Raw genomic sequence first — 57,671 nt, 5'->3', positions numbered from 1 at the left:
AGCGCCTGAAACTTGGAGGTATTGCCCTCATCTCTATCCGGATGCCAACGCAGTGCAAGGCGTCTCCATCGCTTTCGAATATCTTGTTGAGTCGCATCCAGTGGTAGCTCGAATAAACTGAGCGCATTGCTTCTGTCCATATCCGTTTCGCTGCCACCGACAAACTTCTTGTAGCGCGTCCAAAACTCATTCAACAGCCGCTTTACTTCACCTTCATCAGCTTCATAGTTAAGCCAATTGACATAGTAATCACGCAGTGGGTCTTCAAGATCGATTGTATGAGTGCTGCCATGATAACGCCCATTCATCAATTCAATGTCCATGGCTTGAACTTGAAGCCAGCTGTCAGGGTATAAAGTGTCTTGCAACTGATAGAGTGCATTCATGATTAAGAAGTTTTTCTTGAATAGCTCTTTTTCAGGCACGGGATCTAAGACTGGCACCAAGCCGAGATCGTTGAGATGCGCCGCCAAGGTATGCACTTTCCATCCACTCGGTTGTTGCTTAAGCACCTCCAGAATAGGCCAAAGCAAAGGGTTCTCCATATGTGCCTGAAAAGTGGACCTAATACCTTGATGATTTGATGTAGCTGCTTTGTCAGACATAATTAAGTAAGCCTATTGACGTATATATTGAAGTAACTTGCTAATTGAAATCGATTCATGGTCACTTGTCGAGGTTCAAACAAATTAAATTTCACACCGTTAGGCGTGTAAAAATAAAAAAAGCCAGCTTTACGCTGGCCCCTTACAATATACAATTAAGACGAATTAGATAACACCAAGTTCTCTTAATCGCTCCATTAGGTATTCGTTCGCCGTGTACTTTTCAGAGAGTACCACTTCTGGTTTCGGATGAAGGAAAAGTGGTAGAGAAATACGTGATTTCTCTTGACGCGCACCCGATGGATTGATTACACGGTGAGTCGTTGATGGGAAGTAACCACCTGATGCTTCTTGAAGCATATCACCAATGTTGATGATCATGTTGCCGAAATCACATGGAACATCTAACCACTCATCATTCTGTGCTTTAACTTGTAGGCCAGGCTCGTTCGATGCAGGCAGGATAGTCAGCAGGTTAATGTCTTCATGAGCAGCAGCACGGATTGCACCTGGTTCTTCATCACCTTGCATTGGTGGGTAGTGAAGTACGCGGAGCAAGGTTTGTTGACTACCATTGATCATTTCAGAAAGTGCGATTGAGAACTTCTCTTGTACTTCTTGTGGCGCGTGCGCTTCAACCCAGCCTAGAAGCTCTTGAGCAAATGCGTTTGCGCGTTGGTAGTAATCTAGAATCTGTTCTTTCAGCTGTTCAGGAACCTGACCCCACGGGTAGACATGAAAGTACTCTTTAATATCTTTTACAGTGTGTCCCTTTGCAACTTCCGACACTGAAGGCGGAAAGTATCCATCTTGTGTTTCAACATTAAAGTGGAAGTTTTCTTTCTCTTCAGAAATGAAGAATTGGTACCAGTTTTCGTAAATTGACTCAACAAGCTCTTTTGGGATCGGGTGGTTTTTTAGTACGCCAAATCCAGTTTCACGTAGAGAGCGAACAAATTGTTCCGCTGCGTCGTCAGCAAGATAATCGACAGTTTCCAGTTTCATGGCTTTCTTTCTTGTTATGTAGTGATTCAGGGATTTTATGGTTCGCTTTGCTGTAAATCAAACTTTTGTGAAACTCTCGCAATCGTTTGTCTAGATAGTGGGCTATAACGCTTATTTTCAACAGGTTTGGTAAATCAAACTCAATTGAACAGCGTTCATTATTATGTAACTATATCTAAAAATTCTACGAGAGATTGATATGACAACAACGCCTCTTGCTAAAAACATCCCCTTGCTGTCACTGACAGTTCTTTACCTGACTGTATTTCTATTCTCTGCTATTGAACCTTTTTCAAGGGCGGTATGGATAGCAGAAATCACCCCCGCCCTTAGTATTCTTGCCGGTATATGGTGGCTTTCTACCAAGCTCACCTTTTCAAAGACAGCGTACGTTCTAATGTTTATTTGGCTAGCTCTACACACAATTGGCGCCAAATACACTTTCGCAGAAGTGCCCTTTGATTGGTTTAACAACATGATAGGCTCTGAACGTAATAATTTTGATCGAGTCGCTCATTTTGCTATTGGTCTTTATGCTTACCCGCTCGCTGAATATTTGATTCGTAAGAAATTAGCTCAACCAGTATTGGCATGTTTCTTTGCTCTATTCGCCATCATGAGTGTTGCAGCAGGGTATGAGATTATTGAATGGTGGTACGCGGAAATTGCAGGTGGCGATGAAGGTATCGCATTCCTTGGGTCACAAGGTGATATTTGGGATGCTCAGAAAGACATGCTCTGCGATACAACTGGAGCAATAGTCTCGTTGTTACTTCTCAAGCTTCAAGGGCGAGTTAGAGTTCATTGATACTAGCCTCCAATTCTTAACATCAAGATCAGTTCTTAACTTCAATAACAGGTCTGAAATGCCACACACAATTAGTGCTGTGGCATTTTTATTTCATCGTGACTTTACCGCCAACAAATTTGTAGGCTGGCGTGCCTCTAACTAAGGTATCACGTGCGAACTCTATGCCGCATTCAGGGCAAATACAGGGCTCTGTCGTGAAATCTTCAACAATTCGTTCTTTAAAACACTTTACGAGAGCACCTTTACCACCTTTCCGATACTTGAAAAGTTGTGCCTTACATTTTGCGCAGAAAATCTGAACCGTCTTAGTCGGTTGTTTCTTGTTTGGTTTAGCCATAGTGATTCAACTCTTTATTTCTTAAGTTTAGGGGCGACAAGAACCAAGCTTATCCCCAGTAAAATGACGGTCGAAGAGATAACAAATTGCATAGTGACCGGCTCGGACAAGAGTAAGACCCCACCAAGTGTTGCGATAACAGGAACAGAGAGTTGCGCGATGGATGCAACAACGGTGTTTAGTTTCTTCACGACGTAATACCACAAGCTATAACCCACGCCAGAGGCCACAGCTCCCGATAATACTGCGTAAATCAAACCTTGCTCGGTTATGGATATTTGTTCCGCGACGCTCGGAATGAAGGCTAGAAGACTTAACAATGCAAGAATGACTAACGAACCAAAACCAAAATTGGCCGTAGTCGATTGAAGTGCGTTTGTCGATTTCTTGCCTGCCAGTGTGTAAATGCCCCACCCAACCCCAGCTAAAGCCATTAATATGATGGAGATTAGATCCGATGAGCCTGTCGACTCTGTCGGCATTAATAAGTAAATGAGCCCCGCAACAGACAATAAACACCCAACCCACTCAATCGATGACATTCTGTTACCAGCTAACAGGTATGCAGCAATCATGGTGAATTGCACCGCGACAAACAACACCAAAGCACCAAGCCCTGCACCTAGCGTTAAGTAAGCAAACGAGAAGCCGAACATATAAACCAGTAGAGTCAATATCGCTGTTAGATCAAACTGAGTGCGAACCTTGGTATAGATCGATGTGTTACTGTCTGCTGCTTTAACTTGTTTGCGCTTAGCGTTTGAAGATAAGGTTAATAAAATCAATAAAGTGAGTGCTCCCGATAACATACGTACGATCGAAAAACTCAAAGGATCAATCGTTTGATCCATTAAAGCCCAACGACACAATACTGAATTGGCAGCAAATGCCAGCAGCGTAATGAATGTGATAATCACGGTTTGCATTGTGTTGTCCTAATCGAGTTGTCTCGGGTTTCAATCAACTTCAGGTTTTACCCAAACTTGACTAAAGTCGAACCACCCTAATGCATTACACTTAGCGTTTTGCAGTGTACCGCATTGGTCTTTGTTTACGCCTAACCAACAGTGGAACATCGGTATCAATTGATTACTTTGTACGAGTTGTTTACCAAGTTGTCTTGCTGGGAATTGTTCAAACTCACCGGTTCGCCAACGATCAATCATGTGACACCATTGATCGAAGTCTTCTGCCGGGCTAGATTCATCCAGAAAGCTGTAATCCATCAACCAGAAGGCCAACGCGTCATCTCGGTTGTTGGCAATACCCATTGGGTTAATCCAGATATCAACATTGTCGGCATGTGGAGGATCGGTTTCGTAACCGAAAAGTTCAACATCGACATTGTATTGCTTCAATACAGTGACAATGGCTTTAGCAAGTGTTGGGAACATCGGGTGTTGGCATTGATACGCCAATTTTATGCTCGGTTTAACACTTGCTGGTGGACAAACAGGTACCTTTAACTTGATGTCATACCAACCGGGTTTGATCCCGTAAGCATGTAACACACCTAAGTCGATAACTGTCTCTTTTGGAATATGGACAAACAAGTCAGAGGCATTCAACGCGTTCGATAGAAACTCTGCCCATTCTGGATCTTGTGCAATGCCCTTTTTTCTATTCAACAGTAAATACGTACAGCCCGGATCAAGCTCTACTTCATCGCTATCACCACGATCAGCCATTATTGGTTTAGAAAGGCTTGGGTAAACCATCGACGAATAGGCTTCATCAACAACCCAAACTTCCACACGATCGATCAACGGCCTAAAACCAAAGTATCCATTGAAAGCCGTTAAAACGAGTTGTTTTTCGTCATTATTTTCAATGCGATACGGGCCAGTACCAATTGGACGAATATCGTAATCTTCACCACGTAAAATCATCGGCAGAGTCACTTTTGCAACTGATTCGGTGAGCGCGAGTGGGAAATATTTATCTGGACGCGTTAGAAAGACATCAACCACACAATTTGCAGGTGATGAGACACCTTTAATATGAGAGAACATATTGAGCGGTTCGAGTAAAAGCAGCGTGTCCACAACGTGACTCGTCAATAGCGGTTCGCCATTATGAAAACGGACGCCCGGCCGCAAGAAGAATCGCCATTGATTGTCGTTAATCTTTTGCCATGAATGCGCGAGATCAGGCTGTAGCTGATCGTTCTCATCTAAGCGAGTTAACCCACTGAATACCTGACAAGCGATGTGTTGCTCAGAACGTCGCATCGATTTGGTTGGATTGAGCATGGAGAGCGGACGGTAGTAAGGTAAACGAATAACTTGTTCACCTTCTTGGTACTGTACGCCCAGGTAGTTTTGAATAACTTGAGTAAGTTTTGCGGCATTGTGGTCAAGTACCGATAGCGCTTGTCCGATTTTACCTTCTTCTAAATAGCGGCGTGCTAGGTTTTCACTAACATCGCACCGATTCTGCTTAAAGATAAGTTGAGACAATTTACCGCGACCCGCTGCAGGTAACCACTCTACCCAACCTTCTTCTTCAAGCTTGTTCAGTACCATTCTGGCATTACGACGTGTACAACAGAGCACATCTGTTATGTCATCAAGCTGAACATCAGAATCTTTACCATCGAAGTATTCAAACAGGGTTTCAAATTGAACGCGAAGTCTTGGGCTGCTCATAAAGAGGAAAACTCACTCAAAGGATATTGAATTTAGTTTCCCTATTTTAAGAGTCAAAATCAATCGAACTTATTAAATTTTACGGAGAGGTAACGAATGTGAGTCGTTTTAGCGCCTCTAATAGGGGATAGACATCAGAAATAAACGCAGTGATAACCAGTAATTACATCACATCGCATCCGATTTCATTGGCGATGTCACGAAGCTGTTGTTCGTTGTCTAATTTTATTGACCATTTGCACTCAGAGCCATTCGCCGAAATCACGTTTGCCCCTTTTCCGATCAGTTGAATCGCATCAACTTGCGCTTGCATAGTGACTCTGTGTTCACCGTCCAAACGAACAACCAACTCATGCGCCGTTGCGATGACTTTTCCACTTTTAAACGTTATGACCATGGATTTCTCTAACTAAAATAAACAGTGTGTAAATGAGGTTTAATCAGGTGTGGTTAGGATGATCACTGTACCTCACCTTGCTCGCAGAACTAACGTTTATGCTTTTTCACTGCGATGGTCAAACGGCTTGTGCACACCAAGCGTTGACGTTCATCAGTGATGTTTATCTGCCATACTTGAGTAGATACGCCAAGGTGAATAGGCTCAGCGGTGCCGATAACATGCCCTTCACGCATCGAACGAACGTGGTTAGCGTTGATGTCTAGCCCTACGCAATAGTAACCTTCGGGTACGCAGAAGTTTGCTGCTAGTGACCCTAGGGTTTCGGCTAAAACTACCGATGCGCCGCCATGAAGCATACCGAGTGGTTGATGGGTGAAATGACAAACCGGCATGGTTGCCACCAAGGAGTTATCGTTAACCTCGGTGTAAACAATGTTGAGGTGCTCAATTAAGGTATTTTTTGAGGTCGCGTTGAAGATATCTAGATCAACGGGCTTTTTCCAAATACTCATGTGGGTTCCTTAATTATACTTTGTTAGTGCGTGAGCCTTTTTATTAACACTAATGGTGTTCTAGCGATAATAATGGTCTTAAAGACAATAGTTATCTTACAGCTATTAGTTATTACGCAAGTTGATGTTAACATGCATAAAAACCGAATACACAGAGGATATTGTATGACGTCATGGACGAAGTTTGCCTCGCTTCTCACTCTTGCAGGCCTAACCGCGTGTAGCGCTTCCCCGACAGGAAGAAACCAACTGCTGCTTTTTTCAGATCAAGATATGTCTCAGCTTGGGGCACAGTCTTTCGAACAAATGAAGAAAGAGCAACCCATCAGTAAAGATGCAAAAACCAACGCTTATGTTCAGTGCGTAGCGAACAGTATTACTCAACACATCCCTAAGCAAGGCTTTAGTGAATGGGAAGTTGTGGTTTTTGATAGCGACCAAGTGAACGCGTTCGCTCTGCCAGGCGGAAAGATTGGCGTCTACACGGGGTTACTCAATGTTGCGGTGAACCAAGACCAATTGGCAACGGTTATCGGGCATGAAGTGGCACACGTTCTTGCTGACCACAGTAACGAACGCCTATCACAATCACAACTCGCCAATACAGGTTTGTCGATCACCAGTGTTGCTCTCGGTTCATCAGAATACAAACAGTATCAAGGCATGACCATGGCCGCATTAGGATTGGGCGTTCAATATGGTGTGATTCTGCCTTATGGTCGAACTCAAGAATCCGAAGCTGATATCGTTGGCCTAGAGTACATGGCAAAAGCAGGGTTTGATCCAAACCAAAGCGTCGATTTATGGCAAAACATGGCGAAAGCATCAGGTGGCAATCAACCACCAGAGTTACTTTCTACGCACCCGTCTCACGGTACTCGAATTAAAGATCTGCAAACCAAGATCACGACACTGCCTCAATCGAACGTTGCTAAACCAAATTGCAAAGTATGAATTAACGAACACACAACTTAAAATCGCAGATATTAAAACGCCCTATCCAAATGGTTAGGGCGTTTTTCGTTTTGTTTACATTTGGCGACTCTGGATTTTTATTAACAAGTTACTCAGTTATAAATATGCATTAAGTGCCTAGAATCTGTAACGGCAGGCTCAGCAATTGGTCACCAGTTGAAGCGAAGTACCAGATAACACCAATTAATCCTGTTACTAAGCCCACATACCAAAGGAAGGATACGATTTGGCCGTATCTGTCTAATGGCAACAAGTGGCTATGATGACGGCCTCTCCATTCGAACAGAATTTCAACACTACCCATGATTAAGAGAAAACCAAACAGGGTTAAGTTCAATTGGTAACTCAACACGACACCGGCAACGGCTGCAGCGACACACAGCACAATGCCCAATACGCTGTTCATCGAAAAGCTGATACTTTTCAACACGTGGCCGCCATCCAGAGGCAAAATTGGAAGTAAATTGAATAGATTTAACAAGGCGTTAAACACGGCAAGCCCGGCAAAGAATATCTCGCCAGTTGCCCAGTACAAGACAGTAAATATCAACGACAATATCAAACCAAACAATGGTCCCATGATCGAGATAACCACATCTTGCCATCGAGTATTAATCTTTTCGTCTGAAAGCGCTAATCCGCCAAGGAATGGGATTAAGTAGATCCCTTTTGTCTTCATCCCAAAGTATTTCATCGCTCTGATATGCCCGTACTCATGGAACATAAGACAAGCGATCAAGGCCAGTGCGAACTGAATAGAAAACAGCCATGAATACGCCGCTAAACTGGCAGAAGCAAGCACCACTTTAATCAACTTAGCACTCTTCAGCGCTTTCATTCCGAGCGACACCAAGCCAATCAAACTAAAACGCTTTTCAGGCTTAGGTGCCATAACCGGAGTCTGTTGTTCGATATCTTTAGTGTTGCGATTTCCTTCGGTAATGGTTTGCCCATTAACCGATGCTTTATACGTCATCTCAAAGGGCTGCCATTGAACGGTCGACTCAACGTGACACTGCAACGTTTCTTCACCAGAACGAAGGGTAAATGTGTGTGTTCTCAGATCGTCTTCTTCTGAGTTCGCATCCAGTTGAGACACCAACGTGTTGTCCCAAAACAACTGCTGCCACCCTGCCATTGATCCTTCTAAACGAAGCGGTTTACCAAGAAACTCTATCGCGAGTAATTCCAAACTTAAAATTCCAATTTAATGACTATCAAAATGAGTCGATATTATGCCGATTTAGCGAATAGCGGTAAACACAAACAAAGTTGTTACATATTGAGCTATTGAACACTATTTATACCGCAACGACGCATAAACACTCTGGTCACACCTCCAACCATTAATAAACTATTGATTATGTTTATATTATCGATGTTAAAGTGCCGCCCCTTTAAAACATAACCTCACAAAATCACAACTCTTTCTTTGACTTTATATTAAACATGAATTTAACATGCTATTTACATTAGAGCTTCGACACCAAAAATGCTCAGTGTGTTTTCAAACCATAATAACGAAATTCGATGCCCTAGGAGGGTCAAGGATGAAAACAATACAACGCTCTCTCGTTTCACTTTCAGTACTATTTGCATGTAACTCACTTGCGGCTGGTTTCCAAGTTGCTGAGCATTCTGCCTCAGGTCTTGGTCGTGCCTTTTCAGGTGAAGGTGCCGTAGCTGATAACGCGAGTGTACTAGCGAGAAACCCCGCCGCAATGACCCTATTTGATACAGCACAGTTTTCAGGCGCGGTTTCTATCGTTGATCCCGAGGTTAATATCACTCAAAACAATGTCCCAGGTTCTGGCGGTCAAAGCCAAGTATCGAAAGATGTTGCACCTTTGCAAGTGGTTCCTGCCGCTTACTACATCAGTCCGATCAATGAAAAGTGGGCATGGGGCATTGGTATGTTCTCTAATTACGGAGTTGCTACCGATTACCCAGATGATATTTATGCTGGTGATCTTGCTGGTGATACTTCACTTATATCTGTAAACGTAAACCCTAATGTCGCCTATCGTATTAATGACCAATTCAGTGTTGGCGCTGGTGCAAACCTTGTTTACGCAGAGGCAGAACTTAATCGTCATCAGGGCTCTATTTCGAACATCACTGGCGATCCAGCTTCAACAAAGTTGATTAGCATGACAGGTGAAACCTTTGCATTTGGTTGGAACGTAGGTGCGTTATATGAACTGAATGAAAACAATCGATTCTCTATCGCTTATCGTTCAGAGGTTGACCTAGATTTTGATGATGGCGACTTCAGCGATTACACAGGTAGAATCGTCCAAGGTAGTGCAACGACCACAACCGGTCGTCTAAAAATCACATTACCTTCGATCATTGAGATTTCAGCTTTCCACCAACTAACCGATCAATGGGCTATCCATTACGGTTGGCAACAAACGGGTTGGAGTAGCTTTAAAGAACTCAAAGCGACGAGCTCAGATTGCGCAAATGGCGAGTGCTTCAAAAAGACTGAAGATTACGACGACAATAACCGTTACTCACTAGGTGCTACCTACCAATTGAACCAAGCATGGACCTTAAGAGCTGGTTTAGCTTATGACGAGCAAGCGGGTGAAGCGACATTGAGTATTCCAGATAGCGATCGTTTCTGGTACAGCGCAGGTTTGACTTATCAGTACAGTCCTAACCTTTCAATCGATGCTGGTTTCGCTCTTGTTCAAAGTAAAGAAGGTGATTTCACTGAAACCAATGAACTTGGTCAAGAACTTGAATTCTCTGGTGATGCAGTCGCTTACCTATCTGCAATTCAAATGAACTACACCTTCAACTAAACGGAATTAAAACATGAAAAAGTTATTTAATGTTTCGCTGCTCGCTTCAGCAATGTTTCTTGCTGGTTGTGGTGATGACTCTTCGAGTTCAGGTGCTTCAACAGCGATTCAATATGAGCAATACATTCAAGATTCACTCGCACAAGCGACGAGCATCAAGTTTCAACTAACGGGTGCGGATATTGCCGTTCCTCTTCCTAGCTTCGCGTTAATGGATACTACCGACGGTACACTTGGTTTACCAACTGGCGGTGATGATTCATTAACCAACCCTATCGCAGCAATGAACACAATGGATGGCTGGTCTACTTCAATGCCAATCATCATGAACTTTGAAGGTACTGGTTTAGCTGATGGTTTCGCTACAGGTGGTGTTTACCTATTAAAGCTTAGTGGTTCACTTACTTCAGACACAGTACCAAGTGTTGCTGGAGTATTGACCTTAGGCACTGACTTTAAAGTTCTATCTAACGCCTCAACTGACACATTCACAATTGTGTTCAATGATTCCTTAGATGCTTCAAGTGAATACGTATTGGCACTTTCCAATGAACTAACGGATGTTAATGGCGATCCTGTTGGCATGTCGGCAAGTTATGCTGCACTGAAATCAAGTGCAGTAACTTATACCGAAGGTAGCCTTGCTCAAGCACAGCAAGTCACTCAAGGGGTTGAAAAGATCTTTGCTGGAGCGACTGCTGCAGGTGCAATTAACCTTGATACTGAGAACATCATTTATTCGACGTGGTTTACTACAGAGTCTGTCGGTGATTCACTTTTCGCTACCAAAGCAGCAACCGCAACAGGATTGGCTTCAGCAAATCTAAATGGTGTTTGGAAAGATAGCGCAAACCCTAACGGCGTAGATTTATCGACGGCATACGGAATGCAGTTTGTTTCAACAAAAGATTTTACCACAGCGCTTTCTGAAGATGCGGACTTTGACAAGTACATTGGTGGCGGTGATGCCGATGCCATTGCTTTAGCAAAAGGCGCAATCAATTTAATGTATACCAACTCCGGCGCGAATGTCGATGTCAGCGAAGGCTTCGTTCAACTACCGCACTATTTGGAAAAAGACGCAAGTAACTGGAACGCTCAGCCATTCGAATCAGCGATGCCGAGCCTAGCTAAAGTATCTAGTGCTCTTAGCAACAGCGCAGAACAAGCTAACATGGCTGCGCAGCTTATTGCGGCAGGTATCGATACCAGTATCTTAGCAACCAGCCAAACAGAACAACTTAAACTGATTGGTTTAAACCTTGTACTAGCTGATGGTTCTCCGCTAGATAGCGAGAGAGTAATCACTAAATATTCTCCAGTTCCACAAGTTAAATCATTGGAATCTGTTGAATTCTTGTTATTTACTAAGAATGGAGCAACACCAAAAAACGTTGTCATCTATCAGCATGGCATTACCTCAGCTAAAGAAAATGCTTATGCCTTTGCTTATAACTTAGTGGGAGATGATACGGCGGTTCTAGCAATTGACCTTCCAATTCACGGTACACGTAGTTTGGATGATACTCGTTCGGCAAACGCTGACGTTTTGGCCTATTTAAACCTAACAAACTTGCCAGTAGCTCGCGATAACGTTCGACAAAGTGCACTAGATGTAATGGGCTTACGTGCATCATTAACCGCTTCTTTGCAAGCTGGTTTACTCGCTAGTTCTCCATTGAGTGCATTCAATCTAAATACAGGTTCACAGGTTAAATTTTTAGGTCACTCTTTGGGCGGTATTGTTGGAACGACAGCTGTTGCAGCCTCTAACCGTACGTTAGGTAGTCCAACGGCTGATGCTCTGTATTCGTTTAGTTCTGCAGCTTTTGAAAACTCTGGTGGTCAAATATCTAACCTTCTACTAGGTTCTACAGAGTTTGGTCCTCAGGTTAAACACAATGTTGCGTTGAGCGCTTCAACTGAATACGCAGGTTTCGCAACCGCAAACTGTGGAAGCCTTTCTAGTAAGCAGTGCTATCAAACGTTTGAAGCAAACGCGACTGCAGCACAGAAAGCAACCATGACAGCCGCTTTTCAACAGTTCGCTTACGCTGCACAAACTGTGTTAGATACTGTTGATCCATTTACCAATGCTGCTTATCTAGTTGCTTCTGGCTCACCTGTTCTGCCTATTTATATGGGGCAAGTGCAAGGTGATGATACAGTACCAAACACTGTGGTAAACGCTCCGTTCGCGGGAACCACACCGTTAGCAACGAAGCTTGGCCTAACAGTCGTTGATTCGAGTAACACGACCCCCGACGGTGCGAAGGACTTTGTTAAGTTCAGTGATGTTGCTGCGCATAGTACATTTGTTTTACCGCAAGATACCTCTACACCAACACCTTTGGACGCAGGTCATCATGCAAGCATGCAGACACAAGCTACAGATTTCTTAGTAGACAACGCTTTATCAGTAGGCTCTATTAATGGAGCAGTCTTGGAACAATAATGCTTTCTCAGTGAAACCAAATGCCAGCTTAACCGCTGGCATTTTTGTTTTTATCACCAACCAACCTTCTCTAGTTAACCGTTTGCATAATATTAAAAAACACAAATGGTTGATCTCAGCTAAAATTAATCAAGACAGAATACCGTACGACCTCTTTCTTTATTGTGAATAAAGTGGATAATAGCCTCCGTAATTTAACACCTAATAAATGTGAGTCCATTATGTCTTCTGAAGCTACGATGCTAGAACGCTGCCAATCTAAATGTGAACTATGTGGTTCTGATTCTTCTCTTACTGCATACGCAGTACCGCCACACAGCCACGTAACAGTGGATCACGGCATCATGGTATGTGACAAATGTCTTGGTGAGATCGACGATCCTAAAGATATCAACCACTGGCGTTGCCTAAATGACAGCATGTGGAGCCAGGAAGCGCCAGTTCAAGTAATGGCGTGGCGTCAACTTACTCGTCTGAACTCTGAAAGCTGGGCTCAAGACGCGCTAGATATGATGTACCTTGAAGAAGAAACATCAGTTTGGGCACAAATCGGCATGTCTGCTGATGACAAGCCTCTTGATGTGAACGGCGTTGAACTTAAAAAAGGTGACGACGTAACAGTAATCAAAGACCTGCCAATCAAAGGCACTAACCAAGTGATTAAGCAAGGTACTGTTATTCGTGGTATCAGCGTTGGTGACGATCCTAAGCTTGTTTCTGGTAAAACAAACGGCGGTCAATCAATGTACGTAATCGCTGAGTTCTGCCGTAAAAAGTAATTATCCTTTTAGCTGAACAAAATCTAAAAAGGCGCTAATGAATAATTAGCGCCTTTTTATTAGAAAAAATCAAACCGATTTAGTTGTTCTAGAAACCACTGCCTATATTAAAGTAGATAGCGCGTTCTTCATGGCTTTGCGCGTAGTCCATACCAAGGTGTAAACCATAACGTCTTGCGATTTGGTATCGGAAACCAACACCTCCTGCATTCACCTTGTTCGTTTGATCAGCTCGCTCCGTTGCTTTTCCTGAACCATAGAAGCCTGATACTTTCCAACGATGACTAATACTGTAGGCCAGCTGCCCTTGGAGGGTTTCAATTTCATCCCCTTGATAGCGAAATGAAGACACACCTCTTAATTCAACATATGGCTTAGCTGTTGGAGACACAAATCCATCACCTTGCTCATAATTTTGATAGTTACCCGCTAAACCAAGTGTCCACTTTTCTGACACTGGAATGTAACCTTCCGCTTCAACATTGAGATTTCTGTAATTTAAATCACTGCCAATCGCATCATCAAATACCATGTAGTCTGCAGAAAATCGATATCCTTTTGTTGGGTAAAACAAATTGTTTCTTGTATCGAATTCAGCTTCAATACCTAAACCAGATGTCACTGATTCAGTGCCTAGGGTAAGCTCCATAAACTTGTCGACCAAACGATTATCAGATTCAACTTTAGACTTGGCGAATAACTGTTTCAAACCTATCATCCAAGGTGTATCACCGATTCTAAATTGCACCTTTTGTGAAAGTACCGCGACCGACGTTGATGTGCCAAATTTCAAGTCTAATTCGTTGTCACCAAAAGAGAGTTGCTTATATAAATCGATATTAGCGACACCGAAACCACCGCCACCGGTATAACGAATTGAGTCGTTCAACCATGAACGTCTATGACCACCAAAAACAAACCAAGTTCCATTTTCAGTTCCCAGAGCACCAACAACACTCATCGCAGATGGAACAAGTTGCGCACCACCATCAATAGCCTTTAACGCTGCTTCTTTACGAATTCGTTTTTCTTCATCGCTCTCGTGTAAAAACAACCCAGCAACACCACCACCATACCCAACCGCAGGCTCGGTAATTAGTATAGGTATAGGTAAAAACCCCGTTGCATTTTCTGCAATGTGGTGGCCCATATCAAACTGACCATCCACAGGGTCGTAAAACGATGCCATTGAATCAAAAGGGATCAGTAAAGAGCTTGATAATAACGCAAGCACACCACAGCGGTTCATATAAATTGCCTCAAAAAAACCGAGGCATGAGCCTCGGTTGAAAGTTTGCTTCCTTGCAATAAACATTGAAATTAAGAACTTTTTACTGCTAAGAGAGTTCCTTATCAGCACAAGCATAATAGAGCGTTTTCTATGTTTACCCTACTCTCATATGGAGGGTCTCGTCCTACAAAATTAAATCATTCTATAGATGGCAGAAACGAAAAAGGCTCATATAAATGAGCCTCTATAAACAAATAAACTGTGTTATTGCTTTGTTAATCTCGCTTTAACAGTCGATCTACGTTTTCTTTAATAACAGATAAGATCGAAGACTTCACATCACTCATTTGTTTAGAATGATGACACCAAAGAGCAAAGCCAAATTTAAATCCTTGTTCCATTTCAGATGATTGTATAGGTTCGATGTCGTAATGCGAAAGTTCAGAATGAGCGAACGTTTTTGGTAGCAGCGCCCACCCTAGGCCCGCTTCAACCATTTTGATAACTAACGCCAATTGGTCTACTTCTTCATTGTCAGAGCTAATGGTTATTTTTTCGGACATCCCTTCTTCAAGAAACGACTTTAAGACAAACTGTTTCGCGTTTTTTAACGCTAAAAGCACATCTTCCTTTGCCAAAGATGAAAACTCACCATTTTTTTGAACGAAAGGGAAAAACTCAATATGACCTAAAAAGGTCGCATCAAAACTATGTATTCCACGACTGTCATGCACGTTGACCAATCCAAAATGATACTCACCACTCTGAAGGCCTTGCTTAATGTCTTTTTTATTTCGTACTAGAAAATTCACTCGCATCATCGGAAAATCACGATGTAACTTCTTTCGAATATCCACAAGTATTTGGTGAGGTATTACACTTGAATAAGCAAAAGTAATGCTTTCCAAGCCACCATAAGACAAGCTCAAAGCGACCTTATCGAAAATTCGGGCTTGTTCAATCGTTTGCTTAGCATAGTGATAAAGGTGATGGCCATCTTCTGTTGGCTTAACCGAACGTCCAACCCTTTCAAATAGGCTTACCGCGAGCTGGTCTTCAAGGTTTGTAATAACCTGCCCGATTGTCGTTCTGTGCTTGTTCAACTTAACCGCAGCCTTGCTGAAAGACAGTTGGTCATAAACAGTCACAAACGCGAGAAGTTGTTCAATGCTGAAATTCATTTTATTGTGCTTACTGTTGGTCGTTATGTATTTAAATTACCACAGATTAACGAAATATCTACTTTGTAAGAATAATAATAGTGAAATGAATTCGTCTGGTTGAAACAAAAAAACCTACTTAAGTCAGTAGGTTCTATCATTGGTGTGTAACGAATAACTTAAATGTATTCGATCACTCGAGCTAGGTAGTTAAAGTCGCCTGAGTCACCATGGTAATTGCGGTAAACATCGACACTGAAATATTTAGGTTGATCTGCTTGAATGTGTTCAGCAATACGCTGCTCAATAGACTCTAGAGTTTCACCCGTTTGCGAGTAAATGTATTTCTTGGTGCTCTTTTGAAGCTGGCGTTGCTTCGCTTCTTTGTGTGTGACGTAATTGTTCACCTTAACCCACTGACCAATGTAATCAATCGCCACGTAGTCTAAACCCTCTTCGACTATGATTAGCGCCGCTTCTTGCTGAACGTCGGCCATTTGTAACATGTCGTTACCGACTTTTTGCTGATCCATTGAGGGCACGTTTTGTGCCATTGCAGCGCAAGACGTTGCCAAGATCAGTAGCGTTAATGCTGTTCTTTTCATTTTATAATATCCCTAATCAAGGTAATTCGGTTACCCAAGGTTTCCCGTGAGTCGCTTTGTAATAACCATATTCGTATATAGTTAATAGATAATGTTCATCAAACATGTCCTTGGTTCGTTTGGCGTAACCAAAGTCGCGCTCGATGTAAGTGAATTGCATATCAATGTTGTTGATTTCACTGATGTATTTCATTCGATATAAGTCACCACGCGTTTGTGCAAGCGTTAGGCTTGATACACTCTTTGCTACCAAATCGAGTCCCTTATCTCTTAGCGAGTGATACGGCGCTTTCAGCGCGCCATTTCGAATAACATCGAGCTGTGGGGGTGTTTCTAACCCAAGTGCATCTGAGATCTGTTGATAGTCGAAGTTAGAGGGATTGAAGAATACTTGAGTCGCTAAACCGCCATCGACGTGCAGTTCTTCAAAGATTTCACCTTCATGCTCTACATCGATGAACTGCGGTGGGAACACACCAGGAATAGACGCACTTGCGGCCAACACCTTATATATGAGTTCAGACTTATCTGGCATGTCGCTATTTGCTATTGCACCAATATTCCAAATGACAAGTTCACCAGAATCAAAATGAGTAGTACCAATAAACAGACGCTTACCGCTACGATGTTGTGCTGCGATTTGCTCAATCATCGGTTCTGGGAAAGCTTCAGCAATAAACTGATACAAGTTTTCGCCATCAGTAAACGCATCTTTAAAGACAGTGTTCAAAAAATTCTTTTTACCGAGTACGGATTTATCATTTATGTTCAACATCACGTCCTTCATCCGCGAGAATGCATCTCCTCCGATGAACACAAACGGTGCCATTAACGCGCCTGCGCTGATGCCTGTCACTATTGAGTAGTCTTTCAATTGGCCCGATTCTTCTAGCCCTATCAAGATACCGGCACCAAAAGCTCCGTTAGCGCCACCTCCCGACAACGCCAAGATGTTCAATTGATCACCTGACACAGTAATAGGCGTGGTTTGATCCACTGGAGAGTATAAGAAGTCTGGCGACTCACTCGCCCAAATACGCAATGGCTCAGCGACTGATGATGCATCTTCTAAAGTAACTTCTTTGTAATTGTCTTTGTTTACGCGTACGTCTAGCGTGTGAGGTGAACTACAAGCGACTACCAGGAGTGACAAAGCAACGGTAAGACCCGAAGAGATTAGACGGTTCATATTTAGGCTCATTTAGTATTCTCTAAATTGATTCAGAGTCTCTGTTTAATAAATAAGCAAGTTAAAAAACAGAAAGATTAGTAAATAGGGACAAAGTGAAGTCCATCTCTTTGTGGTCGTAATATAGCTAGGAACAGGTTTAACTCGTAACCTCGCTTGTAGGACGCAACCCATCGAATAGTCGCCCCTTAACCTTAAGCACCGTTGGAGTTAAACCGCTCAGCCTATTTTGACCACATTGAAATCGTGGGTAGGCTCAACAAATTCATATTGAGCATTAATCGTTTGTAGTTCCCAAGTGTCATAACTCTTAGTTAGTTCCAGTACACCATAGACTGCGTTGTTTGCATGGCGGAATGCAGCCACCGGAGACATTCTTTTCATTAATCCCGCTGTAAATAGGCCTGAGATAAGGTCGCCAACACCAACTGGTTGTTTATCAAATTCGATATTCGGTCGTTGGACTAAGTAACAGGCCTTCTTCGTTGCTAGGATCATACTGAACGCATCATCGGGCAGAGAATGGAGATGCTTGACAAGCACCATCTTCGGGCCCATTTCCAATGCTTTCTTACAGGCAGTAACCGCATCATAAAGCGAGTGGATCTTGGTATTGGTCAATTCACTTAGCTCAAATTGGTTTGGCACGATAACATCGGCAATAGGCAGCAAGTGTTTGGTAATGGCGGTTTTAACGCCATCCTCAACGATACAACCTTTATCTGGGTCACCCATGACAGGGTCACAAACATAGAGTGCGCTGTGGTTTTTTTCTTTGATGAGGTTAACCGCCTCGGCAACCGCTTTGCATTGATCTGCGCTTCCTTGATAACCAGAAAGGATCGCGCCACAGGCTTTCAATGCACTGATGTTGTCTAAGCCTCGAATCAAGTTTCGAATATCATCTGAGCCGAATGTTTGCCCAGTCCAACCTTGTTGATATTGAGTGTGATTAGAGAACTGAACAGTATGGATTGGCCACACATCGAGTCCCATTCTTTGGATTGGAAAAACCACAGAACTGTTTCCTGCATGCCCATAAACCACGTGAGATTGAATAGAAATAATGCTTTTCATGCGTCGCTCTTTTAGTTTGAAATGGATTTTATTACTTAGATAAGACGACTAAATAAACACAACGGAACATCAAGATAAGCCGCTTGCTATATAATCACTGTGCTTATTTGGTCGGAATAGCCTCGACATCGCCGAGGCTTATTCTTAATGAGTGGGACGTCATCGGCTTAAAATCATGTATTCGACTCTAAGCCTGACTTGAACTTATGCTCCTTGAAATTCAGCGAAGTGCTCGTCCAACACCTTGCGAGTTGCGCGGCCAATCAGTTCGTACTCATGGTGAGTCAGGTTAGCCAGAGATACACGAACCGATGCATGTACAGTATCGAAGCCGTTACCTGGTAGTAAAATAACACCCGTTTCGTGAGCTAGACGGAATAAGAAATCTTTACCTTTACCGCTTGCTTTGAACCATTCAACGAACTCTTGACCGTATAGTTTGCCACCTAGAGTGTCTAGCTCTAGCAGTGTGTAGTAATCAACGCGGTCTTTGTTCTCTTCAACTTCTAGCCCCATGTTGGTGTATAGAGTTATGTAGCGTTCACGAATGATGCGTTTGCATGCTGCTTTGTAGCTACCTTCAGAATCCATGAGACACGTTAGGGCAAACATCGCCATTTGCACTTGTTGCGGTAGAGATAGACCGGCAGTGTGATTCAAGGCGACGCTACGGCTATCTGCAACAATGCGGTCGATGAACTTAATGTCACGTGGCTCCGGAGTCAGTGTTTTGTAACGGTCATCAAGTTGACACTGTTTTTCTTCGCTGAAAGAGCTTAGTGCGTCATCAAATACGTTTTTGTGTTGGATACCAATGGTACCTAAACGCCAACCGGTTGCACCAAAGTATTTAGAGAACGAGTAAACACAAAGTGTGTTGTACGGTAGTTTTGCAAATAGAGAAACGAAGTCATCGGCAAATGTACCGTATACGTCATCAGTGATGATGAATAGGTCACTGCGTTGCTCATTCACAAAGTTTGTTAGGTTCTCTAAAGTCTCGTCAGAGAATTTCACTGATGCTGGATTAGCAGGGTTAACGACGCAAAGTAGTTTGATGTCTGTATCTGCCAGTTTCTCGATTTCAGACATTGGTAGCTGCCAAGTGGTCTCATCAAGACGCAGCTCAACGATCTCTAGTTCGTACTCAGAAAGCTCTGGAATTTCTAGGTAAGGGGTAAAAATTGGCGTAATTAACGCCACTTTATCGCCTTTTTTCAATAGACCATTATTGAACATCGTTTGGAATGTGTAGGTCATTGATGCCGTACCACCTTCCGTTGCGAACAAGTCGAAGTCTGTGGTCATTGGAACTGGGCCATACATCTCTTGTGCAATGTACTGCTTCACCACTTTCTCAATATTAGTCAACATACGTGGTGGTACTGGATAATTACACGCTAGGTAAGCAAGAACGAGTTCGTTTAAGAACGCTTGTTTTGGGATACCTAGACGATCTTTTGCGTAGCTTAGTGCGCGTTCGATGAACTGAACACCTTTGTCGTTTGAGTATTCTTTAGCAAACGTATCGAAACGCTCAACGATACCCACGCCATCAGGGATACCGCCGAAATCACCCCCAAGGTACGCATAGTTACGTTCTGCTTCATTAACAGAGAACTCACCAAGACGAATAAACGCTTTACGTGGCAATGTTGCTAGGAAGTTTGGATTGCCACGACCTGCGTCTAGTAAAGCGCGGTCTGGCACGGCTTGAGCAACTTCAATTAATTTGTCTTTTAATTCAAATGGGCTTAAATCAGCGAATTTTGAAAAGTCGATATTAGTATTTTGTGTAGTCATAATATTTACCTAATTATATATTTGTTAAATTTTGGGAATACTTATCCTATCGACTAAACATTTAGCCGATAAGTTACTGTTTATTATTTACATGCCTGCGTTTAAAGTAATGACACCGACGATGATTGGGCCCCACAATGTAAGTAAGACATTAGCTACTGCGTAAGTTACTGTGAAAGTAAATACAGGTGTTGCATTGCCTGTTTTTTCCAGTAATGCCGCAAAGCCTGGGTTTGCGCTGCGTCCACCAGTCACACAACCTAATGCCTCGACCGGATTTTTAATTTTCAAGATAAAGTATGAAAAGAAGAATGAAATAAGTTGCGGAATAATGGTTACAGCAACACCTAAGAACAATAATGACATGCCGTGTTCCTTGATGGTGTCAACGGCTTGTGGCCCTGCTTGCAACCCTACAATTCCAACAAAAGCTGCCAGGCCAAAGTCACGAATAAAGTTAACGGCTCCAACTGGGAATTGTGCAATGTGAGGGTTTCTGTTACGAATCCAACCAACGAATAAACCAGAGATCAAACAACCTGCACCAGAGCCGATCGTTACTGGGATCCCCGCAATTTTAAAGCTAATCAAACCAATAAGAAGACCAACAACCATACCCAAACCAAGAATGACAAAGTCAGTCATGCTTGCTGAGCTCATACGTTTGCCAATATTTTTCTCTACGCGGTTAATATCATTTGCAGTCCCCGTAACTTGAATAATATCGTTTTTCTTAACAACGAGTTCCGGTGTCAATGTAAGCGAGACACCCTCACGGATATAGTCAGTAATGTAGACTCCGCGATATAGACCTTTGTTTGAGTTTTGTTTGAGCTCTTTAAGAGATTGTCCGATAAGCTTGTGGTTATCTGCAATCAGTTGTCGATTTTCTTCAATTATTTCATAGCTTTCAGGAAGAGATACTTCATTGCTTTCACCCTTACACTGTAAATCTTGAACCGTATTTCGACGACCAGTAACAACGACGATGTCACCTTCTTTGAGTACAGTAAACTTGTCTGCATCAAGCTCTTGTCCATCACGTTCAATTAGCTCTATACAAGCAGAAAGTGATGTATCATTTAGCTGTGTTAAAGTCTTTCCTACTAGCTTATCGCTAGCACTCACTTTGAACGCACGAGTAACTAATGCCGTAACTGCATTAAATTCACCTGGCGCTAGCTCACGTTTACCGTTAGAGTTTTTTTCTTCTAAGGCAATCGCTTCAGCTCGAATATCCCACTTCATCAGTGTTGGGAATACCCATGTCACCATCAAGATTGGGCCTAAAGATCCAAAGATATATGTTACTGCGTAACCAACGGCAACATTGGTTTGCATTAGGTGCTTTGCTTCTTCTGAAACGCCACCAAGACGAGCAATAGCATCGCCCGCTGTGCCAATTATCGCAGACTGTGTAAGACCACCAGCTGCAAGGCCCGCAGCAGTACCTCTGTCTAGGTCAAATAACCATGCTGCAGCTAATACACAGAGTAAACCGGACACAGTCATCACGACAGCTGAAAGTAATATATTGATGGTTCTAAAGTTAAGTGCTTTAAAGAACTGAGCACCGCCTTGATAACCGACTGCATATATAAATAGCGCGAAGAAAATACTTTTCACACCTGGGTCAATATTAACACCAAATTGTCCTATAATTACGCCCATCAATAATGTTCCGGCAACACCGCCTAAAACAAATCGACCAATGGTAATTTTACCAACCATATAGCCAAGAGATAGTGTAATAAATAGAGCGACAAATGGTGCCATGTCAAATAGATTAGAAATAATGTCCATGAAAAATTTACTCTTGTTATTAAATAAAAGGAGTAAATAACCTAACGAATAACTTAATATTGATATTTGTTGGATTATTCAAATTAAATAAAGCATCTCGTTGCTTCGAACCGAATATTAATAACAAAAGGTTTAATTATGTAATCCCATTTGACGGATCAAATCATCACTTTGACTATTTGGAGGGAACCTGAAGTATAATTTATATCTAAAGTGGTTGTTTTTACTGCATTTAGTTCAAGGTAGGATAAGTGGATCATTTTCGAAATAAATTTCGAAAAATGTTTTTATACCCAGAACGATAACCTACCTACCATTGTTCTACTGGCTTAGGGCACCAAAAAAAGACGTGGTCAGCACAGTCACCTAATAAAGTCAGATTTTTGATGGATCTGACCCTCTATAAGCGATTGTCACAATAAATCGAATTCCGTTATCTTTGTATTCATCAAACGAATAGAGAAAAGAACCATGAATACAATGCCGCATGAACTCGTGTGGGGCGAAGTCTACTTCCCACCGCTGTTACTGGTTATTGCATTGGCTTACATATTAACAATCTTAACTGGGTCAATCGCCACAAGGCTTGGAGTACATAAATATGTCGCCTTACCTGCAATAGCAGAACTAAGCTTAATCGTGATTTTTACTGGCGCTATCGGCCATTTTATTACCATTTTTTGAGGCACTTACCGTGATCAAACGTTATCTCATCACACTGTTATTAGTTGCGACTGCTGGTTCTGTGGCTTACAACTACTACCAATCTTATACAAGCAATCCGTGGACTAGAGACGGTCAAGTCAGCGCATACATTGTTTCAATCACACCTCGCGTCACCGGGCAAGTGGTCAAAGTGCACGTGGACGACAACTCACAAGTGTCCAAAGGCGATCTTCTTTTTGAAATCGATCCGAGTATTTACAACGCGACCTACAAAAAAGCGCTTGCCACTCAAAAACAAGCGGTTGCCCTACTCGCCAAAGCCAAAAATGAAGAACAACGCGCCTTGAATTTAGAGAAAAGAACGCCCGGAGCCGTCCCCGTTCTTACTCTAAACAACTTAAGCAACGCTGTAGAAACAAGCGCCGCGAATGTCGAACTAGCAAAAGCTAACGTAGAAGAAGCACACCTGAATCTTGAGTACACCAAGGTATACGCGCCTACTAACGGTTACATCACTAACTTGAACCTACGCGTGGGCTCTCAAGTTGTCGCGAATTCACCTGTGGTTGCGTTAATTGATGAAGATAGCTTTTGGATTGAAGGTTATTTCAAAGAAACCGATCTGGTCGGCGTTGATGCTCAAGATAAGGCCTACGTAACACTTATGATGCACAACAATGTTCAACTAGAAGGCCATATCAAAAGTATTGGCTTTGGTATCGCTAAACAAGACGGCAGCACAGGTAATGATTTATTGCCAAACGTGAATCCAAACTTCCAATGGATACGTCTCGCTCAACGAATCCCTATTAAAGTTAAGTTAGATAAAGTACCTGCAGACGTGCAGCTGCGTGTTGGTATGACAGCCTCAATCAAAATCATTAAATAATTGGGTGTTTCTATGTTCAATGCATCAACTAAAGAAGCGATCAAAGCCGCACTTTCTATTGTTATCGCAATTTGCCTTGCTCTTTGGTTTCAATGGGAGAAACCGTATTGGGCAGCGATTGCGGTTGCAGTGATGGCGTTGAACGAAAGCTTCGCCCATTCAATAAACAAAGGTCATAATCGGTTAATGGGAACCTTGTTAGGGACCGGCTATGCCTTTTTCCTCATTGCGATGTTTTCACAAGACAGATTTTTGTTTCTGACATTTTTTACCTTGTTCTTAGGCACTTGCATTTTCATGTCTAGTGACGAGAAGTATGGTTATGTGTTTTCTATTGGTTTCGCCGTCTGTTCGATTATTTCTTGTATGGGCGGGTTTGATAGCCAAATGACCTTTCATTTTGCTGTGCTTCGACTTCAAGAAACACTATTAGGTGTTGTCGTCTTCTCTATTGTGTATCGCATCGTGTGGCCTGTGAATACTGAACTCAACTTTGTACAACGTTTCGAAACAAGTAAACAAGCCTTATTAGATGCGATGGAAAAAACAGACGACATCGACATTACCGCACTTGAAAGCAATACCGCAAATATTGATAAGCTGTATCAACTTTTAGATCTCCCACTGACCGGAAGTTACCACCTTAAAGAGAATATCCAAACATGGCGTTTACGTATCGATGAAATGGCGTATATCCAAGATACATTACTCAAACAAAGTGACAGCGAATCTGACTTGGGCATCCAATGGGCAGTTCTTACTCACAACTTGAAGACGTTCGATTTATTAACACCAGATCAATCTCTTGTTGAGGGTGAACCCAATGTAATGGGCGATAACAAAGAGGTGTCTTGGCATCACGCTCATCGTACGTTTGTTCAACATTTGAATGAAGACGGGCGCAAGGTCCTACAAGGAGTGTCGATGTTCGTAACATCGTTATTAATATGGATATATCTTCCAATGCCGGGTGGTTTTATTTTTCCTATGATTGCCGGTGTATTTTCTTCGATGCTGCCAACGATGCCGCCGAGTATCATCAAAGATGCGTTTTTCGGTGTACTCGGTACGGGAACCGTGATCCTACTGCAGTACATTTTCGTGATGCCTTTGATGACTGAGTTATGGCAACTCGCCCTATTCTACTTCATCAATATTATGGTGATATGGAAAGTATTCGATGCACCTAAACTTATGGTGCATCGCATACTGGGTGTCAACTTGCTGGTCGTACTTACGTCTGGTGCGCTGAATCTAACGCCTATTTACCAGATCGAAACACCGCTACTTATGCTAGTTAATATATTAATGATTCTAATGGTAGCGAAATTCTTTACTGATCTGTTTAGAGTAAAAGCGACGGCTTAGAATTAAATCCAAGTGACCTCATAGAAATGTAACGGCCTGCTAAACATATTGTTTTTCAGGCTGTTTTTATTTCCGCATCATGCTGACATCAAGACTCATAAAATCAAAAATTTAACAAAAAACACCACCAAACCAATCAAGTGAGGATATCATCCATCAAACGCGATTAACGACATTTCCTACCTCACCTTAGAATACTCTCATTGACTGACGCAATGCATTTCCAAATGCGACATTCACATCGCAAACCCTTATGGATGCATTAATAACAAACTGAACACGAAGTTCAGTACAACATCGACTGTTTAAGTCTCGAAGGTTTGAGGCTACTCAGAATGGAAACCGTCATGAGTTTTTTAAAAAAATGTACGAACGCACGTAAAAAACACACTCTATCTCTATTGATGAGTGCCTTAATCCTAACTGTTCCCACTTTTGTTCACGCGGCGGAAGAAACAAAAACTTATGCCAACGTCATGGAACAAGGACGTGCAATTTTTGACAAATACGGCATCAGTCGTGACTTACCAAAACTAGCAATCAGCTCATTGGTTCAGGGCGAACACTTAGTTGAATACACTCACCGTACAATACAATTAGGTGATGAAATTCAAGATTCTTCGGCATTTTTAGTAAAGAACACTGACAATAAAGGGAATATTGACCTTCGTATTAAATACAACCCAGATGAGTTAGACGAGCACGAAAACGTCCTAGATGATATCGAGTCATTTACACGTCTTGAATACCGTTTACGTAATTATGCAGAAAGCTTCGATCCTTCCTCGGTAAAAGTAAGAGAAGAAAAAGAGGGAAAAGTGGTCATCAGTTTCAACTACTCTAAATATGGCTTACCTCAAGATATCGCTTACTTCCGTTTCCTAGAGGTTGATATAGAGCTTATTAATGGCGAACCAAAACGAATGGTGATTACTAACAATGAACCATTTAAACGAGAGAAAGATCAAGTAGAGAGCTATAACCAAGTTATTGAATTTCAGACCATAGAATCTGGCAAGGTTATCATTGCAAGTAAAAAGACAGACATCATTGGTAAAAGAAAAAATAAACCTCTGAAAATAAATACATCGATAGAACCTGTTGCACTATATGAAAAAGACAATGGTGTAAAAGTATTAAGCGAAGAAAGACTACAAGAAGTCTCTGACCCTCGCATGAAAGAGGCGAGTGTTAAGTTAGATCGAGTGTTTCCTCTAATGGGCGACATGGTGCGTCGTCAAGGTATCGATTTACCATTACCATTTGGTGTCTCAGTTGCTTATCGTAATCAAGATATGAATGTCCCATTTAACGACTTTACCATTGATGGTATTCGTTTAAACGATATATTCGAGCCTGAAGATTCTATTGGTGTCGTGAATGCTGAAAGTGTCAGCGTACGTGGTGATGTCAATATTTTACCGTTTTGGAACGTGTTTGGTTATGTCGGTAAGATTAACGTAGATGCCAAAGTTGATGCCGGTTATACCGGTGCACCAGGCGAGCTCATTCGAGATAAATTGAATAACAAACTCTCAGGAGCTGGTGATGCATTTTGTAACAACGATACATTGGGCACTTTATGCCGGCCAGGTAACTTAGGAGTTCCACTTCATCTTGAATATGACCTACGTGGTGTAGGTACTACCCTTTCTGTTGGTTATCGCGAACTATTTGCTTCTGTGACCGGTACTTATTCACAAACCCGCCTCAAGGGCATGACAGATTGGGGAGAAGGTATCGTGACCGTACAACCAATGTTGGGTTACCAGCTAGTTGATTACCGTGCGCAAGTCTTTTTAGGCGCAGAATATCAAGGGCTAGACGCACGTATGGATGGTCACGTCATTGCCGGTGATATTGAATTTGACTATGACATTGGTGTTGAACTCGATCAATGGGCTTACTTAGTTGGTTTTAACAAGCAGTTTGGTAAAAATTACAACTTAACAGTGATGTACAATAAAGGCGAAACTCGTAATTCTGTAACTATGAACTTCGGCTATCGATTCTAACACCTAAGAAAGCATAGAGTGGTCGCAGGCCACTCTTGTAGGGTAGCGTCCTACTTATGCGATTCCATCAATCACAATAATGTCTTTAATATACATCCCATAACAAAATTACATATATCCAAGCACGACAACGGTCGACGATAGCGCACGGAATTGCTGGTTTGGTCACAACAAAAACTGCGGACATAATAATGAAACTCAACAAACGTTCAATTTTAGCTGTAACGATCTCGATGCTGTTAGCAGCATGTGGCAGTGATAACTCTAATACCCCTAGTTCTCCAGAAGCGCCTGCGGCGTTAGTTCCTGCACCAGCGGAAACGTTTACCGCTCAAATAGGTGATGCGAACATTAACGCGACCAAACAAGAACTCTTAATAACTTCAAATACTGAAGATGACAAACTGGCTTCTGTTGAAGTTTTTAAAGGTATTCGCTTTGCAAAAGCTGAGCGTTTTCAACACAGTGACACTGTTGACTTAACTGATCAGGTGAATTCAGATGGTATCGTTGAAGCTACTTCGTTTGGTGATGCATGCCCACAAAATAAATCGACAAGCTTTGGTTCTGGCCTTGAACTGGAGCAAAGTGAAGATTGCTTGAATCTGAATATCTGGCGACCTGAAGGTACCACTGCACAAGACCAACTATCTGTATACGTGTTCATTCATGGTGGTGACTTCGAATACGGCTCTGGCGCTAACCCAATGATTCACGGTGACACCGTTGTCGCACAAGGTGCCGATGAAGGTAATCCGTTTATTGCTGTGACGTTTAACTATCGTTTGGGGCTGCTGGGGTCTAACTGGGTAAAAGGCGTCGACGTTAATGGTAACTTCGGTTTAGGTGACCAAGAAACGTTATTGAAATGGGTACAAGAAAACATCCAAAATTTCGGTGGGAATACTGGCAACGTAACCCTAATGGGCCAAGGTTCTGGTGCAATGTCGATTGCTTTATTGCAACAAAAAGTGACAGAAAAAAAACTAGAAGATAGCTATTTCCAGCGCGCCATTATGCAAAGCATACCTTATGGATTTGAGTACAAAAGCTACAACGTAGCAAAAGACCAAGCGAGTGATACTGACACGTTACGCGGCAACTCTATTGAGCAAGTGCTTGAAGAACAAAAGACAGCACTTGATCCATTACAACGATTAGAAAGCTGGTTATTGTCTTCAATTGGTGTGGAAATACCAACAGTCACACCAAAGTCAGACAATACGCCAATGGCAACCTTAATGCCTTACGCACCTTACTTGGAGTGCTCGGAGCTTAAAGGTGGACTGCTGAATTCGAGCTCTTGTAAAGACGGTATGGGTCAAGCACAGCCAAGTCGCTCTAATTTTGTTGTACCGACGGTTATCGGTGTCAATGCACAAGACTCAGATAACATGAGCATGCTACCCAACTTAACCTCACTAGTGCCTTTAATCATCGATTTAATGGGCGATGATACTGGTGATGCAGAATATACTGCACAACGCATGGCCGAGTGGTTAGCGATTGATGGCAATAAGCAACTTGTAAAACAACGTATGCACTCTCTAGCCAACAGTGATGAATTCAGCGCTCAACTTGAACTGCAAGACCTTATCGATGCGCTACCAAAGTCTGCATACGAAGCGATGACTCCGTTATTCTTTGGATTAAAAAACCAAACAGGTAGTGATTTGCTCCAATTAACCGATTTTTACCCAAATGATGAACATGAAATACTGTCGGCAATCAACAACATGGGCCAATATCGTACCATCATGAACGATACGCTGTTTGCTGGTCCAGCTCGTATGAAAGCTGCTGAAAGTGAACATGCGACCATGTACTATTTTGACCATAGCCCAAGCTTCAACGTGTGGACACATAACACAGGTCCGAATGGCGAAACAGATATTGGTGATTTACTTAAGTCTATCAGTTGTATTACGGGTGCTTGCAATGGCTCAGAGCTGCCATTTGTATTTAATAAAGCAATGAAAATGGATGGCACAGAAGTTCACCCAAGTTCAACCGACAAAAAGCTGATGAATGAGATATCTCGTTCGTGGTTTGACGAAACATTATTCTCAGATTCGAATCAATATAATGCAAACGAAGACCAGGTGTTAGTGATTGATACTGATGGTTTGGCGCTTTCCGCTCCTAACTGGGATAAAACAAAAAACCCAGGTAAAGATGCCAACCTACGTCAAGGTCGCCTAACTGGTCTTGAAAATCTAGGTCTCCTACTAAATTACATGCCTGAGTAATCTGGATTCCATCTAAATTTGTATTCATTCCTAAATTAAGGCCGGCTTGCTGGCCTTTTTATTCGCCAAAATGTCATGAGTCCCTATGCTTAAGAATAAGATGCGCGCCATATGTGCGATATTTTGCATTGCTTTATTAGCCGGCTGCGCCCAACCTTACCCTGATGTCGAGCCCGGCTTCGAAGCTAACTGGCAAAGCACAGAACACCAAGCTGAAGTGTATCTAATTCCAACCGCACCTGAAGCGTTTGCTCGTCGTATTGACCTAGTTCGCCACGCCGAAAACTCAATCGATATCACCTACTTCTCTTGGGAAAAAGACACGCTTGGTTTAATGCTGTTAGATGAATTAAAACAAGCGGCCGATCGTGGTGTTTCTGTACGGCTAACTCTCGACGATTTGTTGGTATTTAACGATAAATGGTTGGCTGAATTGGACTCGCACCCAAACATTGAAATTCGATTGTTCAATCCGTTTGATTCTCGCAAAGAGAGCTGGATAGGACGCGCGTTTAACTTCTCGACTCACCAAAAACAGTTAGATAACCGACTGCATGAGAAATACTTTAATGTTGACCACCAATGGATGATCCTCGGGGGGCGCAACATCGGTGATGACTACTTTGGCTACAGTGAAAAAGCCAACTTCTTTGATATGGATGTGCTATTCAAAGGCGATGTGATTGCTGCGTTCAACCAAAATTACCAAGCATTGTGGAACAGCGAACATGTGGTGCCGATTCAGGAACGCATTAAAATCAAAGGAACGGAGCAATATAAAGCGTTCACCAAAGCGTTGAATAAAGGCGAGAAAAATAAAGCGTTGATCACGTCTGAAGTCGAGAGACAGATAAAGAACTTAAACCATCTGAGTTTCATTTCTGCTTCTGTCACGCCAGTATTTGATTCACTGGAGAAACTCAATGATAACAAGCCCTACCTTCGCCAACGTACAGAGCACTTGATCAAGCAAAAAATACCGACACCTTCAAAAGCCGTGATTTCTACGCCTTATGTGGTGCCGAGCGACAACCAATTTGTGTTTATTGATGCATTAACTGAGCAACAGGCCAAAGTGACTTTAATGACCAATTCATCGGCTTCTAATGATTCGGGGTTTGTTCCTGCGTATTACGAGCAACATCGCCAGACCTTACTCGATAAAGGCGTCAGTATCTTTGAGTACAAAAGCAAAGCGATCAATGATGACCACTATTTTCATGTTGATACTTACTATCATAATAAAACCGTGATTCTAGATAACCGTGTTACGTATATCGGTTCATCGAACTTCGATCCCAGGTCCGATTTTTTGAATATTGAGCTTGGCGTGCTGATTGATAGTGAAGAGTTTGCGGAACAAGTAACACACTATTTAACACGTCAGAAAAAAGATTTGTTTTGGGCTGTGTCGCGCGACCAATCAGGCGAAACAAAGTGGGTTTCAGGAGAACAAGAATACACTAAGAACCCTAATTACAGTTCATGGAACAAACTACCAGACTGGTTATTCAGAAAAATGAATGGAGAGTTTGAGCTCTAACGTCTACAAGCCACGAATAGTGAAAGGTATTAAGGTCTATTGAACTTTCGTGCTTGTATTTTGTTTAATAGACCCTAGTTAGCGTCAACACGCCAGCCGCAGTCTCAGAAGTACAAAAAACCGCGTAATTCGCGGTTTTTTATATTTGCCACATGAAAATGGTGGCGTTTTTCAAGGTAGTGGTCATCGACAAAGTATCAAACCCACTCGAACTTTAAACAACATAGACAATTATGCCAATCGTAGTAAACAACGGGTCATTCTAGCTGGTTAACACACTATTTCTGATCACTTACTTACGGTGATGGGTATTAGAACTGAGTACCTAATAAAAAGTGAATACGAAACTCATCGCCTTCGGGCGCATCCAGACCATAAGCAAAATCGAGTTTTACTGGCATAAAATGTGAGTTCCAAATCAAACTCAACCCTGTACCACGCTTCCAATCTGCTTTGTCATCAAACGCATCACCAACATCCAGAAACGCCCCCATCCATATTGAGCGATACACTTGATGTTGATACTCGATCCCTGCAGTTAACATGTAACGCGCACCGGTTAGTTCTCCATTTTCGTCTTTAGGAGAAATGGATTCATAACCATAGCCTCGCAAGTTACCGTCTCCACCGGCAAAATAACGAAGCGATGACGGTACATCAGATAATGATTTGGCGATGTTAATACCAACGTTTGAATGAAAATGGAGCTTTTGTTGTTCGCTAATATCCCAAGAAACAACGCTGCTTCCCTCTAGTCTCAACAATCTTGAATCAGACAGCAGACTCGGATCAGAATATTCCAAAGAATAGATATGGCGATGATTAATCTCGAGTTGATCGTTCTTACGATCGATTTGAGAGAAACTGATTCCGGGCAACAACAGTTGGGATTGGTCTTCCTCTGACGCCTGACTATACTGTTCATGCAGGTATTTGACGTAAATTGTACTTTGCCAATCACTGTCTAATTGCCAATAACGCTCAAACTTAAGATCATTCGAGAAGCTTTTTGTATCTCGATGATCAATACGTTTTGACTCAAACTGAATACCGTAATAATCAGTCGTGACTTCTTGCGTTGGGATTTTATACCCTAGCTTAAGAGACTGCTCTTGCTGAGACAAATACGTTTTCGTCTCAAAACTATGTCCTCTTCGGTTATACCAAGGTTTTGACCAATTTAGAGAAGCCCTTAATCCTAGATCCGTTGAATAGCCGCCACCCACCTGCACGATGTTTCGCGAACTTGGCTGTGCAACAATCTTTATAGGTACTTCTAGGTTACTCTCTAGTTCTTTGAAATCACCATGGACAACGACGCTGCGAAACCATTGCGTTTCTGATAAGTCAGATTGGAGTTGGCCTAGCTTTATGGTGTCGAAATAGTCACCTTGGTTGAACTTAGGGATTTTTCCTATACGTAGAGGGTCAACGCCGTCATTAGGGATACTTAATGACCCAAATTTATAACGTGCGCCGCTAGAGAATTGCAGATGTATATTGGCCATATTTTCACTAGGAATAACCTCCATTTCCGACTCAATAAACTGACCGTCAAAATACCCTTTCCTTTTTGCTAGAGATAAGATCTCTCGCTTTACTCTGTCGTACTCCGGATGTGATAACGAGCAACCTGAAGCCAACTTATTTTTCTCTAGGACATTGATGAAGTCTGAATCTTCACTCGCTTCACCTATTATTTTGATAACAGACTCTTTAATGCGCATGACAGGGCCTGAATCGATCTCGAGTACTAAACTTTCGGGACCGCTAGCAAGAATATTTAGCTGGGAATGGTAGTAACCATAAGGGTTGAGTGCGTCTTGAACTCGTTGAGTGAGCTTAGTTTTCGATAGCTTTGAAGTGGGAACATCAGCTAAAGGTTTTAAATACAGTTCTACATTCTCGGTGAGAGTTTTATTAAGCCCTTTAACTTCAAATTCAGCAGCTATCGAAGAGTGTTGGGTAAACAGGAGAAATGAAGCTGCCAGCACTACTTGTTTAATCGAGGTCTTCACGCGGTTGCTCAATTGCTTAAAACCCGAATAGGTTATGAGCAAAGCGTAAAATCACGGAATCTCATATGGAGGACGCTACCCTTCAACGAACGTGTCTGGTTATTAAAACAAGAACAATCGCTTACCCACGACTTAACTTTCTCGTATTACAGACACAAAAAAAGGCGCAATTAAGCGCCTTTAGAATATCGATCGTTTACTGAATCACTATCAGTTGTTTTTCAGCCACACATCTTGGTTTTGTGCTGCTTTCTTCTTCTTTTTCTTCTTACCTGTGCCAGCAGGTGGCGCAACAGGTTTCAATGCAGCAACAAGTTCCGCAGTTGCTTCTTCATCCACTTCAAACCCTTCGATTTGCTCACGCTCAAGACGCATCTTGTTCTTCTTCTCGATGATTTTAAAGTGATGGTAATCTTCGTGATCGATCAGAGATAACGCTAGACCAACCTCTCCTGCACGACCACTTCGGCCAATGCGGTGCATGTAGTCTGATGGGCTACGCGGTAAATCAAAGTTAATCACCACCGGAAGTTTTTCAATGTCCAGACCACGTGCCGCGATGTCTGTCGCGATCAGAACATCGATCTCGCCAGATTTGAAATCTTCAAGGATACGAGTACGTGAACCCTGCCCTTTATCGCCGTGGAATACTTCTGCAATGATGCCGCGTTTGTATAGCTTATCTGCTAGGTGTTCACAGCTGTTTTTTGCATTCACGAAGATCAGTGATTGGCGCCATTCGTGTTGCTGAATCAAGTGTGCTAACAATGCTGTCTTACGGCCTTTTTCTACTTCAAATACACGCTGAACCAATGTGCTCGCGTTGGCACTTTGAAGTTGTACTTCAATCGGATCATTCAATAGTTCGTGAGTTAATGTTTTAACTTGCTCAGGGAACGTTGCAGAGAACAACAGAGTTTGCTTCTTGCTCGGCAGTAACTTCAAGATAGCATCGAGCTCTTCGGTAAAGCCAAGGCTCAACATACGGTCTGCTTCATCAAGCACGAGCGTTTTGACTTTATCAAGTTTGATTGCGTTGCTTGAAATAAGGTCAAGTAAACGACCCGGTGTCGCCACCAAGATATCAGTGCCGCCACGTAACGCTTGCATCTGAGTGTTGACCGACACACCACCAAATACACAAACCGTTTTAATCGTACCGTTAAAATGCACTGCGTAAGATTTAACGCTGTCAGCAACTTGCTTAGCCAGTTCGCGAGTAGGCACTAAGATAAGGCCAGAAACGAAGTTACCTTTGCCTGAACGGCGGTCCAGAGGTGCATCTTCATGAATCTGCTGTAACAGTGGAAGTGCAAATGCAGCGGTTTTACCTGAACCCGTATTTGCGCCTGCAATTAAATCGCGTCCTGCTAACACACTTGGAATAACTTGCGCTTGGATAGGCGTTGGCTGTTGGTATTCAAGCTCAGATAAACGAGCCATCAAAGGTGAGATTAAGCCAAGATCAGAGAAGTTGGTTGGTGTCGTGGTGTTAGTCATTAATTGCAGGAACTCAAAGCTAAAATAATAGCGCGCTATATTAACGTATTTCAGCAGTATTACGTAACTAATTTGCCCCCTTTCCCAAAGGTTTAAGCGAATAAACTCGAACAAAGCAGTCCAAGATATGAAGTAATCGATTTTAAATGAGTTGTGAACACGGTATCAGCTTCACGTTTATGTCGCTTGCCTCTTTTGAGAACCAATTTTATAAACGTTCACTCAAATTCAGATCCCCTTCTTTCAGATACAAAAACGCCAGCTTCTGAAGCTGGCGTTTTTAATTCTATATTTCTTTAATTCTATGCGTTTACGCTAAAATTAACGGTTGATACCGATATCGCGTTGCATGTGACCAGATAGGTCGCTTGCGTAGTAACTGCGTGGAGAGTTGTCTACGAAAAGAATATCGAAAATGTGTGCAATCAATCCTTTGAAGTTAACCGCGTAGGTCTTCTTATCCATAGAGTTAGGAACAGCGATAGTATTCATTTGTACTGCTTGAGCCATGATTGCCTCTCTATAAATTTGTTTGTGTGTTTCGTTCTGATGACAAGAATAATAGGTGATCTTTTTAAGGTTAAAAAATGACTAAAATTGGACATTCGAATTAGTTTTCCTAATAAAACAAACCATTAACAACATCAAGAAATACATATTCACACCTAGCGACTATAAATTCAAAATAGTGCTTATATCATGCATCTTGTACAAATAAACCACAAACAAAAGTGGCCTAAGTCACAAATATTTTACATAAATAAATTTCCCGCATCATCGACCACGTATCCCTTATCGAGTTTTCGATAAGTTATATTTGTTTTAATTTACTTGTTCTATACTTGGCTTCTTCACATAAATCGACGCTATAACCGCAATCGTCATCGTTGAAATCAACACAGCTAGAGACCAATACGTTGGGATAGCCCATTCACTGTCAACCAATAGCATTTTCACACCAATAAACACCATGATAAATGCCAGTGCTGGCTTCAAGTAGATGAACTTATCCATCATGCCTTGAAGTACAAAGTACAACGAACGCAGGCCAAGTAACGCAAACACGTTAGCAGCAAGTACTAAGAACGGTTCTTGTGTTACCGCGAAGATTGCAGGGATAGAGTCCAGTGCAAACATCACGTCCATGACTGCAATCGCACCAATGACTAACATCATTGGCGTCAGTACCCATTTGGTACTCTGTTTAACCATTAATGCAGGGCCATGGAAATCTTCTGTTACCGGCATGATTTTGCGAAGTAGCTTTTCAGGCAGTGTATTCACACTCTCTTCTTCGCCCTTGTCTAATGCCAGTTTAATACCAGTGCCAATCAAGAACGCAGCAAACACGTAAAGTACCCAGTGGTATTCCGCCAATAGCTGTGCGCCTAGTGAGATCATAATTGCACGAAGTATTAATGCACCAATCACGCCCCAAAGAAGCGCACGAGGTCGTAGATGCTCAGGAACTTGGTATTGAGCAAAGATCATCGCGAAGACAAACAAGTTATCTACGCTCAGTGATTTCTCTAACAAGTAACCCGTAATGAATGACACGGTTGCTTTTTGCGCAGTGTAATCACTATTGGGCGCGTAAACCTCCCAGAATAGATAGATGGAACCTGCAAACAAAAACGCAAGAACAAACCAGAAAACACTCCAGATTGCCGCTTTCTTAATGGTGACGTTACCACCACGAGTCTGATAGATATCAATAGCGACGAGAGCAACCGTCAGCAGAAAAAAGCCCGCATAAGTCGTCATGATCGGCGATGAAAAAAAGGATTCACTATTGGTAGATAATAGAGATTGAGTTGAGTTCATTATTCCTCCGGGCGGAAGAACTGTATAAAGACCTTCCGCAAACAAAGCATATCAAGCTCCATTACGGATCTTGACTGTGATTGCGTTGGTCTCGTTGAAGTGAAATATGGGATTTCACCTTTACATACCGGATAGGCACTTGGCCTAACGAGATGACGATATGTAAACTTGCGCTAACTACTCCCCAAACGCGACGATCATAATCATCTCGTCGTATTTCGTCTATAGAAAATTGATCTGAAAAGCAAAAAAGGAGCTATCTGCTCCTTTTCTATGTCTGTAATATGCTGATGATGTTGCACGCATTGCAAATGCTGACTCCACTGTTACTCAACAGTGAGTACTTATCAATCACCGACTATTTTTATAAACCGGCCATAGGTACTAAATATACCAATGCAGACCAAACCGATACCCAACCAACAACCGCTGCCGCATCCAACCAATCTTGCTTATCCATTTTTATCCCCCACAGGAAACACACCTGCAGGAATAAAGCATAAATAGTGCCAATTTTATAAATCAATCAATAGTGACGTACTATTTTGCATTACTTAGAACATTCTAAGCAATTCATCGTTTCATGTTGTTGTAATGACTCAGGATGATCCTGAAGAAACTCGATGAAACAGTCTGCCATTGAATTTGTCGTGACAGTTCCGTTACCTAACATACCTAAAACGGCGTCATAGCCCTCCTTCCCTTTCATGGTATAGGCAGAAGAAGTACCTTTATACACTCGATCGCGGTTCACGGTTTGCCACCCGGAAGATTCTGAATAAATTTCTAAGTGGTGAATGCGGTGGCCTAGCGGTGCCTCTTTGTAATAACAAAACCTCAAGTTATGAGTATAAGGGAAACTACCCGACCCAGTACCAACCACTCCATTGTCCAAAGCATTGTTAATAGCCCCTTCCAGCATGTCGGCAATCGTTTCTCCTCTCACTTTGTACATGCCAATAGGTACGGCAAACGGTAGTAATTTTCCGGCAATGTCGGCAACCGATACATCACCACTATTTAGCGAGTTTCTGACTCCTCCAGAATTATGAATAGCAAACTCGACTTCATGCCCTTTTTTATTCATTAGGTAGTGAAATGATTGTGCGACTAACGGTGCTAGTTGACTTGGGCCTTGTTCATCGGGAATTCGTACATGGCGCAAGTTATTCTCGACGTAAGTGATAACTTGTTGCTGCAACTTTCTAACTTGAGGTTGGTACTTATCGGTCAAGATACTTTGAAGTTCAGGATCTTTTTTACATACCACGATATTAGAATGGTTGTTCAAGAACTCACACGCCATATCGTGGGCATCGTCTTGTCCAACCTCGCTCAATTTTGCGTCGATAAACAGCCGACGTCCTAATAACAGCTCGTTCTTACCATTAAAGTGAGTGACTTTACCTTCTGAATCGAACTCTATTTCACAGTGACCTAAGCTCATTGCATGGAAACCCGCTTGTACCACATAGGTGTCGCCAATTTTTACACCATAATCATCGTCTTTCACTAAACCGATGTCAGAGAAGTCGCCTTGCAAGCGGTGGCTATGGCCACCCACGATCACGCCGATACCTGTTACATTTGCTGCTAATTCCAAATCAGCTTCATAGCCAAGGTGGCTCAGTAACACAATCTTGTTTATGCCTGCCTGATGAATCTGTTCTATCGTGGCTTTGGCGGTTTCTAATGCATTTTCAAATGGGGTGTCAATATCTGGGTTAGCAATGCTCGCCATCTTATCGATGCTTAAGCCGAAGATGGCGACTTTCTCGCCATCAAACTCTTTCGTTATAAAAGAAGCACTTCGTGTCTCAGTTAGGTAAGGCTTAACAATTTCGTTGTCCGCTAGGGTATGAGTTTTATTGATATCCTCATTCGATAAATTCCAGTTACCAGCCAACAATGGGAATTGTATTCTTTTCGCGAAAATCGCAACCGGTTCATTCCCCATGTCTAACTCATGATTACCAAGCGTCATTGCGTCTATATTCAACGCATTGAGCAAATCAGCATTAGCCCTTCCTTTAAACAATGAAAAGTACAAAGTGCCTTGAAAGCAGTCTCCAGCGTGTAAAAACAGAGTACCGAACTTCTGACGTTTAGCGTCTTGCTCAATTTGCTTAAATCGAGTTGAAATTCGCGCAAAACCACCAGTACTGACATAAGGTTCAATGATGTGGTTGTTCATTTTAAGTGATAGCTGTAATGAGGTTGGTTCAAAGTATGAATGGGTGTCATTGATGTGTGCCAACACTATTTTTATTGGCTTGTTCTTTTTAGTCATATTTTCTTCTCTCTTTGTCCCTTCATACTAGGTCGAGAATAATGACAGAATCGTGAATTTTATGAAACTGAACTGAAAAAAAATACTCAAGATAGCTATAAATCTCATTTTGAACCGTACAAACAAAGAATAGTTTTTGTGACCAGTGGGCATACCGGCCTAGTAATTTTAGATTATGATTAAAGATATTTGTTAGCTTTCAAACAATTAGCAGAGCATTCCGTTAGGAGTAAGTCTATGCAACTAGAAAGAATTGAGATTTCTGGCTTTCGGGGTGTCAAACGTATGTCACTCACGTTTGACGAACTAACCACGCTTATTGGTGAAAATACTTGGGGTAAGTCTTCATTATTAGATGCCCTGTCCGTCGTTCTCCCCTCTGACGGAGTACCATATCAATTCGAAATGACGGACTTTCATGTCGATTATTCGATTTCACATCCACAGTTTCAACACCTTCAAATTGTTCTTGCGTTAAAAGCCAACGACAAAAACGAGCTTAAAGCGGGTCGTTATCGCAAACTGAAACCGATTTGGGTTCAAGATGAATTTGGCGTCAACCGTATCTATTATCGAATCAGCGCAACGTTAGAACAGTATGAAACGACAACACATTACGCATTTTTAGACTTAGATGGAAACCCGCTCAAGCTTCATCACCCAGAGAAATTTGCCCAAGAGTTAATGACCTTGCACCCTGTAATTCGCTTACGAGATGCAAGACACTTTAATCGCCCTTTCCATCACAAAGCAGTCAGCAACGTGGCTAATGGCAACAATGGCAACAATGGCAACAATGGCAATGGTCGTCAGGCGAGAATAGAGAAACGGATCGATAACACCTGCCGTCGACTTATGGCAATACCCGGTCACGTCAATAAAGGCGAAATGCGCAGTAGCTTAGAGTCGATGCAAAACCTCATAGAGCATTATTTTTCATTTAAGAGCGTTTCTCGCAATAATCCAAGGAAGCCACGGGATGGTTTACGTTACTCTACAGGAGCAAATGAAAAGAGTATTCATCAGATTGTCGAAGAGACCAAAAGTAAGCAAACTCGCTTATTGTTTATGGGCTTACTTAATGCCTATCTACAAGCTAAGGGGCCGACTGACTTAAGACGGTGTGCCCGCCCTCTTTTGATCCTTGAAGATCCAGAAGGTCGTTTGCACCCAACGCATTTAGCTAGAGCTTGGAGTTTAATGCAAAAATTACCCATGCAGAAAATGCTCACGACTAACAGTGGCGAATTACTATCTGCTGTACCACTTCAATCGATCCGCAGGTTGGTTCGTCAGTCTGACAAAACCATCGCTAACAAACTCAATATGAATCACTTCAGCAAAGATGAGCTAAGACGAATTGGTTTCCATCTTCGCTTCCACCGCCCTGGTGCTTTATTTGCTCGATGCTGGTTGCTGGTAGAAGGTGAAACTGAAGTTTGGTTGTTTAATGAGTTAGCCAATCAATGTGGGTATAATCTTGCAGCAGAAGGTGTCCAGATCATCGAATTTGCTCAATCAGGGCTTAAAGCTCTCATCAAAGTAGCACAAGAATTTGGTATAGACTGGCACGTAGTAACCGATGGTGATGCCGCAGGTAAAAAGTATGCGGCAACGGTCCTCTCAAAGCTTGGTAACGATCAAGCACGACACCGTCTAACTGAATTGCCTGATAAAGATATCGAACATTATTTGTATATGAACGGGTTTGAGAACTTTTTTCGTGACATGGTTAAGATACCTTACGATCACCCTATCCCACCGAAAAAAGTCGTCGCTAGAGTTCTCAAAAAACACGCGAAACCAGACCTTGCTCTTGCCATCGTTTCTAATTGTGAAAGCCGGGGACAAGAGTGTATTCCGATACTACTAAGGTGGACATTAAAACGTGTGATTACAATGGCTAATGGAAACACGTAATGTCATTTCCCTACCCCCGGGAACAAAAAAGGCACACCAAAATAGGTGTGCCTGTATAAATAGTTATACAAATTAATTGGGGGTTATCTTGCAAGAGTTCACCGTCACTAGAGCAGCACCGACTTAACGAGTTAAGCCTTCGCTTGCTTAGTGTGTTGTTCAACCACTTCCGAAGATTGGCTTGATTTATCGTGAAGCCATAGCCCCGTCGCTTTCATTAAGTATCCAAACACACCACCAAGCAGTAAAGATGGTACTACAAGTTGCCAATCGCCACCTGCCGCAAACGTTGCACAGCAACCAATGAAGGTTCCTGGGATATAAGCTAGCCACGCTTGTTTCGCTTGAATACACATAAAGAAGGCCACAATAGCAGTGATCACATAGCCAAAAATCTCTAACCCTGCGAAGGTTGAGCTTTCGATTATCACCATAGCCCAGAACACGCCTGTCATATTGGTCAATAAGCTACCTGCTAATCCTTTAACGCCGCCTATTGGCGATGCAAAGTAACTGGTGCAACCTAAGAAGCCTGCCCATGACAATAATCCCAAAGAGATAGCAATCCATCCCCACAGACCTGACAAAATACCCGTTGTTAGTGAAATCGCGACTAATGTACTCATACTATTTCTAAAGCCTAATTACGCAATTGAACGCAACCGGATTTAGCCTCACTTAAAATCAAGTAAGCATATTATGGTAAGAACGCCTTCTTTTAGCTGATCATGATCACATTAATAATGTACGCAAATGTTCTTATATCACGATATAGAGACCGGAATCGCTTATTCAACACATTTAGTTATCAGTGGTTGTTGTCAATTTATCGCTAGAGAACGGACGGTTTGCCTTTCATCATGCGCTTACCTTCGCGCTTAATACACTCGGCAAGTGGGTTTTCTGCCATGTCAGCACGCCAAATAAATGAAAGCGTACGTTCCATTTCAAGCTCAGGGACATTCAAAGTAACAAGCTGACCTGATTCAACAAACTGCTCGACATCGAGATAAGGTAAACACGTTAAATATGGCCCGTTTGCTACTAAGCTTCTTAAAACAGGAACGTGTTCATATTCTCGCCACACATCAAGGTCACCAATTAAATGATGAATAGAGCTATCAAAAACTTTGCGGGTACCCGAACCATGTTCACGCAATACCCACTTCGCTTGCTCTAACTGCGCCAAACTCACACGTTCACGTTTCGCAAAGGGGTGATGAGCGGATGCAACGACCGTTAAATGGTCAGTACACCATACTTCTTGATGAACTCGGTTGTCATCGCAACGACCTTCGATCACACCTAAGTCATATTGATAATCTAATACGCCATCGATAACGGCATCGGTACTTTGTACTCCAAGCGAGATTCGCATCTCTGGAAAGTCGTTATCAATAATACTGATGAGGTCAGGAACGAGATGTTCTGCCGGGGTTTGGCTCGCGCCTAATTTGAGCTCTCCACTCAATAAATGCTGCTCGTAAAATCCCATTTCGATTTGCTGCGCATCTTGCAGTAAACGCTTCGCTTTTGGCCTTAGCCACATCCCCCAATGAGTAAGAGCCATTTGCTTACCCTGCCTTTCAAATAAAGGCCTGCCGAGCATTTTTTCCAACTGTGCAAGAGACATACTTGTCGCTGATTGAGTCAACGCCAACTTGTCTGCTGCATGACTAACACTCCCGGAATCTGCCACTGCATCAAATACCGCGAGTTGCTTTAATGAATAACGCAAAATTCATCCTTAATGCTTTTAATTATTTGTGTCCTGCTGCTCGTTTTTTTTAAGCTGATGAGCAATCAATTTCATTCTACGCGTAACCAAATCTATATCAATAATTTTGATGTGGTTTCTAAAAATTATCAATTTTACCTCAACTCCTCAACTCCCTAATCTGGAATGGCAGGACACAACGAAGCCTGCAAAACATCACGGATTAACCGAGTCATTAACACTAGGAATTACACATGACGGATTGTTCAAGGGGGGAATATGGTAACCAGTACTTCTGAAAACTATCAACTGTTCTCACCAGCACAAATGATGGCGGAAGCAGAGAAGTTTTCCTTAAGCAAAGCAAATAAAACCAGCAGCATGACAGTGAGTTTGGCGATCATGGCTGGTGCATTTATAGGGCTAGCTTTCTTATTCTACATCACGGTAACCACGGGTAGCGCTAATGCTGGATGGGGATTGAGTCGCTTAGCCGGCGGTCTTGCATTCAGTATGGGTTTAATCTTGATTGTGATTTGCGGTGGCGAGCTGTTTACCAGCTCAGTGTTATCAAGCATCTCATGGGCTAATAAACAGATTACTTTCACTAAGATGTTGTCTATTTGGGGCAAAGTGTATGTCGGCAATTTTATCGGTGCCATGTTCCTTTTGGCTCTAGTAAGTGCAGCAGGATTGTATCAATTAGATGGCGGGCAATGGGGCTTAAATGCTCTGAATATTGCTCAACACAAGCTACACCACAGCCCTGTTCAAGCTTTTGCTTTGGGTGTGCTTTGTAACTTATTGGTGTGTTTAGCCATTTGGTTAACGTTCAGTTCTGCTAACGCTATGACCAAAGCGATGATGACTGTATTACCTGTAGCAATGTTCGTTAGTTCAGGCTTTGAACACTGTGTGGCGAATATGTTCATGGTTCCACTAGGCATCACGATTCAAACATTCGCACCAGAAAGTTTTTGGATGCAAATTGGCGCAACACCAACCCAGTACGCAGACCTAAACATCATGAAATTTGTCACCGCAAACTTGGTGCCAGTAACAATCGGCAACATAGTCGGTGGTGCAGTATTGGTCGGCTTAGCCAATTGGAGCATTTATCGTCGCCCACAACTTACAGCAGCAAAAATTACAACAATTACACAAACAACAGAAATTACGTCAGTTAAGGAAATCACTATGAATACAGCAACGACTATCAAGCAAATCATGAACACTCAACCAATTACACTGAGCGTAGAAATGCCTACATCTGTGGCAATTGATTCACTTTTAGATGCTCAACTTGTTAGCGCTCCAGTTTGCGATGTTGAAGGTCGTCTAGTGGGTATTTTCTCTGTTCACGATGTAATGGTTGACCTTTGGTGCCAAGACTACATCCCAACTAAAGGCCAGAAAGTCGTAGACCTAATGAGCCGTGATGTTGTGGCTATCGGCGCAAACGACAAGTTGGTTGATGTGGCTGAGTTCCTATGTATCGACAAAGAGCAATTGTACCCGACGACAAGTATGGGCTTCGCAACTCGCTTGACTTCTCTTTCTCTAGAAGAGCGTGCAAAAGCGATGAAAGTGAGCCAACCACATATGCTGCCGGTATTGGAAAACGGTGTGATGGTCGGGGTTCTAACTCGCATTGAGGTGATGCAAGCACTTCGCCCAATCTACGGTGACCGCCTAAACGCAGTACCAAAAGCGGAACTAGAAACGGCTTAACTGGCTGCTGGTTTAACTTACAGTGATTTAACTTGCAACCAACGGTTTAACTAGGAAGCGTGTAGCCAACGACTGTTTGACTAGGAAGTGGTTAGTTAACTAGGACAAGGTTGAACAGTTAGGGATTAGTTGTTCGCCTAGATAAATCAGTCATGGCAACGTTGACTGGCTAAAAGTAAATGGTGGCTTAAAGCGCAACTAAAGATTTGACACAAAACAGATCTAAACGCGTGACCATTTACCATAATAAAAAGGCGCAAAGTGATAACTTTGCGCCTTTCTTTATTTCTAACTGCCGCTTTCTAGGTATCTATTCAACTTTGATACTACATAAGCTTGATACCAGTCAGCATTAATAGCTAGATTATTTCTTTACACCTTCAACGTGTAGTTCCATGTCTACATAGCTTGAAGCGCCCATTACTGGAATGTTGAAGTCAGCAAGTTCTAGACGAGTTGTACCAACGAAGCCAGCACGCTCACCGCCCCACGGGTCTTGACCAGCACCGATGAATTCAGCTTCAATAACGATAGGTTTAGTTACGCCGTGAAGTTTAAGGTCGCCCATGACTTCAAGTTTACCGTCACCTTTATCAACCACTTTTGTGCTGTTGAATGTTGCGTCTGAGAATTTGCCTGCATCAATGAAGTCAGAGCTACGGATGTGCTTGTCACGTTCTGCGTGGTTTGAATCAAGGCTTGTTGTATCAATAGTTACGTTGACTTTAGACGCTTCAACGTTGCTTTCATCAAATGAGAAATCACCTGAGAATGTGTTAAAACGACCTTGGATAAAGCTGTAACCTAGGTGGCTAACTTTAAAGTTAACTGAAGCATGCGCACCTTTTGTATCAATCACGTAATCAGCGGCGTTCGCAGCGAAAGGCATTGCCATAGCAAATGCTAATCCTGTAGCGATAATTGACTTTTTCATTTTGAAGCTCCTATCATTTTTCGTAGCGTATCGTCTTTGTCGATAACGTGGTGTTTTATCGCCGCTAAGGCGTGCACTGATGCCATGATGATCAGTACCCATGCAGCATAGTAGTGAACCGTACCTGCGAGATCAGATTGGTTTGCAAATAGTTCACCCATACTTGGTACAGTGAACCAATTGAATACTTCGATCCCGCGGCCATCTGATGTAGAAATCAAATAACCTGAAATAAATAAAACCGCTAAGTTGATGTACATAAAGCCGTGAGCGATCTTCGCTGCTGCGACTTCATAGCTTTTACCTTCCACTTTCGGTGACACGGTAACTAACTTCCAAAGCAAACGGATAACAGTAACGAGAGCCAAAAGAATACCTACCGAACGGTGGTAATCTGGCGCTGTTTTGTACCACTCGCTGTAATATGAAAGATCAACCATCCACAAGCCTACACCAAATAGTCCAAAAATCGCGAGGGCTGATACCCAATGCATCGCTCTTGCTAAGGGGTTGTAATTTCTAACGTTATTGTCCATGAACCTATTCCGAATATTAACGAGTAGTGTAGTTTCGAAAAGCGTACCCTACACCAAGTTTGTGTAACATATTATTTACCAAGCTTTACATTAATTACATCGTTCCAAATTAAACGAGTTATTCAACTTTTTTGAACAAGTTGGTCATAGAGGTTAAATTTCAACGATTTGCTCAATTTCATAGAGCTCGTCTGATATGTCTAACATTTTACGTTCCATTACTTTCTGAGCGTCTTCTACCCCCTTGTTGTAGTAAATGGCCCCAAACTTTTTACTTATAAAATCAATCAAAAACTCAGTATCAAACTGACCAAGTTCTACATCAAGTTCATCTTGCAGGTACTTTTGAAGGGCATGGGTTAGCTCAGACTTTTGTTTCGAATCTAATTGAATGGTCATGAATACTTCCAAGTTAAGAGTAAATAAGTCAATCGAGATCAGCTGACTAAACTATAATTTCGCTAACCCAATGAACATTAGCTAACTCGCTATAGTCTTTCTAACTGATTAGAATTCCTCATAATTTAGAATACAGATCAGCTAAGTGCCAGCGCTATCCATAAAAACGGCTAGGAATAGCTAATTTTGATAGAGAGATCAAGAACTCACACTTTGCTAATAGGTAAAGACACAACAATTACCGTACTATTGCCCATCAATAAAATAGTAACTATGTATAAGGGACTTCATTGTTATTAGATCTCGTGATTAAAAGCGTCAATCAGTTTCAAGATGATTGCCTAAAACTCTGTGAACACCATTATCCTACCGTACATAATCAAGGGATCAGTGAGCATCACATAGGGAAAGCTTTTGCCAGACGAATGGAACACACCTTCGTTAGCTTTAATCATGCGAGTCATACAAGTCCACTTGAAATGTTTTCTTCCAGTGATGCCCCTCGACATTTCCGAATTTCTTCTGAGATAGGTACCGTATGGACGATCAGCCATCATATGGTGAGTGCAGGTAAAACCTGTCGTAGAAAGTTAATGTTAGACATTCATAATTGGCAATCAGAGTATGGGTTTGCTATCCAACCCAATGACCTTTTAATCATTGTCTCTGATCATTGGATAAGCCGAGGCAAAAGCAGTGGTGAGCTCTTACATTGGTGGATGGGCGAACTCCCAGACGAGATCACTGAATATAGCCAACAAGGTATCACGCTAAGAGAGAGTGATTCTCAATTCGCTACTGATTTAAATAATAACTTTAGTATCAGCCCATGTTTTATTAAATTCGGTCACCCGTTAAAACGGTCAGGGAATCAACAGTTGGTTCGTAAATACATGCAACTTTATGCTGTACTTCAATGGCAGTAAGAATATGGGTCAACACGCCCTAGTCACCGCTTGCCAATCTCACGTGTTAACACATCACACATGTAAAAAAGCCCAATCAAAACTGACTGGGCTGGCTTAAAAGAATCTGTTTTATATCAATCCCTAATAACCCGCAGTGGACGGTTTGATTCTATATAGAATAGCGAACATCACTGGTACTACTATTAGCGTTAGTACTGTAGCAAAGCCTAAGCCTGCCATGATGGTAATCGCCATCGAGCCGAAAAATGCATCGAATACCAAAGGAATCATACCCAAGATAGTCGTTAGCGCTGCCATAGATACCGGTCGTACACGACTAATCGCGCTGTCGACAACCGCTAAGTAAGGGTCTTTACCTGTTGCTAGCTCGCTGTTGATCTGGTCAAGCAGTACGATACCGTTCTTCAGAATCATGCCGCTTAGACTCAATAAGCCTAGGAATGCCGTGAAGCTGAATGGCATGTTAGTACCTAACAAACCAATCGAAACACCAATGATAGAGAGTGGAACCGTAAACCAAATCACAAGCGGCTTACGAAGCGAGTTAAACAGAAGCATGGTGATGATAAACATCAACAAATAACCCATTGGCAGTGAACCAAATAGAGATTCTTGAGCATCTTTAGAGGTCTCATATTCCCCTCCCCAACTAATGCTGTATCCTTCTGGTAAATTTAATGCTTCTACCTTTGGTTTCACACGAGCAAACAAACTCGCTGGTGTTTCATCACCAAGCACGTCGTGGTCAGCTAGCACCGTTAGCGTACGTTTTCTATCACGACGCTGAATCAGTGGCTCAGACCATTGAAGCTCTACGTCATCGATCACTTGTTCAACTGGAATGTAAGTTTGTAGCGATGGGCTCCAAATCTTCACATTGTTTAGCGACTCAAAATCAAAACGCTCTTTTTCCGGTAAACGCGCCACAATAGGTAACATATGAGTACCATCACGCAATAACCCAATGTTTTGGCCACCAAACGCCATCTGTAACGTATCGGACAGATCAGTTTTTGAAATGCCTAGGCGACGAGCCTTAGATTCGTTGAACAATGGTACGAGCTCTTTAGTACGTTCACGCCAGTCGTGACGAACATTTCGCGAGCCTGGATCCGTCAACAAAATATCTTCGACTTCAACAGCAATGTTACGCAGTACTTGTGGATCAGCGCCAATAATACGCGCTTCTATTTTTGAGGCTGGTGAAGGGCCAAACTCAATCAATTTGAATTGAAACGTCGGTTGTTCAAATTTGTTGACTAAGTTTTTGTCTAACCCCGCTAGAACCTTGAACATGGTCTCACGGTCAGTGGTCCTTACTTGTAACTGGCTGTACGCTTCGTAGCTTTTCTCTGGTTGATATGTCAGCGCAAAACGTTGCATGCCCTGTCCAACCGTTGTTGTTACAAACTCAACGTCGTCTTGCTGACGAATATAGCTTTCAACCTTTTCAGTCTGCTTGATGGTTTCACGAACATCCGTGCCTTCAGGCATCCACATATCCACGAAAAACATTGGCGTGTTTGATGGTGGGAAGAACTGTTGTTTCACCATACCAAAACCGGCGATCGAAGCAGCCAACAAAGCTATCATGCTCACTACGGTTAACCATCTAAAACGCAATGCAAATTTCAGAGACGTGCCGAATACAACAAACAAAATACCTTTGTACGGGTCTTGGTTCTCATCGACCTTATCTTCTTCTTTAAGCAACATCTCAGCAAGGAATGGCGTCAATGTTAGTGCCGTAACCCAACTCAAGAATAACGAGAAGCACAGTACCCAGAACAGTGAACCCATGAACTCGCCTGTCGCGTCTTTCGATAAACCGATCGGCGCAAAGGCTGTGATAGCGATAATGGTCGCGCCCAATAGTGGCCATTGTGTTTGTGTCACAATGTCTTTCGCGGCTTGAAGCTTGGTCTTCCCTTTCTTCAAACCAACCAGAATACCTTCAACGACAACAATCGCATTATCCACCAGCATACCCAGCGCGATAATCAGTGCACCCAGTGAGATACGGTGCAGTTCGACATCGTTGTAGTCCATCAGGATGAAGGTACCGAATACCGTCAATAGAAGAACCAAGCCAATGATCAAACCACTGCGTAAGCCCATTGCGAACAGCAGTACAATGATAACGATGGCTACCGCTTCAACTAGGCTGATTAAGAAGTCAGCCACTGATTTATCGACTTCTTGCGCTTGGTTGTAAAAGTAGTTCAGTTCTACACCCGCTGGTTTAATGCTTTCTAGGCGATCCAGTTCTACATCCAGTGCTTTACCAATCTCAACCACGTTTACGCCTGAAGAGAATGCAATACCTAGGTTGATTGCGGGTTTACCGTTGTACGTTAATACATTGCCCGGCTTTTCTTGAATACCGCGAGTCACTTCAGCGACATCTTTTAATCGAATCAAGTTACCTGTATCACGACCATGAATGATCAGGTTTTCGAGCTCCTCAACTGTGCTCAATGTACCGTTAGGTTTGATCGTTAGGCTTTGACCATTCAGCATTACTTCGCCTGCCGACACCACACTGTTTTGTTGTGCTAACAGTGACGTAACCGTCGACATGTCTAGATTCAATGCGGCTAAGCGTTCCAGAGACATCTCAACAAACAGTTGTTCTTGTTGGTCACCCGCAATACTGACTTTACCAACACCATCAACCAGTTCAACTTCACGCGTTAGGTAATCTGCGTACTGTTTTAGCTCGACATAATCATAGCCATCACCGGTCAACATGATCATCACACCGAATACATCACCAAAATCATCAATGATCTGAACGGAATTCACACCACTTGGTAACGTTGGCTGTAGGTCGTTGATCTTGCGGCGCATTTCATCCCAGATTTGTGGCAGCTCGTCGGGCCCGTAGTCCATCTTCATGCTAACTGTAATTTGAGACAAACCGTTCGAAGAGGTCGATGTGATCTTATCGATGTAAGGGAGCTGTCTTATCTCCTTTTCAAGCGGGTAAGTGAGCTCCTCTTCAACTTCCATAGACGTAGCGCCAGGGTAAGTTGAAATAATCATGGCATCTTTAATAGTAAAAGCAGGGTCTTCTAAACGAGATAGATTACCAAAAGACGTGACACCGCCAATGGCCAAAATGACGAGAAATAGCCAGCTGATTACTTTGTTCTTTATTGAATATTCTGCGATGTTCATTCTGCTTTTCCTGACAATTGGATTCCGTCACGGAGTTTTCTTAAATTCGAACTTATGAGTAACTCACCTTGCTCAACACCATGAGCAATCAGTGCGCCTTGACCGTTGATCTTGTCGACTTCTACTTCACTTTTGAATGCTTGGCCGTCTTCTATTTTCCATACGTAAAACTGGTTCGCTTTAGCACCAGCTTGCAAAGTCGTCATGGGTAGCTGGTAGCCTTGAATATGACTTAACCCTGCTTTAGTCATATCGACATTTATCGTAACGCTGGTACCTGGCAAGATTTCACTTTCAGGTTGTTGCATCTGCATCCAAAACTCATAAGTGCGAGATTGCGGGTGCAGTTCATTAGTGTGCTCTAAATAGGTCAGTGGATATTTTCCGTTGTGACCACCAAAAGTAGCCTCAGGACGATAACTGATCGAACGCATCTCTGGGCTAATAGACGCTAAGATAGAATCTGATACTTGGATTCGCACATACACTTTATCGTTCTGGTATAAGCTAAGTAGCGTTTCACCTGGTGTCGTATTTTCAAAGCGTTGCTTATCGACGGTTGAAACCGTTCCAGAAAATGGTGCTAGAAGCTTTGTGTAACTTAGCTTACGTTCTGCTGCAGCCAAATTAGCCGATGCCAGCTTGTGGTTAGCGGTCAGTTGATCGTATTCTGATTGCGACAACATCTTGCTACCGAACATCTCAGTACCACGAGTCAATTGCTTATTCGCAAGTTCGAACTGAGACTTTGCATCGGTCAGGTTTTGTTGGTAAGTCGCATTGTCTAAAGTAGCCAGTAACTGCCCTTTTTCGACCTTGTCTCCCGCTTCAACCAATACTTGCTGGATCTCACCAGGTAGTTTAAATGCCAAAGGAGTGAGCTCAGCAGGCATTACCTGTCCGTTAAATCTACGGTATTGTTGAGCAAGTGGCGCACCGACTTTAAACGTTGAAACCAAAAGTGGCTGTTGCTCGCGGTGCTCCATTTCGTTGTTACACGCTTGCAGCAATAAGGCCGAAGCAACCACAACTGATAATTTGGAAAGGTTCATTAGATACCGCCCTCACGTAACCAAGCTTTTACTTGTTGCCCATCTGATAACCCACTGACACCAGCTTCGACGATTAGGTCGCCCGAAGACAGACCGTCAATTACATTGCCTTGATTATCCAGCGTCACTTTTACTTTAGAGATCAACTGAGACTCTGGTTCATAGCGCCAAAGTTCTCCGTGGTCTGCTTGTTTGTTTAACCATGCTGAATCGACAATACCGACACCGTTGTCAGGTTTGCTTTTTTCAACTTCGACTTGCGCCGTCATGCCGGAAAGCAGCTTGATATCATCAGGTTTTTTAATAGACACAACGGCTTGGAAGCTGTTGGTGTCTTCGTCGGGTTGAGTTGAAATCTCTTTAAAACGTGTTGGGATACGTATCCCACGGTGGCTATCCATCACAACCCACATGTTTGAGCTGATTAGGTCTTGAACCGAACGGTCTTCAAGCTTTGATACCGGAATAGAGAAAGTCACATCCATTTCACTGTGATTCAAAATGTTAAGTACCGGCTGTTTTTCAGCGATCAATTGGTATTGCTTACCAAACACCATCGATACCACACCATCAAATGGAGCAACTAGCGTGGTGTAACCAAGATTTGTTTTTGCTTGGTCCAACTCAACTTGAGCGGCAGTAAAGGTGTTTACGGCTTGGTCGTAGTAATCAGTACTCACCAGCTTCTTCGAGTACAACTCCGACGCTTGCTTGTATTGGCTGTTCGCTAGATCAAATTTAGCTTGTGCAGCATCCACCGCAATACGGAAATCCGTTGCATCTAACACTGCCAGCACTTGCCCTTTTTTCACTTCTTGCCCCATACGAACAAAGAAGGTTTCAATATCTCCCCCCACATTGAAAGAGAGTGCAGCACGGTCGGTCGCATCAATCTTTGCGATAAAATTATCAAGCCCAACATCAGTCTGTAGTGGAACCTTAAACAACTTTACTGGTTTTACAACTTGAACGTTTTCTTCTGACTGAACCTTGTCACATCCCGCCAGATAGCCTGCGAGCAATAATGTGGTTAGAGCCACTCCTACCTGCTTACTCGTCATATTTTTTATAGACAAATTGGATTGCATGATGCTTCTCCATTTAATTATTACAGTTTACTATCCATTCGTGCAGTATATTTAAAATCTGACAATGCACAACCTTTACTTTCCACTTGTGCAGTATTTTTTATTTGAGGGAAAACAGTGTAGAATGCGGCAATCAGATAAATGTGTGAATTGAAGATGACTGAAAAGAAACAAGGTAGAAGAAGTGCAAAAGACGCCGAAGAGACGCGTTTTTTGATCATGGGCGTTGCCGCAGATATGTTCTGTGACTTTGGCTATGATCGTGTTTCACTGCGAAACATCAGTGAAAGAGCAGGTGTATCGCATAGCCTTATCCGCCATCATTTTGGTAGTAAAGAGAAGATATGGCATGCGATAAGCGATTGTTTACACGTATATTTTCAGTCTTATATTGCTAAGATAATGGAAGAGCTTCCCAAAGACGTAGCACCAAACATTTCTATCTATTTGTTTAGCATGCGCCTTTTTAGCAACATGATTCACTCACGCAGACCAATGCAGCTTATTTCTGATTCAGTCCGCCAAGAAGATCACCTAGTTGATTACTTTATCGACAACACTGGTGATATTGAAAAGGAAATAAATCAACTGGCAGCGCAATATAATGATGCGAATCCAGACAACATGATCAATATTTATGAAGTTAAGTGGCAAATGATCATGTATGCACATGGTGCTGTGTGCCTAACACCATTTATGGAAAGTACGTGGAACGAAGGTGAAATGGAAGCAACTCCAGAAGAAGCCCTGCACATGCATTGGCAGTTGTTCAATACGCAAATGGTCAGCAAGTTTAATGTCGACAGTGAATGGGTGTTGAATCCAAGCTCTATTGGAGAGCTGATTTACGATGTGCCTTGCGTATGGAAGTGTAACCAAGAACATCAGTAAACCGATGTTTGAATATATCCTGATTGTAAATTAGTTTACTTGATAAAAAATGCGCCGTTACAGTTGGCTCTGTAACGGCGCATTTTTTTTGTGTCGATCTTAATGTAGAGATACTCCAGTATTTTCGGCCACATTATCGGTCCAACATAACCAATTATTGCTTACGTAGAGTACGTAAGCTGCACCAGACATCGCACATAAGGCATTGATCGATTAAAAACCTGATCTTACCAACGCACCATTTCCCACCCAAGCCTCGAGAGCCCGTTTTTCTCCGCGTAACCATATGCATGACACAATATTTTAATTGATTAATTCTCAACAACAACTGTAACTAAAAATTAACAATCGATGGAATTTCAATCATAAATACGGTGTGAACCACAAAAATGAGCCACAATTGTAATGATTGACATCAGAGGTATAGATTCAACAAGCATGCTAAATGACATCGTTTAAATCAAACACAGCCGCAGTAGTGAGTTGCAACAGTTTAAACGCAGGTCTAACAGACCTAGTGGAAGGTAGAAATACCTCAACGTCTCCGAAGGCCCATAAGGCGTCGGACTTTTAACAAGGAGAGATTATGAGAGGCGTTGCTTTGCATTTTACACTGGATGAGTTCCAGGACCGATTAACAAAAGTTCGGCTGTCGATGGAAGAACGAGAATTGGATGTCCTTATCATTCACGATCCTTCTAACATGGCATGGCTGACAGGTTACGACGGTTGGTCTTTTTATGTACCACAATGTGTCGTTGTGGGCTCCTCTGGCGAGCCTGTTTGGTTTGGGCGCTGCCAAGATGCAAATGGGGCGTACAGAACTGCATATATGTCGGCAGAAAACATCACCTATTACCCTGACCATTATGTTATGAACCCGCCATTACATCCGATGGATTTTCTGGTAGAAGCCGTACTGGTTCCGCGTCTTTGGGATCGCGGCCGTATCGGTGTAGAAAAAGACAACTATTACTTTAGTGCCACCGCCTATGAATCACTCATCACTCACTTACCGAATGCTCAACTTCTCGATGCTACCGGGCTAGTGAACTGGTGTCGCGCCGTTAAATCCGATCAAGAACTCGCTTACATGTACCGCGCGGCTCGCATTGTTGAAAACATGCACCGTGTTGCGTTCGATATGATCGAGCCAGGGTTGCCGAAACACCACCTTGTCGCCGAGATTAACCGCCAAGCGGTGCTCGGACATGAAGACCACTTTGGTGATTACACGGCGATAGTGCCCCTTTTGCCATCTGGTGCTGATGCCTCTGCACCTCACCTAACGTGGGACGATAGACCATTCAAAAAAGGCGAAGGTACTTTTTTCGAAATCGCTGGGGCGCACCGCCGTTACCATTGCCCACTCTCTCGCACCATTTTTCTTGGGGAACCAGACGACAAGTTTAAACGTGCCGATGAAGCATTAAATTTAGGTCTCGAAGCAGGCTTAGAAGTGGCAAAACCCGGTAACACCTGCGCCGAAATCGCCAATGCATTAAACCAAGTTCTCGATAAAGCAGGATTCTCACGAGAAGGCGCGCGTTGTGGTTATCCAATTGGTATGAGCTACCCACCAGATTGGGGCGAGCGGACCATGAGTTTACGAGACACTGATAAAACCGTATTGAAAGAAGGTATGGCATTCCACTTTATGCCGGGACTATGGTTTGAAGATTGGGGGTTAGAAACCACCGAAAGCATTGTGATCACGAGTGATGGTGCAAAAACCCTGTGTGATTTTCCACGACACCTCTTTATTAAACACTAATATTTCAAACCTTAAGTTCTGTGAACTAAGCTTAAGAACAAAAAGGAGTTGATATGCAAAAAACCTCGATCACAGCCACCGTAGACTTTGACCGAGAAGGCGTACAGCACGGTTTTTTAACGCTCCCCTATTCCCACGATGACTCCGCTTGGGGAAGCATCATGATACCTATAACCGTGATTAAGAGTGGTCACGGTTCAACATCACTACTTACTGGCGGTAATCATGGTGATGAATACGAAGGTATCACCAGCCTACTTAAATTAGCAAACTCGCTTCAAGCCGAGCAAATCCAAGGCCGTGTTATTATTGTGCCTATGATGAACTTACCTGCGGTACAAAATGCTTCGCGTACGTCATCTATCGATAAAGGGAATTTAAATCGCAGCTTTCCAGGAAACCCTGTTGGATCAGTGACCGAGAAAATCGCGGATTACTTTACTCGTTACTTGGTACCCATGTGCGAGTTTGCGTTAGACATTCACTCCGGTGGTAAAACGCTAGACATCGTACCTTTCGCCGCAGCCCACCGTCTCGACAACCTCGACCAAGAAGAAACATGCATCTTAGGTGCAAAACTGTTTGGCGCGCCTTACACCATGATCTTGCTCGAAATGGACACCACTAGCCTGTACGACACTACCGTCGAATCTCAAGGCAAAATATTTGTCACCACAGAACTCAGAGGCGGCGGAACCAGTACCCCAGAAACCATCGCTTATGCCGACCGTGGAATCCGTAATTTCTTACGTTTTTCAGGCAACTTATCTGGTGATTACGAAAAAACAACCCAGCCAACCAAGTTACTTGATATGCCCGATGCAAGTTGCTACGTGCAAAGCCAGCACAATGGCATCGCCGAATACTTATTTGAGCTTGGCGACACCATCAAACAAGGCGATGTTTTGATGAGGATCTATTCGACCGAGCGCACAGGGGCCGCCCCTATCGAATACAAAGCTCAGCGTAGTGGTATTTTTGCTGCACGTCGTTTCCCCTCCATGGTGAATACTGGTGACACTGTCGCCGTGATCGCTAAAGACTGTGGCGAATTGAACTGATTGGTATTTTATAGGGAGAGCAATTATGCGCCTCGATCGCTACGACATAAAAATTCTACAGATACTCCATGACCACGGCCGTATCACCAAATCTCACCTAGCCGAGGCCATTAACCTATCCGTTAGCCCTTGCTGGGAGCGAGTCAAAAAACTGGAAGAAGCAGGCATTATTGAAGGTTACGGTGCAAAAATAAATACCGATGTTTTGTTCAAACGAACGTCGGTGATGGTTGAAGTCACGCTCAAAGAACACAACGCTCAAGCATTCAAACGTTTTGAGAAACTGGTTCAACATTCACCAGAAGTCACGGATTGTTATGCCACAGGTGGCGGTGTCGATTACATCCTCAAAATTCAGGCTGAAGATATCGATCAATATCAGCGTCTTATCGACAACTGGTTGGAGTCAGAAGTGGGTATTGAGCGCTACTTTACTTACATCGTGACGAAAACAATTAAACGTGATGCAGACATATTAGAAGTCAAACAAAACGCTTTGTTCTAAAAGAGAAAATACGCTTAAAACGAAACCAGAAAATTCATCATATCTAACAATGCGGAAAAGAAAATTCTGATGGTTTAAACCTCGGTATCAGAAATTATTCCGTTCACTTCTCCACTACAGTTTAACGATGGACAACGACGCTGGGAGAGGGACTTATGACAGCACTGCACAGCTTACATGCAGAGGAATTAAAAGCCTCGCACGACATGATGGCGATAATGAAAGATGTACGTTTGGTGAGAGGTTTAGCGTATGTAAATGGCAAATGGGTAAGTGGTGACCAATTTCACCCGGTGGTTAACCCAGCGGATGGTACGGTCATCGGCTACATCACTAAGCTATCTCAACAACAACTCTATCAAGCGATTGATGAAGCCGATCAAGCCTTTCGTCAATGGCGAAAAATGCAAGCAGAACAACGCGCTGAAATTCTCATGTGTTGGCACGATCTGATTCTAGAATCAAAACAAGATCTCGCTCGTTTGATGGTCATGGAACAAGGCAAAACATTAGGTGATGCTTTAGGTGAGATTGACTACGGCGCCTCCTTTATTCGTTGGTTTGCAGAGGAAGCACGACGTAACTATGGCGAAACCATCCCAAGTCATATTCCGAATGCGCAACTGTCGACGATGCGCGAACCGATTGGTGTCGCAGCATTGATTACGCCATGGAACTTTCCTAATGCCATGATCACACGAAAAGCCGCCGCGGCATTAGCGATAGGCTGTCCAGTGCTCATTAAACCCGCCAGTGAAACGCCTTTCTCGGCATTGGCCTTGGCAGAGTTGGCGGACCGAGCTGGTTTTCCGCCAGGTGTATTTAACGTGATCACTGGCGATGCGGTGATGGTGTCACAAACCTTGTGTCACTCCGATAAAGTCAAAGCGCTCTCGTTCACAGGCTCAACTCGAGTGGGTAAATTACTGCTGCGCGACGCGGCACAAACCGTGAAGAAATGCAGCATGGAGCTCGGCGGTAATGCCCCTTTCATCGTACTGCCAGATATGGATATCGAGCAAGCAGCCAAAGCCGCCGTGGATGCCAAGTTTCAAACTGCGGGACAAGACTGCTTGGCCGCAAACCGTATCTTCGTCCCTGATGATAAGTACGAAGCGTTTTTGGAAGCGTTTGCCAAAGAAATGAACCACATCGTTTTGGGCAATGGTTTAGATGAAAAAACCACCATGGGGCCGCTGATCAATCGCACTGCAGTGGATAAAGCGCATGATTTGGTGCGTGACGCACTCGACAAGGGCGCGCGATTGGTGGCGGGATACCACCAGCCCGTACCAAGCGACAACTTCTTCGCGCCAACATTGCTGGCCGATGTCACCCCAGACATGGCGGTGTATCGCGAAGAGAATTTTTGTCCTGTAGCAGGCGT

The 57,671-nt window shown here is 42.8% G+C and carries 47 protein-coding genes (2 of these 47 cut by a window edge); 19 read left to right on the top strand and 28 right to left on the bottom strand.

Annotated features, from left to right (window positions below; all coding sequences use genetic code 11):
- Window positions 1-605, bottom strand: partial view of a DNA-J related domain-containing protein gene (locus OCT63_RS08485; RefSeq protein ID WP_161684369.1) — the 5' portion only. The gene continues 34 nt to the left of window position 1, outside the view; 605 of the gene's 639 nt are visible here — the first part of the coding sequence; its start codon is at window positions 603-605; the stop codon falls past the left edge of the window.
- Window positions 606-770: 165 nt separating this feature from the next.
- Window positions 771-1,610, bottom strand: a complete 840-nt coding sequence (locus OCT63_RS08480; protein WP_046223594.1) for an isopenicillin N synthase family dioxygenase — start codon at window positions 1,608-1,610, stop codon at window positions 771-773.
- A 199-nt stretch (window positions 1,611-1,809) separates the two neighbouring features.
- Here OCT63_RS08480 and OCT63_RS08475 point away from each other — a divergent pair, with 199 nt between their 5' ends.
- The gene (locus OCT63_RS08475; protein ID WP_161749954.1) at window positions 1,810-2,418 is read left to right on the top strand and encodes a DUF2238 domain-containing protein; all 609 of its coding nucleotides are present in this window, start codon (window positions 1,810-1,812) and stop codon (window positions 2,416-2,418) included.
- An 88-nt stretch (window positions 2,419-2,506) separates the two neighbouring features.
- Here OCT63_RS08475 and OCT63_RS08470 read toward each other — a convergent pair whose 3' ends face one another.
- The 5 genes from OCT63_RS08470 to OCT63_RS08450 all read right to left on the bottom strand — a co-directional run bounded on the left by OCT63_RS08470 (window position 2,507) and on the right by OCT63_RS08450 (window position 6,318).
- Window positions 2,507-2,758, bottom strand: a complete 252-nt coding sequence (locus tag OCT63_RS08470; protein WP_136997791.1) for a hypothetical protein — start codon at window positions 2,756-2,758, stop codon at window positions 2,507-2,509.
- A gap of 14 nt (window positions 2,759-2,772) precedes the next feature.
- Window positions 2,773-3,684 (bottom strand): DMT family transporter, encoded by a 912-nt coding sequence (locus OCT63_RS08465; RefSeq protein ID WP_269983573.1) that lies wholly within the window; start codon window positions 3,682-3,684, stop codon window positions 2,773-2,775.
- A gap of 30 nt (window positions 3,685-3,714) precedes the next feature.
- Window positions 3,715-5,406 carry an SgrR family transcriptional regulator gene (locus tag OCT63_RS08460; RefSeq protein WP_269983572.1) on the bottom strand — a complete coding sequence of 564 codons (1,692 nt, stop codon included), beginning with the start codon at window positions 5,404-5,406 and terminating at the stop codon, window positions 3,715-3,717.
- Window positions 5,407-5,569: 163 nt separating this feature from the next.
- On the bottom strand, window positions 5,570-5,803 hold the full coding sequence (locus tag OCT63_RS08455) for a DUF3389 domain-containing protein (RefSeq protein WP_161684365.1): 234 nt from the start codon (window positions 5,801-5,803) through the stop codon (window positions 5,570-5,572).
- Between the two features lie 89 nt (window positions 5,804-5,892).
- Window positions 5,893-6,318, bottom strand: a complete 426-nt coding sequence (locus tag OCT63_RS08450; RefSeq protein WP_102450672.1) for a hotdog fold thioesterase — start codon at window positions 6,316-6,318, stop codon at window positions 5,893-5,895.
- Window positions 6,319-6,483: 165 nt separating this feature from the next.
- On the opposite strand from OCT63_RS08450, the gene OCT63_RS08445 reads away from it, so the two are divergent.
- Window positions 6,484-7,272, top strand: coding sequence for a M48 family metallopeptidase (locus OCT63_RS08445; RefSeq protein ID WP_161684363.1), 789 nt, complete (start codon window positions 6,484-6,486; stop codon window positions 7,270-7,272).
- A gap of 130 nt (window positions 7,273-7,402) precedes the next feature.
- Here the strand turns inward: OCT63_RS08445 and OCT63_RS08440 are convergent, their stop codons facing one another.
- Window positions 7,403-8,485, bottom strand: coding sequence for a site-2 protease family protein (locus OCT63_RS08440; protein WP_161674255.1), 1,083 nt, complete (start codon window positions 8,483-8,485; stop codon window positions 7,403-7,405).
- Between the two features lie 358 nt (window positions 8,486-8,843).
- Here OCT63_RS08440 and OCT63_RS08435 point away from each other — a divergent pair, with 358 nt between their 5' ends.
- The 3 genes from OCT63_RS08435 (at window position 8,844) to OCT63_RS08425 (ending at window position 13,337) form a co-directional block, all read left to right on the top strand.
- Complete coding sequence (locus tag OCT63_RS08435; protein ID WP_060466782.1) at window positions 8,844-10,103, top strand: outer membrane protein transport protein; 1,260 nt, start codon at window positions 8,844-8,846, stop codon at window positions 10,101-10,103.
- 13 nt (window positions 10,104-10,116) lie between these two features.
- Entirely contained in the window at window positions 10,117-12,558 is a 2,442-nt protein-coding gene (locus tag OCT63_RS08430) for a VolA/Pla-1 family phospholipase (RefSeq protein ID WP_269983571.1), read from the top strand.
- A gap of 221 nt (window positions 12,559-12,779) precedes the next feature.
- On the top strand, window positions 12,780-13,337 hold the full coding sequence (locus tag OCT63_RS08425) for a PhnA domain-containing protein (protein ID WP_017058318.1): 558 nt from the start codon (window positions 12,780-12,782) through the stop codon (window positions 13,335-13,337).
- 88 nt (window positions 13,338-13,425) lie between these two features.
- Here the strand turns inward: OCT63_RS08425 and OCT63_RS08420 are convergent, their stop codons facing one another.
- From OCT63_RS08420 to aspT, 7 genes are all read right to left on the bottom strand, one after another.
- Window positions 13,426-14,586 carry a BamA/TamA family outer membrane protein gene (locus OCT63_RS08420; protein ID WP_269983570.1) on the bottom strand — a complete coding sequence of 387 codons (1,161 nt, stop codon included), beginning with the start codon at window positions 14,584-14,586 and terminating at the stop codon, window positions 13,426-13,428.
- Between the two features lie 257 nt (window positions 14,587-14,843).
- On the bottom strand, window positions 14,844-15,749 hold the full coding sequence (locus OCT63_RS08415; protein WP_269983569.1) for a LysR family transcriptional regulator: 906 nt from the start codon (window positions 15,747-15,749) through the stop codon (window positions 14,844-14,846).
- 158 nt (window positions 15,750-15,907) lie between these two features.
- A complete protein-coding gene (locus OCT63_RS08410) occupies window positions 15,908-16,261 on the bottom strand; it encodes a hypothetical protein (protein ID WP_443088549.1) in 354 nt (117 codons plus the stop codon).
- Window positions 16,262-16,349: 88 nt separating this feature from the next.
- Entirely contained in the window at window positions 16,350-17,522 is a 1,173-nt protein-coding gene (locus OCT63_RS08405) for a patatin-like phospholipase family protein (protein ID WP_269983615.1), read from the bottom strand.
- Window positions 17,523-17,741: 219 nt separating this feature from the next.
- The gene (gene pdxY / locus OCT63_RS08400; RefSeq protein ID WP_161674263.1) at window positions 17,742-18,599 is read right to left on the bottom strand and encodes a pyridoxal kinase PdxY; all 858 of its coding nucleotides are present in this window, start codon (window positions 18,597-18,599) and stop codon (window positions 17,742-17,744) included.
- A gap of 204 nt (window positions 18,600-18,803) precedes the next feature.
- Window positions 18,804-20,402: a bifunctional aspartate transaminase/aspartate 4-decarboxylase gene (locus tag OCT63_RS08395; protein WP_269983567.1), complete on the bottom strand. Its 1,599-nt coding sequence runs from the start codon at window positions 20,400-20,402 to the stop codon at window positions 18,804-18,806.
- 87 nt (window positions 20,403-20,489) lie between these two features.
- The gene (gene aspT, locus OCT63_RS08390; protein WP_269983566.1) at window positions 20,490-22,205 is read right to left on the bottom strand and encodes an aspartate-alanine antiporter; all 1,716 of its coding nucleotides are present in this window, start codon (window positions 22,203-22,205) and stop codon (window positions 20,490-20,492) included.
- 471 nt (window positions 22,206-22,676) lie between these two features.
- Between aspT and OCT63_RS08385 the strand changes: the two genes are divergently transcribed.
- From OCT63_RS08385 to OCT63_RS08360, 6 genes are all read left to right on the top strand, one after another.
- Complete coding sequence (locus OCT63_RS08385) at window positions 22,677-22,889, top strand: DUF1656 domain-containing protein (protein WP_269983565.1); 213 nt, start codon at window positions 22,677-22,679, stop codon at window positions 22,887-22,889.
- Window positions 22,890-22,899: 10 nt separating this feature from the next.
- Window positions 22,900-23,760 (top strand): HlyD family secretion protein, encoded by an 861-nt coding sequence (locus OCT63_RS08380; protein ID WP_060466792.1) that lies wholly within the window; start codon window positions 22,900-22,902, stop codon window positions 23,758-23,760.
- A 12-nt stretch (window positions 23,761-23,772) separates the two neighbouring features.
- Window positions 23,773-25,128: an FUSC family protein gene (locus tag OCT63_RS08375; RefSeq protein ID WP_269983564.1), complete on the top strand. Its 1,356-nt coding sequence runs from the start codon at window positions 23,773-23,775 to the stop codon at window positions 25,126-25,128.
- Between the two features lie 347 nt (window positions 25,129-25,475).
- Window positions 25,476-27,143 (top strand): hypothetical protein, encoded by a 1,668-nt coding sequence (locus tag OCT63_RS08370; RefSeq protein ID WP_060466794.1) that lies wholly within the window; start codon window positions 25,476-25,478, stop codon window positions 27,141-27,143.
- 191 nt (window positions 27,144-27,334) lie between these two features.
- A complete protein-coding gene (locus OCT63_RS08365; protein WP_269983563.1) occupies window positions 27,335-29,392 on the top strand; it encodes a carboxylesterase family protein in 2,058 nt (685 codons plus the stop codon).
- A gap of 85 nt (window positions 29,393-29,477) precedes the next feature.
- Complete coding sequence (locus OCT63_RS08360; RefSeq protein WP_269983562.1) at window positions 29,478-30,935, top strand: phospholipase D family protein; 1,458 nt, start codon at window positions 29,478-29,480, stop codon at window positions 30,933-30,935.
- A 311-nt stretch (window positions 30,936-31,246) separates the two neighbouring features.
- On the opposite strand, the gene OCT63_RS08355 is transcribed toward OCT63_RS08360, so the two are convergent.
- The 5 genes from OCT63_RS08355 to OCT63_RS08335 all read right to left on the bottom strand — a co-directional run bounded on the left by OCT63_RS08355 (window position 31,247) and on the right by OCT63_RS08335 (window position 38,567).
- Window positions 31,247-32,965: an autotransporter assembly complex protein TamA gene (locus OCT63_RS08355; RefSeq protein ID WP_269983561.1), complete on the bottom strand. Its 1,719-nt coding sequence runs from the start codon at window positions 32,963-32,965 to the stop codon at window positions 31,247-31,249.
- 198 nt (window positions 32,966-33,163) lie between these two features.
- Window positions 33,164-34,453 (bottom strand): DEAD/DEAH box helicase, encoded by a 1,290-nt coding sequence (locus OCT63_RS08350; protein WP_269983560.1) that lies wholly within the window; start codon window positions 34,451-34,453, stop codon window positions 33,164-33,166.
- Window positions 34,454-34,774: 321 nt separating this feature from the next.
- Window positions 34,775-34,963 (bottom strand): hypothetical protein, encoded by a 189-nt coding sequence (locus OCT63_RS08345; RefSeq protein WP_017058324.1) that lies wholly within the window; start codon window positions 34,961-34,963, stop codon window positions 34,775-34,777.
- Window positions 34,964-35,275: 312 nt separating this feature from the next.
- A complete protein-coding gene (locus tag OCT63_RS08340) occupies window positions 35,276-36,277 on the bottom strand; it encodes a TerC/Alx family metal homeostasis membrane protein (RefSeq protein WP_161678335.1) in 1,002 nt (333 codons plus the stop codon).
- A 550-nt stretch (window positions 36,278-36,827) separates the two neighbouring features.
- A complete protein-coding gene (locus OCT63_RS08335) occupies window positions 36,828-38,567 on the bottom strand; it encodes a bifunctional metallophosphatase/5'-nucleotidase (protein WP_269983559.1) in 1,740 nt (579 codons plus the stop codon).
- Between the two features lie 237 nt (window positions 38,568-38,804).
- Here OCT63_RS08335 and OCT63_RS08330 point away from each other — a divergent pair, with 237 nt between their 5' ends.
- On the top strand, window positions 38,805-40,487 hold the full coding sequence (locus OCT63_RS08330) for an ATP-dependent endonuclease (RefSeq protein ID WP_269983558.1): 1,683 nt from the start codon (window positions 38,805-38,807) through the stop codon (window positions 40,485-40,487).
- Window positions 40,488-40,618: 131 nt separating this feature from the next.
- On the opposite strand, the gene OCT63_RS08325 is transcribed toward OCT63_RS08330, so the two are convergent.
- Together OCT63_RS08325 and OCT63_RS08320 are read right to left on the bottom strand one after the other, a co-directional pair.
- Window positions 40,619-41,113, bottom strand: a complete 495-nt coding sequence (locus OCT63_RS08325; protein ID WP_161678338.1) for a DUF1097 domain-containing protein — start codon at window positions 41,111-41,113, stop codon at window positions 40,619-40,621.
- Between the two features lie 206 nt (window positions 41,114-41,319).
- On the bottom strand, window positions 41,320-42,225 hold the full coding sequence (locus OCT63_RS08320; RefSeq protein ID WP_017058330.1) for a LysR substrate-binding domain-containing protein: 906 nt from the start codon (window positions 42,223-42,225) through the stop codon (window positions 41,320-41,322).
- A 258-nt stretch (window positions 42,226-42,483) separates the two neighbouring features.
- Here OCT63_RS08320 and focA point away from each other — a divergent pair, with 258 nt between their 5' ends.
- Entirely contained in the window at window positions 42,484-43,935 is a 1,452-nt protein-coding gene (gene focA, locus OCT63_RS08315) for a formate transporter FocA (protein WP_161749540.1), read from the top strand.
- A gap of 364 nt (window positions 43,936-44,299) precedes the next feature.
- Here the strand turns inward: focA and OCT63_RS08310 are convergent, their stop codons facing one another.
- The 3 genes from OCT63_RS08310 to OCT63_RS08300 form a co-directional block, all read right to left on the bottom strand.
- On the bottom strand, window positions 44,300-44,869 hold the full coding sequence (locus OCT63_RS08310) for a YceI family protein (RefSeq protein WP_060466803.1): 570 nt from the start codon (window positions 44,867-44,869) through the stop codon (window positions 44,300-44,302).
- On the bottom strand, window positions 44,866-45,405 hold the full coding sequence (locus OCT63_RS08305) for a cytochrome b (protein ID WP_269983557.1): 540 nt from the start codon (window positions 45,403-45,405) through the stop codon (window positions 44,866-44,868). Before OCT63_RS08305 ends, OCT63_RS08310 begins: the two co-directional genes overlap by 4 nt.
- Window positions 45,406-45,558: 153 nt before the next feature.
- Window positions 45,559-45,804, bottom strand: coding sequence for a DUF2164 domain-containing protein (locus OCT63_RS08300; protein ID WP_017058334.1), 246 nt, complete (start codon window positions 45,802-45,804; stop codon window positions 45,559-45,561).
- Window positions 45,805-46,094: 290 nt separating this feature from the next.
- On the opposite strand from OCT63_RS08300, the gene OCT63_RS08295 reads away from it, so the two are divergent.
- Complete coding sequence (locus tag OCT63_RS08295; RefSeq protein ID WP_060466805.1) at window positions 46,095-46,730, top strand: hypothetical protein; 636 nt, start codon at window positions 46,095-46,097, stop codon at window positions 46,728-46,730.
- A 123-nt stretch (window positions 46,731-46,853) separates the two neighbouring features.
- Here the strand turns inward: OCT63_RS08295 and OCT63_RS08290 are convergent, their stop codons facing one another.
- The 3 genes from OCT63_RS08290 to OCT63_RS08280 are packed head-to-tail and all read right to left on the bottom strand — an operon-like array spanning window position 46,854 to window position 52,053.
- Entirely contained in the window at window positions 46,854-49,913 is a 3,060-nt protein-coding gene (locus tag OCT63_RS08290) for an efflux RND transporter permease subunit (protein ID WP_269983556.1), read from the bottom strand.
- Complete coding sequence (locus tag OCT63_RS08285; protein WP_269983555.1) at window positions 49,910-50,965, bottom strand: efflux RND transporter periplasmic adaptor subunit; 1,056 nt, start codon at window positions 50,963-50,965, stop codon at window positions 49,910-49,912. The genes OCT63_RS08290 and OCT63_RS08285 overlap by 4 nt, the downstream gene beginning before the upstream one ends.
- Entirely contained in the window at window positions 50,965-52,053 is a 1,089-nt protein-coding gene (locus OCT63_RS08280; protein WP_269983554.1) for an efflux RND transporter periplasmic adaptor subunit, read from the bottom strand. Before OCT63_RS08280 ends, OCT63_RS08285 begins: the two co-directional genes overlap by 1 nt.
- 156 nt (window positions 52,054-52,209) lie before the next feature.
- On the opposite strand from OCT63_RS08280, the gene OCT63_RS08275 reads away from it, so the two are divergent.
- The 5 genes from OCT63_RS08275 to OCT63_RS08255 form a co-directional block, all read left to right on the top strand.
- Window positions 52,210-52,944 carry a TetR/AcrR family transcriptional regulator gene (locus tag OCT63_RS08275; protein ID WP_269983553.1) on the top strand — a complete coding sequence of 245 codons (735 nt, stop codon included), beginning with the start codon at window positions 52,210-52,212 and terminating at the stop codon, window positions 52,942-52,944.
- 586 nt (window positions 52,945-53,530) lie between these two features.
- Window positions 53,531-54,718 (top strand): ectoine hydrolase DoeA, encoded by a 1,188-nt coding sequence (gene doeA, locus OCT63_RS08270; protein ID WP_060466810.1) that lies wholly within the window; start codon window positions 53,531-53,533, stop codon window positions 54,716-54,718.
- A gap of 53 nt (window positions 54,719-54,771) precedes the next feature.
- Window positions 54,772-55,779 (top strand): N(2)-acetyl-L-2,4-diaminobutanoate deacetylase DoeB, encoded by a 1,008-nt coding sequence (doeB, locus tag OCT63_RS08265; RefSeq protein WP_269983552.1) that lies wholly within the window; start codon window positions 54,772-54,774, stop codon window positions 55,777-55,779.
- Window positions 55,780-55,804: 25 nt separating this feature from the next.
- Window positions 55,805-56,284 carry an Lrp/AsnC family transcriptional regulator gene (locus tag OCT63_RS08260; RefSeq protein WP_161684327.1) on the top strand — a complete coding sequence of 160 codons (480 nt, stop codon included), beginning with the start codon at window positions 55,805-55,807 and terminating at the stop codon, window positions 56,282-56,284.
- Between the two features lie 155 nt (window positions 56,285-56,439).
- A protein-coding gene (locus OCT63_RS08255) for an NAD-dependent succinate-semialdehyde dehydrogenase (protein ID WP_269983551.1) crosses the window boundary here: on the top strand, window positions 56,440-57,671 show its 5' portion. Its footprint extends 289 nt past the window's final position; only the first 1,232 of its 1,521 coding nucleotides appear in the window; the start codon lies at window positions 56,440-56,442; the stop codon falls past the right edge of the window.

Source organism: Vibrio sp. RW (genome assembly GCF_027587105.1).
GTDB lineage: Bacteria > Pseudomonadota > Gammaproteobacteria > Enterobacterales > Vibrionaceae > Vibrio > Vibrio toranzoniae.
The sequence above is the reverse complement of the archived record's forward strand: the minus strand, read 5'-3'. Positions and strand labels throughout refer to the sequence as shown.

Excerpts from the sequence above, each read along its gene's own strand:
- OCT63_RS08305 (WP_269983557.1), bottom strand. The coding sequence starts at position 45,405 with ATGGACAATAACGTTAGAAATTACAACCCCTTAGCAAGAGCGATGCAT.
- focA (WP_161749540.1), top strand. The coding sequence starts at position 42,484 with ATGGTAACCAGTACTTCTGAAAACTATCAACTGTTCTCACCAGCACAA.
- doeB (WP_269983552.1), top strand. The coding sequence starts at position 54,772 with ATGCAAAAAACCTCGATCACAGCCACCGTAGACTTTGACCGAGAAGGC.
- OCT63_RS08345 (WP_017058324.1), bottom strand. The coding sequence starts at position 34,963 with ATGGCTCAAGCAGTACAAATGAATACTATCGCTGTTCCTAACTCTATG.
- OCT63_RS08455 (WP_161684365.1), bottom strand. The coding sequence starts at position 5,803 with ATGGTCATAACGTTTAAAAGTGGAAAAGTCATCGCAACGGCGCATGAG.
- OCT63_RS08410 (WP_443088549.1), bottom strand. The coding sequence starts at position 16,261 with ATGGATCAGCAAAAAGTCGGTAACGACATGTTACAAATGGCCGACGTT.
- OCT63_RS08475 (WP_161749954.1), top strand. The coding sequence starts at position 1,810 with ATGACAACAACGCCTCTTGCTAAAAACATCCCCTTGCTGTCACTGACA.
- OCT63_RS08435 (WP_060466782.1), top strand. The coding sequence starts at position 8,844 with ATGAAAACAATACAACGCTCTCTCGTTTCACTTTCAGTACTATTTGCA.
- OCT63_RS08335 (WP_269983559.1), bottom strand. The coding sequence starts at position 38,567 with ATGACTAAAAAGAACAAGCCAATAAAAATAGTGTTGGCACACATCAAT.
- OCT63_RS08375 (WP_269983564.1), top strand. The coding sequence starts at position 23,773 with ATGTTCAATGCATCAACTAAAGAAGCGATCAAAGCCGCACTTTCTATT.
- OCT63_RS08275 (WP_269983553.1), top strand. The coding sequence starts at position 52,210 with ATGACTGAAAAGAAACAAGGTAGAAGAAGTGCAAAAGACGCCGAAGAG.
- doeA (WP_060466810.1), top strand. The coding sequence starts at position 53,531 with ATGAGAGGCGTTGCTTTGCATTTTACACTGGATGAGTTCCAGGACCGA.
- OCT63_RS08300 (WP_017058334.1), bottom strand. The coding sequence starts at position 45,804 with ATGACCATTCAATTAGATTCGAAACAAAAGTCTGAGCTAACCCATGCC.
- OCT63_RS08310 (WP_060466803.1), bottom strand. The coding sequence starts at position 44,869 with ATGAAAAAGTCAATTATCGCTACAGGATTAGCATTTGCTATGGCAATG.
- OCT63_RS08290 (WP_269983556.1), bottom strand. The coding sequence starts at position 49,913 with ATGAACATCGCAGAATATTCAATAAAGAACAAAGTAATCAGCTGGCTA.
- OCT63_RS08330 (WP_269983558.1), top strand. The coding sequence starts at position 38,805 with ATGCAACTAGAAAGAATTGAGATTTCTGGCTTTCGGGGTGTCAAACGT.
- OCT63_RS08450 (WP_102450672.1), bottom strand. The coding sequence starts at position 6,318 with ATGAGTATTTGGAAAAAGCCCGTTGATCTAGATATCTTCAACGCGACC.
- OCT63_RS08460 (WP_269983572.1), bottom strand. The coding sequence starts at position 5,406 with ATGAGCAGCCCAAGACTTCGCGTTCAATTTGAAACCCTGTTTGAATAC.
- OCT63_RS08415 (WP_269983569.1), bottom strand. The coding sequence starts at position 15,749 with ATGAATTTCAGCATTGAACAACTTCTCGCGTTTGTGACTGTTTATGAC.
- OCT63_RS08360 (WP_269983562.1), top strand. The coding sequence starts at position 29,478 with ATGCTTAAGAATAAGATGCGCGCCATATGTGCGATATTTTGCATTGCT.
- OCT63_RS08350 (WP_269983560.1), bottom strand. The coding sequence starts at position 34,453 with ATGACTAACACCACGACACCAACCAACTTCTCTGATCTTGGCTTAATC.
- OCT63_RS08340 (WP_161678335.1), bottom strand. The coding sequence starts at position 36,277 with ATGAACTCAACTCAATCTCTATTATCTACCAATAGTGAATCCTTTTTT.
- OCT63_RS08470 (WP_136997791.1), bottom strand. The coding sequence starts at position 2,758 with ATGGCTAAACCAAACAAGAAACAACCGACTAAGACGGTTCAGATTTTC.
- pdxY (WP_161674263.1), bottom strand. The coding sequence starts at position 18,599 with ATGAAAAGCATTATTTCTATTCAATCTCACGTGGTTTATGGGCATGCA.
- OCT63_RS08430 (WP_269983571.1), top strand. The coding sequence starts at position 10,117 with ATGAAAAAGTTATTTAATGTTTCGCTGCTCGCTTCAGCAATGTTTCTT.
- OCT63_RS08280 (WP_269983554.1), bottom strand. The coding sequence starts at position 52,053 with ATGCAATCCAATTTGTCTATAAAAAATATGACGAGTAAGCAGGTAGGA.
- aspT (WP_269983566.1), bottom strand. The coding sequence starts at position 22,205 with ATGGACATTATTTCTAATCTATTTGACATGGCACCATTTGTCGCTCTA.
- OCT63_RS08285 (WP_269983555.1), bottom strand. The coding sequence starts at position 50,965 with ATGAACCTTTCCAAATTATCAGTTGTGGTTGCTTCGGCCTTATTGCTG.
- OCT63_RS08385 (WP_269983565.1), top strand. The coding sequence starts at position 22,677 with ATGAATACAATGCCGCATGAACTCGTGTGGGGCGAAGTCTACTTCCCA.
- OCT63_RS08465 (WP_269983573.1), bottom strand. The coding sequence starts at position 3,684 with ATGCAAACCGTGATTATCACATTCATTACGCTGCTGGCATTTGCTGCC.
- OCT63_RS08425 (WP_017058318.1), top strand. The coding sequence starts at position 12,780 with ATGTCTTCTGAAGCTACGATGCTAGAACGCTGCCAATCTAAATGTGAA.
- OCT63_RS08370 (WP_060466794.1), top strand. The coding sequence starts at position 25,476 with ATGAGTTTTTTAAAAAAATGTACGAACGCACGTAAAAAACACACTCTA.
- OCT63_RS08480 (WP_046223594.1), bottom strand. The coding sequence starts at position 1,610 with ATGAAACTGGAAACTGTCGATTATCTTGCTGACGACGCAGCGGAACAA.
- OCT63_RS08365 (WP_269983563.1), top strand. The coding sequence starts at position 27,335 with ATGAAACTCAACAAACGTTCAATTTTAGCTGTAACGATCTCGATGCTG.
- OCT63_RS08325 (WP_161678338.1), bottom strand. The coding sequence starts at position 41,113 with ATGAGTACATTAGTCGCGATTTCACTAACAACGGGTATTTTGTCAGGT.
- OCT63_RS08260 (WP_161684327.1), top strand. The coding sequence starts at position 55,805 with ATGCGCCTCGATCGCTACGACATAAAAATTCTACAGATACTCCATGAC.
- OCT63_RS08395 (WP_269983567.1), bottom strand. The coding sequence starts at position 20,402 with ATGACTACACAAAATACTAATATCGACTTTTCAAAATTCGCTGATTTA.
- OCT63_RS08445 (WP_161684363.1), top strand. The coding sequence starts at position 6,484 with ATGACGTCATGGACGAAGTTTGCCTCGCTTCTCACTCTTGCAGGCCTA.
- OCT63_RS08420 (WP_269983570.1), bottom strand. The coding sequence starts at position 14,586 with ATGAACCGCTGTGGTGTGCTTGCGTTATTATCAAGCTCTTTACTGATC.
- OCT63_RS08405 (WP_269983615.1), bottom strand. The coding sequence starts at position 17,522 with ATGAACCGTCTAATCTCTTCGGGTCTTACCGTTGCTTTGTCACTCCTG.